At 42.4% G+C, this 57,671-nt stretch carries 54 protein-coding genes (2 of these 54 cut by a window edge); 19 read left to right on the top strand and 35 right to left on the bottom strand.

Annotated features, from left to right (window positions below):
- Positions 1-545: the 5' portion of an NAD(P)/FAD-dependent oxidoreductase gene (locus GFB48_RS08635; protein ID WP_163934008.1), read on the bottom strand. The gene continues 640 nt to the left of window position 1, outside the view; the window shows 545 of its 1,185 coding nt (coding positions 1-545); the start codon lies at positions 543-545; its stop codon lies beyond the left edge, outside the window.
- Between the two features lie 148 nt (positions 546-693).
- On the opposite strand from GFB48_RS08635, the gene GFB48_RS08630 reads away from it, so the two are divergent.
- Positions 694-3,141, top strand: coding sequence for a bifunctional diguanylate cyclase/phosphodiesterase (locus tag GFB48_RS08630; protein ID WP_163934006.1), 2,448 nt, complete (start codon positions 694-696; stop codon positions 3,139-3,141).
- Here the strand turns inward: GFB48_RS08630 and GFB48_RS08625 are convergent.
- The 4 genes from GFB48_RS08625 to GFB48_RS08610 form a co-directional block, all read right to left on the bottom strand.
- On the bottom strand, positions 3,116-4,066 hold the full coding sequence (locus GFB48_RS08625) for an alpha/beta fold hydrolase (protein WP_163934004.1): 951 nt from the start codon (positions 4,064-4,066) through the stop codon (positions 3,116-3,118). The two genes, GFB48_RS08630 and GFB48_RS08625, sit on opposite strands and share 26 nt — an antisense overlap.
- On the bottom strand, positions 4,059-5,816 hold the full coding sequence (locus GFB48_RS08620) for a DUF885 family protein (protein WP_163934003.1): 1,758 nt from the start codon (positions 5,814-5,816) through the stop codon (positions 4,059-4,061). The genes GFB48_RS08625 and GFB48_RS08620 overlap by 8 nt, the downstream gene beginning before the upstream one ends.
- Before the next feature lie 54 nt (positions 5,817-5,870).
- Positions 5,871-7,079, bottom strand: a complete 1,209-nt coding sequence (locus GFB48_RS08615; protein WP_163934001.1) for a uracil-xanthine permease family protein — start codon at positions 7,077-7,079, stop codon at positions 5,871-5,873.
- 207 nt (positions 7,080-7,286) lie between these two features.
- Positions 7,287-7,550 carry a DUF5062 family protein gene (locus tag GFB48_RS08610; RefSeq protein WP_163933998.1) on the bottom strand — a complete coding sequence of 88 codons (264 nt, stop codon included), beginning with the start codon at positions 7,548-7,550 and terminating at the stop codon, positions 7,287-7,289.
- Between the two features lie 102 nt (positions 7,551-7,652).
- On the opposite strand from GFB48_RS08610, the gene GFB48_RS08605 reads away from it, so the two are divergent.
- Positions 7,653-8,810 (top strand): GGDEF domain-containing protein, encoded by a 1,158-nt coding sequence (locus GFB48_RS08605; RefSeq protein ID WP_163933996.1) that lies wholly within the window; start codon positions 7,653-7,655, stop codon positions 8,808-8,810.
- On the opposite strand, the gene nrdG is transcribed toward GFB48_RS08605, so the two are convergent.
- The 3 genes from nrdG to hemN all read right to left on the bottom strand — a co-directional run bounded on the left by nrdG (position 8,798) and on the right by hemN (position 12,933).
- Complete coding sequence (gene nrdG, locus GFB48_RS08600) at positions 8,798-9,268, bottom strand: anaerobic ribonucleoside-triphosphate reductase-activating protein (protein WP_163933994.1); 471 nt, start codon at positions 9,266-9,268, stop codon at positions 8,798-8,800. The two genes, GFB48_RS08605 and nrdG, sit on opposite strands and share 13 nt — an antisense overlap.
- 5 nt (positions 9,269-9,273) lie before the next feature.
- Entirely contained in the window at positions 9,274-11,394 is a 2,121-nt protein-coding gene (gene nrdD / locus GFB48_RS08595; protein ID WP_163933992.1) for an anaerobic ribonucleoside-triphosphate reductase, read from the bottom strand.
- Between the two features lie 171 nt (positions 11,395-11,565).
- Entirely contained in the window at positions 11,566-12,933 is a 1,368-nt protein-coding gene (gene hemN / locus GFB48_RS08590) for an oxygen-independent coproporphyrinogen III oxidase (protein WP_205597704.1), read from the bottom strand.
- Positions 12,934-13,051: 118 nt separating this feature from the next.
- Between hemN and GFB48_RS08585 the strand changes: the two genes are divergently transcribed.
- Entirely contained in the window at positions 13,052-14,323 is a 1,272-nt protein-coding gene (locus GFB48_RS08585; protein ID WP_163933988.1) for an amidohydrolase family protein, read from the top strand.
- Between the two features lie 57 nt (positions 14,324-14,380).
- Here GFB48_RS08585 and GFB48_RS08580 read toward each other — a convergent pair whose 3' ends face one another.
- The 3 genes from GFB48_RS08580 to GFB48_RS08570 form a co-directional block, all read right to left on the bottom strand.
- Positions 14,381-14,887 carry a DUF2489 domain-containing protein gene (locus tag GFB48_RS08580; protein ID WP_163933986.1) on the bottom strand — a complete coding sequence of 169 codons (507 nt, stop codon included), beginning with the start codon at positions 14,885-14,887 and terminating at the stop codon, positions 14,381-14,383.
- 2 nt (positions 14,888-14,889) lie between these two features.
- Entirely contained in the window at positions 14,890-15,447 is a 558-nt protein-coding gene (yihI, locus tag GFB48_RS08575) for a Der GTPase-activating protein YihI (RefSeq protein WP_163933984.1), read from the bottom strand.
- Between the two features lie 66 nt (positions 15,448-15,513).
- Complete coding sequence (locus GFB48_RS08570) at positions 15,514-16,152, bottom strand: class I SAM-dependent methyltransferase (protein WP_205597703.1); 639 nt, start codon at positions 16,150-16,152, stop codon at positions 15,514-15,516.
- Positions 16,153-16,249: 97 nt separating this feature from the next.
- On the opposite strand from GFB48_RS08570, the gene GFB48_RS08565 reads away from it, so the two are divergent.
- On the top strand, positions 16,250-16,435 hold the full coding sequence (locus GFB48_RS08565) for a hypothetical protein (RefSeq protein WP_163933981.1): 186 nt from the start codon (positions 16,250-16,252) through the stop codon (positions 16,433-16,435).
- 374 nt (positions 16,436-16,809) lie between these two features.
- Here GFB48_RS08565 and GFB48_RS08560 read toward each other — a convergent pair whose 3' ends face one another.
- Positions 16,810-17,430 carry a cytochrome c gene (locus GFB48_RS08560; RefSeq protein WP_163933979.1) on the bottom strand — a complete coding sequence of 207 codons (621 nt, stop codon included), beginning with the start codon at positions 17,428-17,430 and terminating at the stop codon, positions 16,810-16,812.
- A 178-nt stretch (positions 17,431-17,608) separates the two neighbouring features.
- Here GFB48_RS08560 and yihA point away from each other — a divergent pair, with 178 nt between their 5' ends.
- The gene (gene yihA, locus GFB48_RS08555) at positions 17,609-18,247 is read left to right on the top strand and encodes a ribosome biogenesis GTP-binding protein YihA/YsxC (protein WP_163933976.1); all 639 of its coding nucleotides are present in this window, start codon (positions 17,609-17,611) and stop codon (positions 18,245-18,247) included.
- Positions 18,248-18,503: 256 nt separating this feature from the next.
- On the top strand, positions 18,504-19,244 hold the full coding sequence (locus tag GFB48_RS08550; RefSeq protein WP_163933975.1) for a class I SAM-dependent methyltransferase: 741 nt from the start codon (positions 18,504-18,506) through the stop codon (positions 19,242-19,244).
- Positions 19,245-19,370: 126 nt separating this feature from the next.
- On the opposite strand, the gene GFB48_RS08545 is transcribed toward GFB48_RS08550, so the two are convergent.
- From GFB48_RS08545 to GFB48_RS08530, 4 genes are all read right to left on the bottom strand, one after another.
- Positions 19,371-20,294, bottom strand: a complete 924-nt coding sequence (locus tag GFB48_RS08545) for a TIGR01212 family radical SAM protein (RefSeq protein WP_163933972.1) — start codon at positions 20,292-20,294, stop codon at positions 19,371-19,373.
- A 66-nt stretch (positions 20,295-20,360) separates the two neighbouring features.
- On the bottom strand, positions 20,361-20,795 hold the full coding sequence (locus tag GFB48_RS08540) for a VOC family protein (protein ID WP_163934047.1): 435 nt from the start codon (positions 20,793-20,795) through the stop codon (positions 20,361-20,363).
- Entirely contained in the window at positions 20,782-21,171 is a 390-nt protein-coding gene (locus GFB48_RS08535; protein WP_163933969.1) for a VOC family protein, read from the bottom strand. Before GFB48_RS08535 ends, GFB48_RS08540 begins: the two co-directional genes overlap by 14 nt.
- Positions 21,172-21,187: 16 nt before the next feature.
- Positions 21,188-21,775, bottom strand: coding sequence for an NADPH-dependent FMN reductase (locus GFB48_RS08530; RefSeq protein ID WP_163933966.1), 588 nt, complete (start codon positions 21,773-21,775; stop codon positions 21,188-21,190).
- Positions 21,776-21,890: 115 nt separating this feature from the next.
- On the opposite strand from GFB48_RS08530, the gene GFB48_RS08525 reads away from it, so the two are divergent.
- From GFB48_RS08525 to GFB48_RS08505, 5 genes are all read left to right on the top strand, one after another.
- On the top strand, positions 21,891-22,508 hold the full coding sequence (locus GFB48_RS08525; RefSeq protein ID WP_163933963.1) for a metalloregulator ArsR/SmtB family transcription factor: 618 nt from the start codon (positions 21,891-21,893) through the stop codon (positions 22,506-22,508).
- A 61-nt stretch (positions 22,509-22,569) separates the two neighbouring features.
- Complete coding sequence (locus GFB48_RS08520) at positions 22,570-25,137, top strand: M1 family metallopeptidase (protein ID WP_163933961.1); 2,568 nt, start codon at positions 22,570-22,572, stop codon at positions 25,135-25,137.
- 246 nt (positions 25,138-25,383) lie between these two features.
- Positions 25,384-25,911 carry a non-heme ferritin gene (ftnA, locus tag GFB48_RS08515; protein WP_163933958.1) on the top strand — a complete coding sequence of 176 codons (528 nt, stop codon included), beginning with the start codon at positions 25,384-25,386 and terminating at the stop codon, positions 25,909-25,911.
- A 155-nt stretch (positions 25,912-26,066) separates the two neighbouring features.
- Positions 26,067-28,043, top strand: coding sequence for a S9 family peptidase (locus tag GFB48_RS08510; protein ID WP_163933955.1), 1,977 nt, complete (start codon positions 26,067-26,069; stop codon positions 28,041-28,043).
- Positions 28,044-28,209: 166 nt separating this feature from the next.
- Complete coding sequence (locus GFB48_RS08505) at positions 28,210-29,898, top strand: NAD-dependent malic enzyme (RefSeq protein ID WP_163933952.1); 1,689 nt, start codon at positions 28,210-28,212, stop codon at positions 29,896-29,898.
- A gap of 47 nt (positions 29,899-29,945) precedes the next feature.
- Here GFB48_RS08505 and GFB48_RS08500 read toward each other — a convergent pair whose 3' ends face one another.
- The 4 genes from GFB48_RS08500 to gorA all read right to left on the bottom strand — a co-directional run bounded on the left by GFB48_RS08500 (position 29,946) and on the right by gorA (position 34,419).
- Positions 29,946-30,725: a hypothetical protein gene (locus GFB48_RS08500; RefSeq protein WP_163933950.1), complete on the bottom strand. Its 780-nt coding sequence runs from the start codon at positions 30,723-30,725 to the stop codon at positions 29,946-29,948.
- A 53-nt stretch (positions 30,726-30,778) separates the two neighbouring features.
- Positions 30,779-31,207, bottom strand: a complete 429-nt coding sequence (locus tag GFB48_RS08495; RefSeq protein ID WP_163933947.1) for a hypothetical protein — start codon at positions 31,205-31,207, stop codon at positions 30,779-30,781.
- 180 nt (positions 31,208-31,387) lie between these two features.
- Positions 31,388-32,962: a S41 family peptidase gene (locus GFB48_RS08490; protein ID WP_163933944.1), complete on the bottom strand. Its 1,575-nt coding sequence runs from the start codon at positions 32,960-32,962 to the stop codon at positions 31,388-31,390.
- A gap of 101 nt (positions 32,963-33,063) precedes the next feature.
- Positions 33,064-34,419, bottom strand: a complete 1,356-nt coding sequence (gene gorA / locus GFB48_RS08485) for a glutathione-disulfide reductase (RefSeq protein WP_163933941.1) — start codon at positions 34,417-34,419, stop codon at positions 33,064-33,066.
- Positions 34,420-34,688: 269 nt separating this feature from the next.
- Between gorA and GFB48_RS08480 the strand changes: the two genes are divergently transcribed.
- From GFB48_RS08480 to GFB48_RS08460, 5 genes are all read left to right on the top strand, one after another.
- Positions 34,689-34,937: a PapB/FocB family fimbrial expression transcriptional regulator gene (locus tag GFB48_RS08480; protein WP_163933938.1), complete on the top strand. Its 249-nt coding sequence runs from the start codon at positions 34,689-34,691 to the stop codon at positions 34,935-34,937.
- Positions 34,938-34,997: 60 nt separating this feature from the next.
- Positions 34,998-37,016 (top strand): oligopeptidase A, encoded by a 2,019-nt coding sequence (gene prlC, locus GFB48_RS08475; RefSeq protein ID WP_163933935.1) that lies wholly within the window; start codon positions 34,998-35,000, stop codon positions 37,014-37,016.
- A 66-nt stretch (positions 37,017-37,082) separates the two neighbouring features.
- Positions 37,083-37,766 carry a pyrimidine 5'-nucleotidase gene (yjjG, locus tag GFB48_RS08470; RefSeq protein ID WP_163933931.1) on the top strand — a complete coding sequence of 228 codons (684 nt, stop codon included), beginning with the start codon at positions 37,083-37,085 and terminating at the stop codon, positions 37,764-37,766.
- A 2-nt stretch (positions 37,767-37,768) separates the two neighbouring features.
- Positions 37,769-38,131: a HopJ type III effector protein gene (locus GFB48_RS08465; RefSeq protein WP_163933928.1), complete on the top strand. Its 363-nt coding sequence runs from the start codon at positions 37,769-37,771 to the stop codon at positions 38,129-38,131.
- Complete coding sequence (locus GFB48_RS08460) at positions 38,125-38,847, top strand: hypothetical protein (protein WP_163933925.1); 723 nt, start codon at positions 38,125-38,127, stop codon at positions 38,845-38,847. Before GFB48_RS08465 ends, GFB48_RS08460 begins: the two co-directional genes overlap by 7 nt.
- 107 nt (positions 38,848-38,954) lie before the next feature.
- Here GFB48_RS08460 and GFB48_RS08455 read toward each other — a convergent pair whose 3' ends face one another.
- Together GFB48_RS08455 and GFB48_RS08450 are read right to left on the bottom strand one after the other, a co-directional pair.
- Complete coding sequence (locus GFB48_RS08455; protein WP_163933924.1) at positions 38,955-39,926, bottom strand: methylenetetrahydrofolate reductase; 972 nt, start codon at positions 39,924-39,926, stop codon at positions 38,955-38,957.
- Between the two features lie 227 nt (positions 39,927-40,153).
- Positions 40,154-41,764: an NAD(P)/FAD-dependent oxidoreductase gene (locus tag GFB48_RS08450; protein WP_163933921.1), complete on the bottom strand. Its 1,611-nt coding sequence runs from the start codon at positions 41,762-41,764 to the stop codon at positions 40,154-40,156.
- A gap of 180 nt (positions 41,765-41,944) precedes the next feature.
- On the opposite strand from GFB48_RS08450, the gene fdxA reads away from it, so the two are divergent.
- Entirely contained in the window at positions 41,945-42,268 is a 324-nt protein-coding gene (gene fdxA, locus GFB48_RS08445) for a ferredoxin FdxA (RefSeq protein WP_163934044.1), read from the top strand.
- Positions 42,269-42,309: 41 nt separating this feature from the next.
- Here fdxA and GFB48_RS08440 read toward each other — a convergent pair whose 3' ends face one another.
- The 11 genes from GFB48_RS08440 to GFB48_RS08390 form a co-directional block, all read right to left on the bottom strand.
- Positions 42,310-42,666 (bottom strand): cupin domain-containing protein, encoded by a 357-nt coding sequence (locus GFB48_RS08440; RefSeq protein WP_163933918.1) that lies wholly within the window; start codon positions 42,664-42,666, stop codon positions 42,310-42,312.
- A gap of 2 nt (positions 42,667-42,668) precedes the next feature.
- On the bottom strand, positions 42,669-43,946 hold the full coding sequence (locus GFB48_RS08435) for an FAD-binding oxidoreductase (RefSeq protein WP_163933916.1): 1,278 nt from the start codon (positions 43,944-43,946) through the stop codon (positions 42,669-42,671).
- A 48-nt stretch (positions 43,947-43,994) separates the two neighbouring features.
- On the bottom strand, positions 43,995-44,669 hold the full coding sequence (locus GFB48_RS08430) for a TorF family putative porin (protein ID WP_163933913.1): 675 nt from the start codon (positions 44,667-44,669) through the stop codon (positions 43,995-43,997).
- Between the two features lie 134 nt (positions 44,670-44,803).
- Positions 44,804-46,297: an aldehyde dehydrogenase gene (locus GFB48_RS08425; RefSeq protein WP_163933910.1), complete on the bottom strand. Its 1,494-nt coding sequence runs from the start codon at positions 46,295-46,297 to the stop codon at positions 44,804-44,806.
- Positions 46,298-46,328: 31 nt separating this feature from the next.
- A complete protein-coding gene (locus GFB48_RS08420; protein ID WP_163933907.1) occupies positions 46,329-46,871 on the bottom strand; it encodes a helix-turn-helix domain-containing protein in 543 nt (180 codons plus the stop codon).
- A complete protein-coding gene (locus tag GFB48_RS08415; RefSeq protein ID WP_205597705.1) occupies positions 46,868-47,695 on the bottom strand; it encodes an ABC transporter permease subunit in 828 nt (275 codons plus the stop codon). The genes GFB48_RS08420 and GFB48_RS08415 overlap by 4 nt, the downstream gene beginning before the upstream one ends.
- On the bottom strand, positions 47,695-48,615 hold the full coding sequence (locus GFB48_RS08410; protein ID WP_163933901.1) for an ABC transporter permease subunit: 921 nt from the start codon (positions 48,613-48,615) through the stop codon (positions 47,695-47,697). Before GFB48_RS08410 ends, GFB48_RS08415 begins: the two co-directional genes overlap by 1 nt.
- A gap of 2 nt (positions 48,616-48,617) precedes the next feature.
- A complete protein-coding gene (locus tag GFB48_RS08405) occupies positions 48,618-49,736 on the bottom strand; it encodes an ABC transporter ATP-binding protein (RefSeq protein WP_163933898.1) in 1,119 nt (372 codons plus the stop codon).
- Positions 49,737-49,796: 60 nt separating this feature from the next.
- Positions 49,797-50,891 (bottom strand): polyamine ABC transporter substrate-binding protein, encoded by a 1,095-nt coding sequence (locus GFB48_RS08400; protein WP_163933895.1) that lies wholly within the window; start codon positions 50,889-50,891, stop codon positions 49,797-49,799.
- Positions 50,892-50,950: 59 nt separating this feature from the next.
- Entirely contained in the window at positions 50,951-52,297 is a 1,347-nt protein-coding gene (locus GFB48_RS08395; RefSeq protein ID WP_163933893.1) for an aspartate aminotransferase family protein, read from the bottom strand.
- A gap of 2 nt (positions 52,298-52,299) precedes the next feature.
- On the bottom strand, positions 52,300-53,070 hold the full coding sequence (locus GFB48_RS08390; RefSeq protein ID WP_163933890.1) for a gamma-glutamyl-gamma-aminobutyrate hydrolase family protein: 771 nt from the start codon (positions 53,068-53,070) through the stop codon (positions 52,300-52,302).
- 221 nt (positions 53,071-53,291) lie between these two features.
- On the opposite strand from GFB48_RS08390, the gene GFB48_RS08385 reads away from it, so the two are divergent.
- On the top strand, positions 53,292-54,641 hold the full coding sequence (locus GFB48_RS08385; RefSeq protein WP_163933887.1) for a glutamine synthetase family protein: 1,350 nt from the start codon (positions 53,292-53,294) through the stop codon (positions 54,639-54,641).
- A gap of 122 nt (positions 54,642-54,763) precedes the next feature.
- Here GFB48_RS08385 and GFB48_RS08380 read toward each other — a convergent pair whose 3' ends face one another.
- On the bottom strand, positions 54,764-56,038 hold the full coding sequence (locus GFB48_RS08380; RefSeq protein ID WP_163933885.1) for an FAD-binding oxidoreductase: 1,275 nt from the start codon (positions 56,036-56,038) through the stop codon (positions 54,764-54,766).
- 245 nt (positions 56,039-56,283) lie between these two features.
- Between GFB48_RS08380 and GFB48_RS08375 the strand changes: the two genes are divergently transcribed.
- Positions 56,284-57,618, top strand: a complete 1,335-nt coding sequence (locus GFB48_RS08375; RefSeq protein WP_163934041.1) for a glutamine synthetase family protein — start codon at positions 56,284-56,286, stop codon at positions 57,616-57,618.
- Between the two features lie 42 nt (positions 57,619-57,660).
- On the opposite strand, the gene GFB48_RS08370 is transcribed toward GFB48_RS08375, so the two are convergent.
- On the bottom strand, positions 57,661-57,671 hold the final stretch of the coding sequence (locus tag GFB48_RS08370) for a LysR family transcriptional regulator (protein ID WP_163933883.1). Its footprint extends 889 nt past the window's final position; 11 of the gene's 900 nt are visible here — the last part of the coding sequence; its start codon lies beyond the right edge, outside the window; the stop codon is at positions 57,661-57,663.

Here is a 57,671-nt window from a genome sequence, read left to right as displayed (position 1 = left end):
TGGCCAAATTGCTCGGCAACTTGATAGCCAAAGGGGGTCGCACCAAGTTTTGGCATAGATAAACCACCTGTAGCGATAACCAGTTTTAAGCCACAAAATTCACCTTCAGAGGTATTGATTACAAAGCCGTTAGGCGTATGTTCAATGGCGATAATTTCATGGCGCAATCTAATATCGCAACCTGCCCATTCGCATTCAGTTAATAGAATATTCAATAAATCCTGAGCAGAGTTCAAACAAAACAACTGACCATGGTCGCGCTCCTCGTATTGCAGTCCGTGGCGCTCTACTAGCTCTATAAATTGAGTTGATGGATAGCGTGCTAGCGCCGATTTAACAAAATGAGGATTACTGCAAACAAAATGATTGGGCTCTACTTTTGTGTTGGTGAAATTAGACTTACCGCCACCACTAATGAGAATTTTACGGCCAGATTTTTTAGCATTATCCAATACTAAAACTGAACAGCCTTGATAGCCGGAAGTTGCGGCACACATTAAGCCGGCGGCACCGGCGCCGATGATGATAGTGTCGAATGTCTGCATTGAAATAAAAGGCTTCTTAACAATATTAATTAATGTGCTTATTATAAAGAATTTCGTTGTAAGTTTTTGAGACTTTGGTTTCTTTTTTGCTGTAAAAACGGCAGTTAATAGGTTATGTTGATGTTTTTATATCATCACGAGAGTTATTGTGTTCGGAAAAAAATGGTCACTTGGGGTTGCATTACCTATTTTAGTGTTGTGTTTTTTTTGGAGTTATCTATTCATAGAGTATAACTTTGAAATGACGAGCACTAAGGCGCAGGTCATAGAACGTCAGTCAATGCTGACAGACCAGCAAATAGATAGATTCATTGAGCAATCTTCATTGGCTATGGAACAAAAGCAGTTCTCTCGGGTTGCGGATGAACTTACAATTTTGACTTCCGATATTAATGTGTTGGTGGCTGTGTTGCTAGATAAGCAGGGCGTGGTTAAGCACTCTAATCATTATGTCTGGCGCAATAACGCTGCTTCCGAAGTATTAGATGGCTATCAGAGTAAAACCCATCAAAAACAAATAGAAGTTGGCTCCTCTCAGCTGTTATTTAACTCATCAAGGCTAACCTTACAAGGCTACTATCCGCTAAACCAACATTTATTAAATATTGAACAAAACATCGAATTATTTTACATCGAGTATGATATTTCTTTAGCTCTTAATCGTGCTCAAATTGAAATCCAGCAGATATTTATTAATAAAGGGATCGTAGGCACAATATTAATTGTTCTATTTTTCTTTAGCTTACACTTCATGCTTATTAGGCAGTTACGCTCACTGGTGACGGCAGAAGAAGGGCAGGTTGGTAACGGTAAACTTTATTTTTCTGAAGTAGATGCGGTTGCTAAGCGAATTACATCACTGCATATGCAACTGTCGAGTTGCTCAAAAAAATTAAAAGAAAGCGAGCAGAGGTGGCTTTACAGTATTGATGGCTCCGCTAGTGGGGTTTGGGACTGGTCAATTAATACTGGTCGAGTTTTTCTGTCCGATAGATGGAAAGAAATGTTAGGTTTTATGCCTGATGAACTGCCATCAAGCTTTCAGTCCTGGGAAAGTCGATTACATCCAGATGATAAAGATACAATTTTATCTGAATTAAATAGCTATCTAAAAGGTGAAATTGATAGTTTTGAAAATGTTCATAGGCTGCGTCATAAAGATGGACATTTTGTTTGGGTATTAGATAAAGGTTCGGTAGTACAGTGGGATGAACAGGGCAATCCGATGAGGATGATTGGATCGCACACGGATATTAGTGATGATGTATCCTCTAACCGAGTACTCAATAAAGCTTCTATTAGCGATAGTTTGACACAACTTCCTAATAGGCAAGCTTTAATCGATAGAATGAAAAGCCTAGAGCCTAAAATTACCAAGACCCAAAGCGGTTTAATTTTGCTTGATGTTGATAACTTTAAAACTATTAATGAAGGTTTAGGTCGTCAATTAGGTGATGAAGTGCTAATGCAGTTAGCAAGAAGATTGCAAAATCATTTTGCTAAGAGAGCCTTTTTGGCACGATTAAGTGGTGATGAGTTTGCCATTCTATTTGAAGGCTTGTCCGCAATTAATGGTACCCATCGAACCATTGTTTTTGCTGAAGAAATCAAAAAGGTAATTTCTCATCCTTTCATTATTAATGAGCAACAACTTCATATTAGGGTCAGTTTAGGGGTATCGATGATCCATGGGGGGTGTGAGGATCCTATCTCTGCCATTTCTCAAGCTGAACTGGCGATGTTTCAAGCTAAGGAGCAAGGTAGGGATACTTTCGCAATGTATACTCCTGAATTGCAAAATAAAGCAAAACTGAGCTTATGGATACAAAACGAGCTCAGAGAAGCGTTGTCAGAAGATAAGCTCCAAGTGCATTTCCAACCTATTGTGGATAATGATAACCAGATAAAAACCATTGAAACGTTACTGAGATGGGAGCATCCAGTTAAAGGATGGATTTCGCCAGCAGAGTTTATTCCCGTTGCTGAAAGTAGTGAGCTTATCGTTCAACTTGGGCATTGGGTAGCAGAGAAAATTTGCCAGTATATATCTACTCTCAAAAATAACGGCATTATTGATATCCCGGTGTTCGCGATTAATGTGAGTGCTAGGCAGTTCTGTCAGAATGACTTCAAGGCAAGTTTGATGGGGGTATTAGATAGATATAAAATCGAACCCCGTCAAATTGAACTAGAACTCACTGAATACGTAGTTTTAAGCCCAGGTTTAGATTCGGTGGAGCGCTTAACCGAGTTTAGCAAAGAAGGATTTAGTATAGCTATTGATGATTTTGGTACAGGTTTTAGTTCCCTAAGTTACCTACAACAGCTGCCTATTCAAAAGCTTAAAATCGATTCAAGTTTTATTTCAAAAATAGGCCAAGGAAGCAAGCCAAACATTCTGGTGAAGTCAATTATAGATTTAGCGCATAACATGAGTTTAAGTGTCGTTGCTGAAGGTGTTGAATATGGGCATCAACAACAATGGCTAAGTGCCAATGGCTGTGATTTATATCAAGGATATTTATTCTATAGGCCATTGGCGCCTGCCGATATGCTAACACTTTTAAAGACTAGCAGTATTTCTGAAACTCTCTAAAAATCGCTTCAAGAGTTGGGTTCCTTATCGAATCACTTTCTAGCAGTAATTCATGCTTAGCATTGTCAATTTTGAGTAATTGGCAGTGTGGGGCATGGCAGGTAAACCTATTTTGAGAATAATTGTCGACGATATTATCTGCGCCCGCTTGGATAATTAATGTCGGCACAGACAGCTGACTCGCAGCGGATAAATTGTTGCTGCAAGCTTTAAAAGCCTGATCAAGCCAACCATTAGTGGGCGAGCCCAGTTGCATGTTGGGATGCTCAAGGTACAGCTCCCTAAACCACTGATAACGTTTCGCATCACCAGTTAGCTCATTACCAGCAAAAGGCTCAGGATCATATTTACCGCCACCTAGAATATATTTGTTTTTGAGCCCTAGTTTTAATAATACTGCTAATAATAGCTTAACCAACGCTTTAGGGGCGGGTAGCTTAATTCCAAGCATAGGTGCACAGAGTGCGGCAGCAGCAAAATCCTGCGGATATTTAAGCATATAATCGATAGCAATCGCCCCCCCCATAGAATGCCCAAGCAGAAGTAAGGTTCCTTGGCATTTGGGTTGAACAATTTTATTGAGCCATAAGCTAAAGTCATCGGTGAATTGGTTAAAGTCGTTAATATGTCCTTTATGGGAGTCAGCAAGTAAACGTTCAGACAACCCCTGCCCGAGGTGGTCGATAGCAAATACTTGGTAGCCTTGCTGGTGGAAATCATAAATGACTTCCAGATATTTAAGATAACCTTCGACTCTGCCTGAACTGATCACTACCGTAGCTTTAGCATTAGCTAATGGGTAATAACAATAATTAATTCTTTTACCGATGGAGTTGCTAAAGTTCCCTTCAATAAGACCTTGCTGGAATTGTTGCAGCTGTTGAGCAGAGATCTTGTTTTGATAGCCAAGAAATAAATCAGTCATCGAGTTGCTCTTTTATATATTGCTGTACTTGCTTTTCAAGCACATTTAATGGCACAGAACCTTGCTCTAAGATGACTTGATGGAATTGTCTAATATCGAATTTATCCGCCAACTCTACTTCAGCTTGTTTACGAAGGCGCTTAATCGTCATCTCGCCAATTTTGTATGATAAAGCTTGACCTGGCCATGAAATATAGCGGTCAATTTCAGTGGTAACATTATGCAAAGAAAGTGCTGTGTTTTTGGCCATAAAGTCAATTGCCTGCTGACGGCTCCAACCTTTAGCATGAATTCCGGTATCAATCACTAATCGGGCAGCTCGCCACATTTCATAGGTCAGTCGACCAAAATTGGAGTATGGGTCTTTATAAAATCCCATCTCTAATCCCAAGTATTCAGCATATAAGCCCCAACCCTCACCAAAGGCAGAAATATAACCATAACGGCGGAAATTTTGTAAATTATCTAACTCTTTGTTAAGGGCGATTTGTAAGTGATGGCCAGGAACAGCTTCATGCAAGGTTAGCGCTTCCATTTCATAAAGTGGACGCTTGTCTAAAGCATAAGTATTGACCCAATAATAACCCGCCCGATCTTCACGGTTAGAGCCCGAATAACGGCCTGTGGTGTATTTGGGGGCTAGTTCAGCTGGAACTTCCTTGATGCCGTAGGTTTGCCTTGGTAATTTGGCAAAAAATTTGGGCATTTGTGCGTCAGCTTTTTTAGCAATGAAAGCCGCTTCCTTTAAAAGCTCGGCTGCCGATTTAGGATAAAATTGGGGATCGTTTCTAAGAAACTGTAAAAATTCACTGAAATTGCCTGTAAAGCCTGTTTGTTGAATGACCTGCTCCATTTCTTTACGGATGCGTGCGACCTCTTTAAGCCCCATCTGGTGAACCTGATCAGGGGTAAGGTCTAATGTTGTGTAGAATTTAATACGATTATGATAAAAGGCTTTACCATTTGGTAAATCATAGGCCGCTAATGACTCCCTTGCATTAAGCTGATAGTCATTCACCATGAAATCATAAAAGGCTAAATAGGCTGGTATAACATGACTATTTATGGCTGCAATTGTCTGGGTTTGCCATTGTTCCTGTGTTGCTTTGTCTATCGAGTCGGGAAGCCGATTAAGGGGGCTGTAATAAACACTTTTATGCGCTTCCGTAATAAAAATACTGATGCCATCTTCGACCCCAGCTAAAACCGCCTTGGGTAATGTGTTACCCGTGGCTAGACCTTGCTTCATCCATGCAATTTGTTGCTCAAAATAAGGTTTTACTTGGGTAATTTTTTTCAGGTAATTGTCAAAATCTTGCTGGTTTTTTATGTCAGTACTTCTGCCCATGCCCGCTAAGTAAGAGTGGAAACCACCTTCGGCCATAATCGGTACTTGATGCATATTAAAATAATAGCTATCGATTTCATTTTGCACTTGACGAAGCAGGATTTGGCGATTGATTTCAGCACTATTGTCGGTTTGCACACCGAGTTTAATCAGCTTGTCACGAATGATGGTATACGCCTGAACTTTACTTTCTAGTGCAGCAGCAGAAACATCATCAAGTTTGCCTTTCGCGTCTTTATCGCCAAAGGCTGCAGCAAGTGATGGGCTGTGATTAAGATTGACTTGCCAGTGCTGGCTTATTACGGATTCGAGGGTATCAACAGCGACGGAAGGATTGTTGCTACAAGCAATGAGGCTGCTGGTAAAGGCACCAGCAACCAATATTTTTTTAAAGATATTCATGGCATTAACAGTAATTTTTATTTCAATCCATCTTATGCCAGAGTCACTTCAAAGTTAAGCTTTTTGCTCTTGAGGTAAGATGATATTTAGGATGATCGCAAGAATACCGCACAGGCCAACACCTTTAAGGGTAAACTCGCCAAGGCCTATAGCCATGCCGCCAATACCAAATACTAAGGTCACCGCCACAATCACCAAATTACGAGGCTGATTAAGGTCTACTTGCTTCTGAATAAGGGTGTTCAGACCAATCGCGGCAATTGAACCAAATAGCAGGCACATGATGCCGCCCATTACTGGCACAGGAATCGAAAGTAATACCGCCCCGGTTTTGCCAACAAAAGCTAAAGCTATCGCAAAACATGCTGTCCAAGTCATAATTGCAGGGTTATAGGTTTTAAGAAGGCTTACTGCACCGGTTACCTCACCGTAGGTCACAACAGGTGGCCCACCAAAGCTGGTGGCGGCAATAGTCGCGAAACCATCACCCATTAATGAGCGATGAATACCTGGCTCTTTAATAAAGTCTTTACCCGTCACATTGGAAATGGCCAGCATGTCACCAAAGTGCTCGATAGTGACAATTAAACCGATAGGAGCAATAAACAAAATTGCCTCCCAGCTAAATTCTGGGGTAACAAATTCAGGCGCTGAGAACCACTGAGCATCTGCAATTGTGCCAAAATTAATAATGCCATAGTAACTGCCAAGACCATAACCTACTAATACACCGCATAAAATAGGCAGTAGCTTGAGCATGCCTCGAGCCATGGTTGAGATGATAATCGTGGTAATAAGAGAGGCCAATGAGATAATCATAGCAATGTCTTGCTCGACTAGCTGAACTGCACCATCACCAGTTTTACCTAGGGCCATGTTTACTGCAGTAGGGGCTAGGGCTAAACCAATCACCATAATGACTGGACCAACGACCACTGGCGGTAGATATTTTTCAAAGACTTCTACCCCTCTTTCTTTAACTACAGCCGATGCTAATAAAAACACCACACCGGCAGCCATTAGGCCACACATGGTTGCTGCCATACCAAATTGCTCAGCACCTAGAATAATTGGCGCGATAAAGGCAAAAGAAGAACCTAGATAGATAGGGATTTGACGTTTAGTGCAAAGTTGGAAAATCAAAGTACCCACACCAGCACCTAATAGTGCTAATCGAGGGTCAATGCCCGTTAGAATCGGTACCAGCGTAGTTGCACCGAAGGCCACAAGTAGCATTTGTGCGCCAAGAATTGGAGTCTTCATAAAGCCTCTAATGTATTTATATGTTTATCTTCCCAGAACTGATTGGGGCGTGTGAGCTGTTAATACCAAATTGGATTGGTATAAAGTATAGATACTTTCTGGCCTAAGTGATTTCTAGGCCTAACGCTGGAAAGGTATACTATTACTCAAGCGATATTGTTAACTAGTGTTATTTGTCCTTAAATTTAACGATGTGATCCAGTTCACTTAGGTTTCTAATAATGGGTGATCTTCAGGTAGCTGCTTTGTTAACCACAACACTAAACGGTGGCGCATTTCTGGGCCAGTTTCTTTTTGTGGTGGTAGCGGTGTAATTCTTTTATCTGCAACCAGCATACGATAACTGGCCTCAACTTTATCTTTTTCAGAGGCTCCTGGGGGAAAAGAGCCAAATCCCCTTTGGACACCGTAAGCCTGTGCCAGTACGAGTGACTTTTTAAGTAATTGCCCTTCATTTTTAAATTTTTTCAACGTGAAACCCCTAATTGTTAAATATAAATTGAGTTACAAAGTGACTGGTGTATAAAATAGCATCAATAGTTAATGGTGTGTTAATAAATTAGGGATGATGAAATGCCATTTTCAGTCAGTCATGTACACATAACCGTATCCATCATTGCGCTAATTTTAACCTTGGTAATGCTAGTAACTTGGCTTTATATCTATAAAAAGTCTTTTGTTGCGTTGTGGTGTGGCTTTTTTTCACTGATATTAATAAGCAGCTTGCTAAATAGTGTTAAAGCAGGAATGGGGCATTTTTCACTTTATTGGTTAGTGGTTAATTTTACCACTATCAGTGCTTATTTGCTTTGCGTGGCGGGGCATAGGGCAAGGCTAGGGGAAAAGCCATTGACAACCTGGATGTTGCTCTATTGCGTTGCATTATATGCAGGTTTGGTATTTTCTACTGTGGTGGTTCCGCACCAGGGGCTTAAAATGTTTTTAGTTCCTTTGAGCGAAGCGCTGGTGGTGTACTATTGTGCCTATTTGTTGTGGTGTACTCCTTCAAAATATAAACCTGCTGAAAGAACCATGATCGTAGGTCTCACAATATGGGGTGGAATTCAGTTTGCCACTGCACTTATCGTACTATCACAAGGAAGTCTTGCGGTTCCACAAACGATAGCTTTATATGAGAGTATCAATAATTTATTTACCCCAGCGGCCTATGTAGGTATGGGGCTTTCATCAATTTTAATCATTGCCAGTGACCTAGCCAAAGAATTGAGAAAACAGGCTAATACAGACACCCTAACAGGGGCATTGAACCGCCGAGGTTTAACAAGTTTATGTATGCAGCAAGCACCTTCAGCAGAAGTGGCCACTCTGGTATTAATTGATTTAGATGACTTTAAAGGGATTAATAATCAATATGGCCACGACGGTGGTGATAAAGCATTGCGTCGTTTGGTTGAAATCGTCAATGAGAATATACGCGGCGATGACATTATTTGCCGCTTAGGCGGAGATGAATTTGTATTATTGTTGCGAAATACCAAGCTAAAACAGGCGACCTTGGTTGTTAATAGAATCCAACAGCAAATGAAGGCGCTAGCGATCGAAAACAACAACATTGAGATAGCCCTAGAAGCAAGCTTTGCTATCCAACAAGTGCACACGCCCTGTGATGATATTTTCGATAAAATTAAAACAGCGGATAAGGGCTTGTTTCAAGCCAAAAATAGAGGCAAAAACCAAATTGTATTATTACAAGATGGTTATAGTGTTTGAATGTTAATGATTCTCTGATTGCTACTGCCCCTAAACTTTAAGCTAGGGTCTTTTAATTCTTGCTCAAATTTACCATCGACTAACACATCAATCATAGCCACTATGCGACGTTGTTTGTCGCTGAGCTGTTCATAGCTATAGCCACTCCACATCCAAATGTCTTTATCAGGACAGGCGGCTTTTACTTGAGTAACGATATCCAAAATACCATCCAGATTTGCAGGATGCAGGGGATCACCACCAGAGAGTGATAACCCCCGTCTTGGGATGCGACTGTCCTGCAAATCTATAATGATTTGTTCAACCAATGCCTGAGTCACAGGGATACCGCTCGTTGGCGATAAGGTGCTTTGGTTGAAACAGCCGCGGCAATGGTGCTCACAGCCTGCAACAAACAGGCTAACACGGGTGCCGGGGCCGTTGATCACATCAAGGCTGTGGTATTTATGGTAATTCATAATGACTACAGGTGCTTCACTCGGCGTTGCACTTCTACTTGCTTACCGAAGTTAAATGGACGTGCTTCTGGGCTACCCAAATAGCCACACACGCGACGAGTCACAGATACGCTGGCGCTGTCATTGTTACCACAGCCAGGGCAGCAAAAGCCCTTAGAAGTGGTCTCAAACTCACCGGTGTAACCACATTGGTAGCATTCATCAATTGGGGTATTGGTGCCATAGTAAGGCACTCGGTCATAGCTGTAATCCCAAACGTTTTCTAACGCTTCAAGGTTATGTTGCATGTTTGGGTATTCGCCGTAGCAAATGTAGCCGCCGTTAGAAATGGCAGGGTATGGCATTTCAAAATCGATTTTATCGTACGGGTTCGCCTGCTTTTCTACATCTAAATGGAACGAGTTGGTGTAGTAGCCCTTATCAGTTACCCCCTCAATTGCCCCAAATGTTTTAGTATCAAGGGTACAGAAGCGAGAGCACAGATTCTCACTCGGGGTCGCATACAGGCTAAAGCCATAACCAGTTTCGGCTTTCCACTGCTCGGTTTGCTGTTTCAGGTATTTGACAATCGCTATCGCCTTTTGTTGCCGCTTGGCATCATCAAAGAGGTGTTTGTCACTACCGTAAAGTGCATTAATGGTCTCATGCACGCCAATATAACCAAGGGAAATAGACGCTCGACCGTTTTTAAAGATTTCGCTAACAGGGTCTTCTGGACCTAAACGTACGCCACAAGCACCTTCCATGTACAGTATTGGGGCAACTTTTGCTTTGACGTTATTTAGGCGCTCAATGCGAGACATCAGCGCATCTTTAGCAACACTTAGGCGCTGATCAAGGATTTTGTAGAAGGCCTGCTCATCATTTTTAGCTTCAATGGCAATGCGCGGCAGGTTAAGGCTGACCACACCGATATTATTGCGCCCTTCATGGATCAGCTCGCCAGCTTCTTCATAGGTCCCTAGGAAGCTGCGACATCCCATTGGGGTTTTGAATGAACCTGTTACTTCCACTACTTTGTCATAGTTAAGAATGTCCGGGTACATACGCACGCTAGCGCACTCTAGTGCTAACTGCTTAATGTCATAGTTAGGATCCTGTGGTTGACGGTTTAAGCCTTCTTTAATGGCAAACACGAGTTTAGGGAACACGGCGGTTTTGGCATTTTTACCTAGACCGGCAATGCGAATTTTGAAGATAGACTGTTGAATTAGACGCGCCTGCCAGCTATCACCTAGGCCAAAGCCAAAGGTCACAAATGGTGTTTGGCCGTTGGCGGTATGCAAGGTGTTAACTTCATATTCAAGTGACTGGAACGCGTCTAGACACTCTTTCTCGGTCATTTTTTTAGCATACTGCTCAGCATTAGGGATATCCCACTCTTGCGCTGTGGCCAGGTGCTTATCATGGCTAAGGGTAACGTATGGGGCTAATACTTCATCAATACGGTTGATGGTGGTGCCACCATAAATATGGCTGGCCACCTGAGCAATGATTTGTGCCGTCACAGCAGTGGCGGTAGCAATGGATTTTGGCGTTTCAATTTCAGCATTCCCCATTTTAAAGCCGCCGCTTAACATACCCTTCAGATCGATGAGCATACAGTTAAACATAGGAAAAAATGGCGAGTAGTCTAAGTCATGGTAATGCAGTTCACCCGCGTCATGGGCGTTAACAATATGCTTAGGCAATAGGTGATTACGGGCATAATGCTTAGCCACAATGCCGGCTAATAAGTCACGCTGGGTTGGGATCACTTTGCCATCTTTGTTGGCATTTTCATTGATAACAGTTAAGTTACTTTGGTCGATTAAGCCTTCGATTTCTTGAATAAGCTGGCTGTTCTTTTCACGAGCTAAGTCCCGCTCAAAGCGGTATTCAATATAATGACGCGCCACGGACTTATCGGCTAGATGCATCAGTTGGTCTTCAACGAGCTGCTGCAGTTGGTGGATAGTGATCTCATTTAGCGACGTTAGCTTAGCTTTAATAGCATTTAAGATTTGTATGGGATGATCATCAGGCTCTACAGCGGAAGCCGTAAATGCTTTCGATACGGCATCAATAATTCGATTACCATCAAACAGGCTGCGACGTCCGTCGCGTTTAATAACAGCTAGCTTCACCTTGACTCCAAAATTTAATGCACAACATATTGATATATGTTGGTAGGAAATGTCTATATGGTCTATTAGACCTGAAAAGGTAAAACTGTAAATTGATCTGGATCGGGATTTGAATTGATGGGGTGGTCAAAATGTAGCCTCCGACTTTTAAAGTGAGAGGCTACTCGGATCTTAGATAACTCGTGAAAATTGTTGTTGACGAGCTTTTTCTCGGAAGTAGCTATCGAAGCACATACAGATATTACGGATCAGCAATTGGCCGGTACCTACCACCTTTAATTGTCGAGCTTGATAGGACACTAGGCCATCATCAATAAAGGTTTGTAATAGCGCTAAGTCATGCTGGAAATATTGCTCAAATTCAATAGAAAACTCCGCCTCTATGGCGGCAAAGTCCAATTCAAAATGGCAGATTAACTGCTTAATCACCGCACGACGAATGAGGTCATCTTCTGTTAATGCGCAACCTTTCCATAGAGCGTGCCCTTGCTCATCAATGGCAGCATAGTAGGGTTTTAAATCTTTCTGGTTTTGGGCATAGGCTTTGCCTACTTGAGAAATTGCCGAGACCCCAAGGCCCAATAGGTCACATTCCGGTTGGGTGGTATAGCCCTGGAAATTACGGTGTAATTTACCCGCCCTTTGCAGCTTTGCTAGTTCATCATCCGGCTTAGCAAAGTGGTCCATGCCTATGTACTGGTAGCCAGCCGCGGTTAGTTGCTCAATAGAGTTATGCAGCATGGATAATTTAGCCTGAGGGCCCGCTAAATGTTCATCTTTAATCTTACGCTGGGCGGCAAATCGAGCCGGCATATGGGCATAGTTAAATACCGACAGTCTGTCTGGGCTTAATTCTATGGTGCGTTCAATGGTCTTTTTAAAAGATTCTGGGGTTTGATGGGGCAGACCATAAATTAAATCAGCGTTGCTCGACTCAAAACCAAGTGCTTTGGCTTTGGCAAATAAATCAAAAATAAACTGTTCATCTTGCTCACGGTTAACTGCCACTTGTACGTCTTTATTAAAGTCCTGTACACCGACACTAATACGATTAAAGCCTACTGCCTTAAGGGTGTCTAAGGTCGAGAGTTTGATTTCCCTTGGGTCAATCTCAATCGAGAACTCGCCATCATCAGCAAAATTAAATTGCTCTTTTAATAGGCTCGTCACCGCCACAATTTGTTCGTCGGTTAAAAATGTTGGTGTACCACCGCCCCAGTGCATCTGTGTCACTTGGTAGTCTTTAAATAGTGGCGCGCGACTCATAATTTCTTTGGTGAGGTACTCAAGGTACTGATCGGCCTTGTGCTGGTGGCGGGTGACAATTTTATTACAGCCACAGTAGTAGCAAAGTTTATGGCAAAAGGGCACATGCAGATACAGGGAAAGCTTACGACTATCACTATTGATGATGGCTTGACGCCATTGAGCTTCATTGAAATCTTGATTAAATTCAAGTGCCGTAGGATAGGACGTGTAACGGGGGCCACTGTAATTATATTTTTCTATTAATGATTGATCCCAAGCTAATTGGCTCATGCCGACCTCTGCCATACAAAAATTCAAGCTATTATCGCAAAAGCAAGGTGGCAGAACTTTGATCTAGATTGGATTACAGGGTAACTTGTAGCGACAACAACAACGGAAGGTAATAAATATGTTGAAAAAGCTCTCCTTACTTGCACTGTTAGTAAGTGCCTATAGTGCATCAGCTGCAACCCTGATACATTCAGGGAAATTAATCGATGGTGTGAATGATAAAGTACTTACCAAGCAAACAATTGTTGTCGAAGGTAATAAGATCACTGCCATCAAATCTGGTTACATAACCCCTAGCAGTAGCGACACTTTGATTGATCTAAAGGATGCGACATTACTGCCAGGGTTTATCGATATGCATACCCATTTAGTGATGCAAACCAGCAAAAATAATTATCTTGAAAATTATCGTTTAGAACCCGCCGATGTCGCCTTACGTGGAGCTTTATATGCTAAACGGACCTTGGAGGCGGGGTTTACCTCAGTGCGTGATTTAGGCGATAAGGGTAATGCCTCTATTTCCCTAAGAAATGCGATTAACGGCGGCTATGTGATCGGCCCAAGGATTTTCACTGCTGGAAAATCAATCGCAACAACAGGAGGTCATGCCGACCCATCCAATGGCCACCGCAAGGGCTTGTGGGATCAACCTACGCCAGCCGATGGTGTGATTAATGGTGCGGTTGAAGCTACTAAGGCGGTGCGTGAACGTTATCAGGATGGGGCAGACTTAATTAAAATCACCGCCACGGGTGGGGTGCTTTCAATGGCCAAATCCGGCCAAAATCCACAGTTTCAAATGCATGAGTTAGAGGCGATAGTTAACACTGCAAAGGATTACGGAATGACGGTTGCGGTACATGCCCACGGTAGGGAAGGTATGCGCCGCGCTATTATGGCAGGCGTGACCACCATTGAGCATGGCACCTACATGGACAATGAGATCATGGCACTAATGAAAAAGCATAATGTGACTTATGTGCCGACTTTATTGGCGGGGGCATTTGTGGCTCAACAAGCCGCAATTCCGGGCTACTACCCAGAAATTGTTCGACCTAAAGCGGCTAAAATTGGTCCGTTAATTAAAGAGACGTTTGCCAGAGCGGTAAAAGCGGGAGTAACAATTGCCTATGGTACTGATGCAGGCGTCTTTTATCATGGTGATAATGCAAAAGAGTTCGCTATCATGGTGGATGCGGGAATGGATGAAATGGCGGCGATTAAAAGTGCCACATCGGTTGCGGCTAGAACCCTTAATCAAGACAACATTGGCCAGTTAAAGGCAGGTTACTTGGCGGATATTGTTGCGGTAAAAGGCAACCCTCTGGATGACATTAGGGTGCTGGAAAGCATCGACTTCGTTATGAAAGATGGCAAGCAATATAAATAATAAACCTACTTAAAATAAAAGCCGCCTAATGTTATTTAATAGGCGGCTTTGCGAACCCTATACCAACTTGACAGGTATATCGCCTATCGGTAGTGCTTTGTTGAAGTCGAATTCATGCAATAGCTTGGCTTCGTTAGTCACTGCCTGCTTGTATTCAATTTCAAGCTTCATTCGCTCTAAATCAAACTTCATTAATTCTTTATTATTATATTGTTTACGAGCATCTAAAATTGGATGATGGTTAATTTTAGCGTGTAATTCATGAATATTTGGTAGCAAACCTTTGTACCGGTTTTCAATACCCGCCGTTTCTGCCGCTCTGAAAAGCCCTGCAAGTCGAATGACGCCTTCGCCAATTTCACATTGTTCTTGTGTTATACCCTTGGCAATCACTTGAATGCTTAATTGAATGTAGTCAAGGCGCTCTTGTTGCTTTTTCTTGAGCATGGCGTGAGCTTCAGCCTGTTTTTGTTTTTGGCCTTTAAGCTTTATAAGAAGGTGCCCAGCATAAGCACCCAGAGCAACGATGATAATTAGGCCAATAATTGCCACAGCAATCAGCATAATTACTTATCCTTGAAGCTTTCTAAGAAATCCTGAGCACTATCAAAACTGTCAAGACGGTCTTCATCACTCGCAGGCTTAGTTTCAGCAGCATCAATATTAACTTCTTCGATAAAATCGAGCTCTTCGTCATCGAGGCTAATGCCAAGTTGTTCCATTAACTCTTCAATACGGCGAAGCTGTTGATTCATCCACTTGCGATCTTGCTTAGCAAGCACAGCATTTTGTTCAACTTTATCTAACAGACGGTTTAAGCGAGGATCATTTTCTATCTGCATTAGCAATATTTCGGCGTCCCTATCACTTAAGCGCTCTACCTGAGTTTGCTTAGTGGTGGCAACCGTAGCGGTTAGAGAAATCGGTTTTTTGCTACCCAACATTGGATTAACCGCTTTATTATGCTTATTTGAGGCAGACTGTGATTGTGAGTCGAAGGCGTTACGAGAACCTGAAGACTTACCTTTGCCCTTTTTCTTAGATTCAACCTTGACGCTTTTTTCTTTAGGTTTAAGCTGCGGGCCATGGGATCCAAGTACACGTGATTTTTTCTTGCGAGTCATAATAAAGTCTCGTTATCTAACAGTATTTAAGGGGGCGTTTTATACCAGAAAGTGTCGCTTTTTGCATCAATGTTTTTGCATTAAGATGACATCTTGCCCAATAAATTCTAGTTCAAAGCCATCCCGCTGGGCGAGAAATTCAAAGGTTGCCTCACTAAAGAAGCTCACATGGGTTGGATCATTTTTATAATGCCAATTGCCAAAAGCTTCAGGGCTTTTCACTAGCTTGGTCATTATGCCTAGCCAGCCCCCATGATTGAGCATATCTAAAAATAACTGCCATTCCCTGGCTGGGCGATAAAAATGCTCGATGGCTTCGGTGCAGGTGATAAAGTCATAGCGCTCTCTGAGAACGCTTCTGTCAGGATGAAAGTAGGGGTCATAAAGGGCCACTTTAGGCTGTTGTTCTTCGAGCATCAAAGACAGAGTAGGCCCTGGCCCGCAACCAAAATCAATACCTTTTTGTTCAAGAGCTAATCTCTCTAATAAAGGTTCGCAAAGACGATTAAGGAAGCGGCGATAACCTATATCGTTATGATCATTTTGATGCAAGTTATACTGACTGACTTCGGCCTGAGGCGGTAATAACGTGCTGGGATCGGCGAAGACTAATTGGCATTGCTCACATTGGAAATAGTGGCGACGCTTGTCTTGATGATAAGCAACAGTTTGGTCATGTAAGCAAAGGGGGCAAGTGTGTTGCACTATAACCTCAGAAAGGGCAATAAAGTTTAAGATAACACAAAAATGAACAAATAAAAAAGGCGACAGAAGTATCTGTCGCCATTTTAAAAAATGTCATATGACATTAACCTGTTATAAGCATCATGCTCAAAGCTACCGTCCTGGTATCGATGTCCGTATTATGTTTTGTTACTTCCATGCTCTTAGTTATTTTTATGTGCAAAGCACTGGCAAATATGCCAATTGCATCAATCCTAATGCGAGTCACAATCATTGTGAGAATAATGCTCAAAACCATCAATAAACAGCCTAATAGCAATGCAGTGCATCTTAGACATCCTGTCGTAAGTAAGCAGCTTATTGTTGGAGCATTGAACTAGCATTCTTTACAAAGTAAAGTGGATAAAACTCCTACTAGTTATCACTTTTATTATTATTATTCGGGCTAAAGCCCAATCACATTTTATTATTTTGTTATTATTAATTTTTTTGTGATTTTATCTGGTCGCACTAACTCAAAAACTAGCATAGCCAGTATTTTTTGCTATTTGTGTTACCAACGTCACTATTTGTAATAAAATGTGACTTGAGTGTCAACCATCTTTTGCTAAATTTTTATTATAAAAAGACAAAAGGGGAGCTGATTAGCTCCCCTTTAAAGAATAAATTTCATTGAAATTATAGGCTTGAGATGTATTTTGCTAGCTCAGAAATTTCATTGTCTGTAAGTTTCTTAGCGGTGTCTTGCATCATGCCGTTTTGGTCGTTGTTACGTGAACCATCACGGAACTTTTTAAGCTGACCTTCGATATAAGTTGCATGCTGACCTTTTAGAGAAGGGAATCCCGCGGCGGCCATGCCAGTCGCTGTTGGGCCGTGACAGGCGGCACAGGCTGCGATGCCACGCTCAGCGTCACCGCCATTCCATAAATCAGCAGCAACAGCGGCAGCTTGTTGTTTTGGGTTTGCTGACACGGCTTGAGAAGCGAAGTATGCTGCAACATCAGCTACCGCTTGGTCTGTTGGTAATGCAAGTGCCATCGGGCTCATGGTAGGATCAAAACGACCTTGCTTGCCAGCAGACATGGCGCCTGCTTTAAAATCATTAATTTGTTTAATTAAGTATTGTGGATGTTGACCTGCAAGTTTTGGCCACATCGGAACCATGCTATTACCATCAGCCATGTGACATGCAGCACAAGTAGCAGATAAAGCCTTACCAGCTTCAGCGTCACCCGCAGCAATAGCTGGTGATGCAGATAAACCAATTAGAGACAATGCGAATAACAACTTTTTCATAGTGAGCAATCCAATTTTTAATTTTAGTGTTTTAAGGCTTACAGACAAAGGCCACAAGCATGTTAAAATAGATAATAATATGATCGACTCAGTATTTTACACGAAATTGTGCAAAAGTAAGCATTTCTTGATAAGTAAATCGGTCGTTTAACAAAATGCCAAATAAGAGGAAAGCCCTTTGAGCCCGAAACAGAATCATTTACGCCAAGCAAAATTTGTCACTAGTGCACCAGATATTCGCCATTTAGGGGAAGATAGCGGCATCGAGATTGCTTTTGCTGGTCGTTCTAACGCTGGTAAATCCAGTGCCTTGAACTGTTTAACTGAACAAAAGGCGCTTGCAAGAACCAGTAAGACGCCTGGGCGTACTCAGTTAATTAATGTGTTTGCCATCGATGAAGATAGAAGACTAATCGATTTACCTGGTTATGGCTTTGCCCAGGTCCCCTTAGAGGTTAAGAAAAAGTGGCAAGCATCATTATCAGAATACCTTCAAGAGCGTGACTGTTTGCGGGGTATTGTTGTTTTAATGGATATTAGGCATCCATTAAAAGATGTTGATATGCAAATGATAGAATGGTCTGTTCATAACAGATTGCCTGTTCTAGCGTTGTTAACTAAAAGCGATAAACTCAAAAGTGGTGCGGCTAAAAATACAGTTTTAAAAGTGCGCAAAGAATTAGCAGCTTATGCAGACCTGATTCAAGTGGAGTCTTTTTCATCACTGAAGAAAGCAGGTAAGGAAAGGGTGTTAAATATATTGCACGACTGGCTGGGTATTGTAGACGAAGATGAGATAGAGCAAGCTGAACAATAAAAAAAGCCCCAAAAGCTTAGGCTTTTGGGGCAGCTAAATAATATCACCGGGCAGTGATAATTTGGCTGATAAATATAGAATATGTAAATCCTTATACCCTACCCGCGCTAGCATACGGATTTAAGTTGATAGGGCAATAAATTTACGTTTTTTAAGTTCAACAAAGTGATTTAGCTCGCAAAATATTGTAACTATGGCCGTTGATACAACGATTAAATGGGGCCAATTTTGCCTGTACTAACATAAAGAGATAGCCATGACTCGGGTGATTTACGACCAGCAAGATGTCAAATTACAACAATTTGCAGAAACCTATAATTGGCAATATCAAGCGGATGCTGATTTTGAAATGTTGTGGTTAGATGGCCAGTTATCTCTGCGTTATTTGCCGGAACCTAAAATGGGTGCAATTAGTGTTGATTTTGTAGATGGGGCAACCGCACATCGCCGCAAATTTGGCGGTGGTAGAGGTCAAGCTATTGCGAAGGCCGTTGGCTTGAAAGGGGGGGATAACCCAAGTGTTTTGGATGCTACTGCCGGTTTAGGCAGAGACGCTTTCGTGTTGGCTACCCTAGGCTGTCAGGTGCAAATGCATGAACGTAATCCTTATGTTGCTTCTTTACTTGCTGATGGTCTTGAGCGCGCTTCATTAGCCCACGATGAATTACGAGGGATCGAGCAACGATTGAGTATGCGACATGGTTCAAGCTTGGATGATATGCTGGGCGCTGATGAAGTCGATGTGGTCTATTTAGACCCTATGTATCCCCATAAGCAAAAGTCTGCACTGGTAAAGAAAGAAATGCGCGTCTTCCAACAGCTTGTTGGTGCCGATTTGGATGCTGACGGCTTATTAGAACAAGCCCTAACAATTGCTAAAAAACGTGTCGTGGTTAAAAGGCCAGATTATGCCGAGCCGCTAGCAAATGTTAAGCCTACCATGGTGATCGCCACCAAGAAAAACCGCTTCGATGTTTATGTAAAAGCAGCGATGTGAAGCCGAAGGCTTCAGGGCGCTTTGCTTCGAGAGCGTCACTTCGTGACTGCGAGATCGGACTGCGTCCTTCGAGAATAGAGGTTTGAGAATACAGATTCTGTTATTCCTCACCTGTACTCTGTTATCTTACTTAATAATCAGAGGCGAATTGGTATTCGCGCCTTGGCCGCCATGTTCGGCGAGGTTTTGACATACGGCGGTGACTGATGGCCAGCGCAGTTGACACCAGTCTGGGGCGATTAGCATGGGTTTATTGGCAGTGGCCGATACCCGGTGAAAAATGATTTCCTGTGGGGTGTGGCGGATAAAGTCACCAGCCCATTGGGCATAGGTATCCATATCTAATACATCCACTTTTCCAGCGCGATAAGCTTTGGCCAGAATGCTGCCTTCAACGATATGCAGTGGATGCAGCTTAATACCGGCTAGAGGTTCAGCAAGAACCTTATCTAGGGTTTGCATGACTTCAGTTTGCCCTTCGCCAGGCAAGCCTAAAATCAAATGGGTACACACTTTAATGCCGTATTTTTGAGCACGGTTGACCGCATCTTGGTAAGCAGAAAACTGGTGGCCGCGATTGATGCGTTTTAATGTTGCATCATGGCTGGTTTGTAGGCCCAGCTCTAACCATACTTCATAACCCTGCATAACATAGCTACCGAGTAGTTGCAGCACTTCATCTGGCACGCAGTCAGGGCGGGTGCCCACGCATAGGCCGACAATATTAGCCTCGATTAGGGCACTCTGGTATTGGGCCTTTAGGTACTCAACTTCGCGGTATGTGCTGGTATAGGCTTGAAAATAGGCAAGATACTGTTGCGCCTTGTTGCCAAGTTGCTTCTTACCCCTAGCCAGTTGTTCACTAATAGGGGTAGTAGCAGATTGCTGCGAAAAAGAATCAACATTACAAAAAGTGCAGCCACCTTTGCCTAAGGTGCCATCTCGGTTAGGACAAGTAAAAGCGGCATTTAGTGTCAGTTTGCGGACTTTGTTATCAAACTTGCCCTTAAGGTATCTTCCTAGGGTGTGCACATACTGGTCTAACTGCATGAGGTCGGCCTTTACTTAAAAAGGGCAAGTGTAGGGCTGCTTGAATTTTGGTCAAGCTTAGCGGGCTCAGCCTGAGATATAGCTCGTGTAGTCATTGCGAATACTGGGATCATCACTGTGATATTGCACGAATTCAACCTCAAAGCCGTCGGCGTCTAAGTAATAAACATTGGAGCGATTTTCAGCGAATGTAGGGCCTATATGCGGGCTGAAGTTGGCTTTTTGCAAGCGCTGAATTAGCCCCTTTAAATCGTCACAAACATAGGCGAAGTGCGCTAAGCCCACTTGGGTGCCTTTAAGGTTTCTATTTTGGCCTTCACCATGATCGCTTAGGGCGATGTATTGCTCGTTATCACCAAAATGCAGCCAAGTTCTTGGTTTTCCATACCAGTCACCTGTGCCTGAACCCCTGACTTGCCAGTGTGGAAAAGCCGCTTGGTAAAACTTAAGAGACTTAGCTAAGTCAAGCACGACCAGATTAATGTGTTCAAGATGCATAATGTCCCCCTACATACTGGTGATCGTTTGTTGTTATTTCGATGCCGTTACCAGCAGGGTCGCTAAAATAAGCCGAAAAAGTGATTTGATGGTCTTTAACGTTAAAGGCCAGTTGGCTCTCGGTTAGGTGTTGTATCCAAGCTATAAACTCTTCACCAGAGGCTTCAAAGGCAATGATGTTACTTGGGCTGTTAGGCTTAACAAACAAGGCGAGTTTAACCTCTCCACTGGCTAACATTAATGGGCCGCTATCGCTGTGCCATATTTCAAAACCAGATAAGGGCTGGAAACCTAAAATATTCTGATACCAATCGGCCGCCTTGGCTAAATCGTTCACATATACATGCAGGTGATTAACCTTATTAATCATTGGACGCATTACTTTTTCCTGTTTGTTATGGGTTGTAGGGAAAATCATTAGCAAGTGGGTGGCTCAATCTATGTTTGTTGTGATCTAGCATTTGGCAGTATTGCTTGAACAGGTGTAAACAGTATTCGATTCTGCTGCGAGTCCGAGCATCTTGCGAAGATTGTGGCTTAGGATGATTGAGCGCATCTTCACAATGGCGAATCACCAGATAATCAGGTAGCACTAGCATGCGCGAATTTTTAAAGGCATTCATTTTTAATTCATTGATGGGGTGTACGCCGCTGATGCCACTGACAACAGAAACCAACAGAGTAGGCTTGTGGGCGCACTCTTGCGCATCACACATCATCAAAAAGTTTTTCAACAATGGACTCGCTATCCCATTCCATTCAGGGGTAATAAAAATATAACCCTGTGCGTGTTTCAGTTTATGTTTAATTTGCTGCCATTGTGGCTTTGCAATGGCTTCATCTGAGCCATCCCAAAAGGGTAGGTTGAGTTGCACAAGCTCTAAATGTTCAGCACTTGAACCTAATTGTTGCTGTAAATATTGAGCGACCTTGGCTGACTGGGAAGCGTCCCTTGGGCTGCTGGAAACGATTAAATAGGACATATTAATTCCTTTAGTAAAGCTTTTTGTTTATTTAATGTTTTATAAAGTAGATGCTTTACTTAATTAAGTAAACAAAAAACTTTACTTAACTGCTGGTGGCAGAAATAATGAAGTCATGAAAAGTACAGATAAAATATTGCAGACCCTTAAGCTTGAAGGGCCGCAGACGGCGCAACAACTCGCATTGTCTCTAGGTTTAACCAGCATGGGGGCTCGCCAACATTTGCAGCAACTGCAAACCCAGGGCTTAATCGATACGTTTGATAAAAAAGCTTCACGGGGGCGGCCACAAAGGTTTTGGCAACTTACCGAGCAAAGCCAAAATGAATTTGGTGACAACCATAGTGAATTGACTTTGCAGTTGATTGAATCGGTAAAAACGGTTTTCGGTAATAACGGTTTAGAGCAGCTGATCAGCCACAGGGAAAAACAAACTCTGGCCAATTATCAGGGGCAACTAGCCAGCTGCAGTGATTTGCTAGCTAAGGTGAATAAACTGGCTGAAATAAGAACCGCTGAGGGATATATGGCCACCGTTGAAGTGACCAAAACCGAAATATTTTTATTAGAAAACCATTGTCCTATTTGCGCAGCGGCAAGCGCTTGTCAAAGTTTATGCCGAAGTGAATTAGAGATGTTTCAAGCTTTAGTGGCAGGATTGGCTAATGTAAATCGCACCGAATACATTTTAGAAGGCGCACGGCGCTGTGGGTATCAATTTGTTGCAATTTAATTATCTGTTGAAATGGGATTTCTTGTAAGCTATGGGCAAATAATGTTAACTAGGAATACTTATGTTCAGGGGAATTGTTAGTGCCGTTGCCTTTAGTGTGGCAGCTTTAGTGCCGTGCTATGGTGATGAATATCGTTTAGAGCGAGTTGCAAAACCAAGTTTTCAGGCGGTGAAATTAGACCTAGATGCCGAATCCAAGCGATTTTCGGGTTCAGTAAGCATCGATATCGAGGTGATTAAGCCGACCAATTTTATTGAGCTAAATGGGTTGGAACAAACCATTACCAAAGCTTGGTTAGAAAACGATTTAGGTCAAACCATAGTTTTAAACGCTAGCCAGCAAGCTAATGGTATTGTTGCTTATAACAGCGTCAATGAAATTGCCATTGGCAAATATCAAATGAAAGTGGAGTTTAACTCCCCTTATAACCGAAATTCAGCCGGTTTGTATCAAACCTTTGATGGTGGAAAAGGCTACTTATTTACTCAATTTGAAATGCAAGATGCTCGTCGTGCTTTTCCGGTATTTGATGAGCCAGAATATAAAATCCCATTTCAGCTAACCCTGTCTGCACCCAAAGGCCAAACAGTTTTTTCCAATACCCCTGTTATCAAAAAAACAGAGTTAGCCAAGCGTATTAGCTATGAGTTTGCGAAAACAAAGCCAATCCCATCTTACCTAGTGGCGATGGCTGTCGGCCCATTTGAAAGTGTGCCTATCGATGGCATGTCAATCCCAGGTAACCTCATTACCGTTGCAGGTAAAATTCATCTTGCTGACTATGCAGTAAAAGATACCCGTGCCCAACTTAAGCTATTAGAAGATTACTTTGGTCGCCCTTATCCATACGCTAAGTTAGATTCGGTTGCGCTACCTGAGTTTCCCTTTGGTGCAATGGAAAATGCAGGCTTGATTACTTATCGAGAGGATATCTTGCTGGTTGATGAAGCCAATGCTAGCGTGGCTCAGAAATCTCGCAGTTCAATGGTCATCGGGCATGAGCTTGCCCATCAATGGTATGGCAATCTTGTCACTATGAAGTGGTGGAATGATCTATGGCTAAATGAAGCTTTTGCCAGCTGGATGGGTGAAAAAATTGCCCATAAACTGCACCCAGAGTATGGTCGTGACTTATTATTATCACAAAACAGGGTGATGGCCGCTGACGCTAAGATCACCACTAAACCAATCAGAAAAGAGGTTCGTAACGAAGCGGATATCATGGATGGTCTGGGGCTTAACTATGCTAAAGGCTCTGCAGTACTGGCGATGATAGAAAATTGGATCGGTGAAGAGCCGTTTAAGCAAGGTGTTCGGAACTATATTAATAATAATGAATTTTCAAATGCGGTAGCTGATGATCTTTGGAATGAATTAGCTAAAGCATCGGGCAAAGACGTACCTGCAGTACTGACCTCATTTATTGAGCAATCGTCCTATCCTCTGATCAGTTTTAGCCGTGAAGGTAATAAACTAACATTGTCACAGCAACGCTTTGTCAATGCGGGTGTTAAAGCCAAAGCACAAACTTGGACTGTACCAGTAGCATTAAAGTTGGGTAAAGGCGATAAAGTGTGGCAGCAAATGGTATTGCTTGATAGCCCATCTAAAACAATCTCTCTAGACGGCGAGCCAGATTGGGTTTATCCGGATGCCAACGCCTTTGGTTACTACCGTTGGTTGCTTAATGAAGAATTGCAAGCGTCATTATTGGCCAATAGTGAGCAATTAAATACCCGTGAACGCTTAGCCTTTATCGCAGCGACTGGCGCTCTTCTGAAAGCGGGCAAGATAAATGCAGGTCAGTATCAACAAGCAATCGAGCGCTTTGTTAATGATGCGCACCCTAAGGTGATATCTGAGGCGTTAACGGCACTAACTCTTTATCAACAGACATTTGTGAATTCGAACAACCTTGGCCAGTGGCGAGCTAAATTAGCGAATACACTAAAACCAGTATTAGCGCAGATAGGTGAACAACCAAAGAAAGCTGAAAGCAATCAAATCCCTGGGCTTCGTAGCAAAATTATTTATAATTTAGGCGCAGTCACCGAAGATGCTGAAGTTATTTCTTTAGCGCAAGCGCTTACCAAGTCATATTTGAATGACTTTAATTCTATTGATGCAGCAACCGCTGGTAGTTATTTGCTGATTGCCGCACACAATGGTGATAAAGCTTTGCTTGATAGCATGATTGCAAAATTCAAGGGCTCCGTCGATCCTGCTAATCGTTCCCGATTACTCGCTGCCATTTTTAGTTTTAGTGATAATGTTGGTAAGCAAGCGTTTGATTTCATGTTTGATGAATCAGTTACTTCTTCAGATATGCGCTCAGTGCTTTACTATGTCACTAGTGTCCCAGGTCAAGAGCAAAGGGGAATTGACTATATTTTTGCTAATTTTGACAAGGTATTAGCTAAAGTACCGCCTTATGTTCAGCCAAGCCTTCCTGGTTATATGCTGCAGTGTAAGCAAGCAGACTTTGACCGCGTCCAAGGCTTCTTTAAGCCTAAAATTGATGAGCAACCTGGTTATCAGCGCACCCTGACCAAGCTCCAAGAAAGTGTGCAAGATTGCGCAACCATGCACAGTGCAGGGCAAGCGAGCTTTGATGCTTGGTTAAAATAACTCTTAGTGTTGAATTTCACAGAGGCCTCATTTTGAGGCCTTTTTTAGCTGAAAGTGGCTATTGACTAGAATTTTAGATTGAGGCTAGGACAGATTAGTTGACGCCACTTGCAAAGAGTTATTTAATCGAGCTATAAAAGCGAATGAAGGTTGATTAAGGCTTTTTGCAGCATTAAATTTGCTTTGTTGCCCCGTTTTATCAACAATAGACGTATAAAGATGAATACTTCCTAATGGAGAATGGTGATGTTATCGGCAACCATGATTGATAAGTTAAACGAGCAAATTAACCTAGAGTTTTTCTCTTCTAATTTGTACCTGCAGATGAGTGCTTGGTGTGATGATAAAGGCTACGAAGGCGCTGCAACTTTCTTAAAGGCTCATGCAGATGAAGAAATGCAACACATGCGTCGTTTGTTTACTTATGTTGCCGAAGCAGGCGGCTTGCCAATTATTGGCCATATTGAAGCGCCAAAGTCTGACTACGACTCATTGCTTTCTCTATTTCAAGAGACATTTGAGCATGAGCAAATGATCACAAAGTGCATCAATGAGTTAGCACATGCAGCCTTCATGAGCCAAGACTATTCTAGCTTTAACTTTCTTCAATGGTACGTAGCCGAGCAGCATGAAGAGGAAAAGCTGTTCAAATCTATTGTTGATAAAATTGAGCTTGTGGGCGAAGACGGCAAGGCTTTGTACTTGATTGATAAAGATTTAGAAGCACTAGCTAACTCAGAAAGCTCAAGCATACTGCATACAGATCAAGCATAATATCAAACTTTAAAATTATAAGCCCCTTGATAGGGGCTTTTTTGTTGTTTGATTTTTGACCGTCAAAACATTATTCTGTATTGGTTATATGTTAATCAATAGTTGGCAGCAGATTACTTATTTAGGTGCTGTTAAATGAAATAACAGGGAAAGTTATGAAAAAATGGATATCTATAATTGTTTTCTTGTGGCCAATTTCTCTATTTGCTCAAGAAAATAAACTCCCCTCCGACAATCATCAGCTTGCTGAGTTATTTAGTAAACCAGCTGCTTATTTTGATCTCAAATTATCACCAAATGGCAATTTTTTGGCTGCACAAACAAAGTCAGACGGCAAAAATATAATCGTTATCTTTGACCGAGAAAAAATGGACGTTGTAGGTGCGATTCGTTTTTCAAGTCGAGCACAGGTTGGAAGTTATTACTGGGCTAATAATGAGCGTATTGTGGCAACTAAAGAATACTTAACCAGTCGCTCTGACCACCCCCAGTATCGTGGTGAAATCTTTTCCGCCAAGTACAATGGTAAGGGTGGGCGTTATCTGTTTGGTTATCAAGGTGGTAGCAGTGCAGGTTCACGGGTAAATAGCAGTGCTGGCAGTATTAGGGCGTGGGGCTGGGTTTTAGATCCAATGCACCATGATGAGCGTCATATTCTAGTTAAAGCCATTTCTTTTAATCGAGATGGTGGTATGGATTCAAGAGCGACGGTATATAAGGTCAATGTAAAGACTGGAAAACGCAGTTTTGTGACCCGCTCGCCTGTTATCAATGCCACTTTTTTAACCGATAAAGATGGACAAGTTAGATATGTCGGTGGTCAAAATGATGATTTTGACTATCAAGGTTATTTTAGACTTGAAGGCGATGGTGATTGGCAAAAAATGAGTAATCTTAAGTTGCCAGTTGATGATATTACTCCTTATGCCTTTACCGCTAACCCAGAAGAATTGATAGCAAGTTATAGTATAAATGGCGAGCCAGATGCATTGTATAAAATTAACATGGTCACCGGTGAGTCTAAAAAAATAGCCTCTGATAAGCTGGTCTCGCCTCAAAAGGTTTGGTTAACCCATGACACTAAGGAAGTGTACGCAGTTGAGTTTGAGAAGGGTTACCCAAGTTATGCGATGCCATATAAAGATCACCCAGAAGCTAAATTGCTTAAATCAATGTTGGCTAGCTTGAAGGGCCATCAAATTCACCTAAGTTCACAGTCTCAAGACGGCAATTATCGAGTTATTACTGCTTTTAATGATACTAATTCGGGTGTGTATTACATGTATGATAAAAAAGCCAACAAATTAACCTACTTGGTACAGCAGCGAGATTGGTTAAATCCAGAAAGTTTAGCCTATATGGAGCCAATTAAGCTAAATGCTCGGGATGGTATGGAATTACATGGCTTTTTAACTCTTCCGAATAACAAAAATAAAAAGAATCTGCCTTTAGTCGTAATGCCCCATGGTGGCCCTCATGGTCCGAGAGACTACTGGGGATATGATGAAGAAGTGCAATTGTTAGCCGCAAAAGGGATAGCTGTTTTGCAAATCAATTTTAGGGGGTCTGGCGGCTATGGTAAAAACTTTGAAGAAGCCGGATACAAAAAATGGGGTGCGGAAATTCAATATGACATTATTGATGCGGTGAAGCATGTTATTAATGAAGGCATCGCAGATAAAGATAATATATGCATTATGGGCGGCAGCTTTGGGGCTTATTCGGCGCTGCAAAGTTCTATCATTGAGCCTGATATGTTCAAGTGTGCGATAGCCAATGCTGGATTATATGATTTAGAAATGATGTGGACTGAGGGTGATATACAGGAACGTGATTCAGGATTAGATTATCTTGATTATGCGATTGGTAAAGATGTCACTCAACTTAAATCGTTCTCGCCTGTGAATCACGTTGAAAAATTAAAGGCGGCATTGTTTTTAGCCCATGGTGGCGAGGATGAGCGAACCCCAGAAGAGCAGGTTAGGGCATTGATTAAGCAGCTGGATAAGCACAACAAGCCTTACCAATTTTATTATCTGGACGATGAAGGTCATGGCTTCTACAAGCCAGAACATAGGGCCAAGTATTATGAACAGGTATTAAACTTTTTAGATAAGCATTTAACCCTTTAATATTATTCTTGCTGGCAAGTCTAATCTTCTAGGCTTGCCACATTTTGTAGAATAAAAGTACTCCTTAGGTGGGATATTAATCACAAAAATAGTGACTTGTGGCGGATTCATGTTACCCTACGCGGCCCAATAGAAAATAGGCTACGAATACAAGGTAAACGAGACGATGGAAGACAACAAACGCCCCATTTATATCCCATTTGCAGGCCCTGCATTATTAGAGTCGCCACTGCTAAATAAAGGCAGTGCATTTACTGCAACTGAGCGAGCCTCGTTTAACCTAGAAGGTCTGTTACCACAGGCTATCGAAACCATTGAAGAGCAAGCTGCCCGTGCTTATCAGCAATATGCTAGCTTTGAACGTGACCTAGATAAACATATCTACCTGCGCAACATTCAAGACACCAACGAGACCTTATTTTACCGTTTGGTGCAAAACCATATTCAAGAAATGATGCCTATCATTTATACCCCAACCGTAGGGGCAGCCTGTGAGCAGTTCTCTAATATTCACCGTCGTAATCGTGGTCTGTTTATTTCTTACAGTGACAGAGACCGCATTGATGACATCCTAAATAATTCTAACCGTCATAATGTAAAAATTATCGTAGTCACCGATGGCGAGCGTATTCTTGGTCTGGGTGACCAAGGTATTGGCGGTATGGGTATTCCGATTGGTAAGCTGGCGCTATACACAGGTTGTGGTGGTATTTCTCCGGCTTATACTCTACCTATCGTATTAGATGTGGGTACCGATAACCCACAACGCTTAAGCGATCCCATGTACATGGGTATGCGTGAGAAGCGTGTGCGTGGTGACGACTACTATGACTTTGTAGAAAAGTTTATGCAGGCGGTGAGTCGTCGTTGGCCTGAAGCTTTAATTCAGTTTGAAGATTTCGCTCAGAAGAATGCCATGCCGCTACTTGAGCGCTATAAAGATGAGTACTGCTGCTTTAACGATGATATTCAGGGTACCGCTGCGGTAACGGTTGGCTCTTTACTCGCGGCTTGTAAAGGCGCAGGTTCAGAACTTAAAGATCAGCGTATTGCTTTCCTAGGTGCGGGCTCAGCCGGCTGTGGTATTGCTGAAGCCATTATCATGCAGATGGTGTCTGAAGGTGTGTCTGAAGAGCAGGCCAGATCTCAGGTCTATATGGTCGATCGTTGGGGCTTAATCCAGTCTAACATGCCAAACCTATTGCCATTCCAGCAGCCGTTAGCGCAGGATATTGACAAGGTATCTGGCTGGGCTGACGAGCAGGGCAATATCTCATTAATGGATGTGGTTAAAAACGCTAAGCCAACTGTACTAATTGGTGTCTCTGGTCAACCAGGATTGTTCACTCAAGAAGTGATCGAGACCATGCACAGCCATTGTGATAAGCCTATCGTGCTGCCATTATCAAACCCAACGAGCCGAGTAGAAGCCACGCCTGAAGATGTTCTTAACTGGACTAACGGTGAAGCCCTGGTGGCAACGGGTTCACCATTCGCGCCAGTGACCATTGGTGATCGCACTTGGGAAATTGCCCAGTGTAACAATTCTTACATCTTCCCTGGTATTGGCTTAGGTGTTCTTGCTGCCGGCGCCAATCGTGTGACTGATGACATGCTGATGGAGTCAAGTCGTGCTCTAGCAGAATGCTCGCCATTAGCGAGTAACCCAGAAGGCTCTTTGTTGCCGTCGTTGGAGGATATCCACTCGGTTTCTAAGCATATTGCTTTTGCTGTGGCAAAACAGGCGATAAAAGACGGCGTCGCACCAAGAGTTAATAATGATGTTTTAAAAGCGGCAATTGAGCATAATTTCTGGTCACCAGAGTACCGAGAATATAAGCGTACCGCATTCTAATAGATACAGTTAAATGACAAAGGCCAGCATCGTGCTGGCCTTTTTGTTTAGCGATATTTAGACTTAAACGCTTTAGTTTCGGGTACCTGGAAATAGATGGGTTTGTTTAGGGGTAATTTATCTAAGTTAAGTTGATGCTTATTGAAATAGATTTTGACGCCGTTGCGCTTCTCTAAAGTGATGGCAAAGGGGGCTTTCCCTTGGGCTTTATACAGCTTTTTAGGCGCTAAGACTTCATCAATTATGTTGTCATTATCAGAGTCAATCACTCTGACTTTGGTCGGCTTTTGAGCTACGACCGTTAAACTGACATCTTGAGAGCGAATAACATGGCGATGGTGATGATAAACTCCAATTGGCCGCCAGTAATCCCAAGGGTGATCAAGCCACCAAATAGGTACAATGATTACAATTGGATATTCAGGATAGATTTCCCATGGCCAGACCTCAAAATCAGGATCGATTTCATCAGGATAACCGTCAATCCACATATTATCACTCAGGTACTTTTCTTTAAACTCTATATATTGAGCTTCATCTACGCTGTCATAGAGGTCCACCTCATCGATAATACTCTCTTCTACAATCACATTTTCATTAAATGCTTGTTGTTCAATAGCATCTTCAACGATGACGGCTTGCTCAATTTCCAGCGTATCATCAATAATCATGGCATCTTCAATAGCCGGTTGTTGCTCAATGATTTCTTGCTCAATTATGGCTTCTTCATATTCTATGTCGATAAAATCTTCAGGGGGTTCGTGGGAACTAGCAGCAAGTAGGGTTGATGATGCGAGTAACAAGATAGCTAAAATACTTAGGTTCATAAAAAAGCACTCATAAAAGGGAGTGCTTTAAGGTTAGTAGAAAATTAATCTAACTACCTGATCCAGGATCTTTTTTTACTATAGCGGGCGAATAGACAAAGTGAGATAGATGCGAGCAAAACGATTGAGGCTAGGACTATTCCTTGCTTTCCCAAAAGGATGTAAGCATCTGAAATAAATAAACCATAGAATATTTGTAAAGTCGTTGCTAGCAGTGAAATTCGAAATAATAGCAAGGCCATCGCTCTTCTTAACAGTAAGGAAATGCTGGCCATAAATGCAATAAAGGCTGCCGCACCAAAGGCTAGGGTGACACAGATCGGAGTGCTATTGTATATCCCTAATTCTGCTTCTGACATTGCCGTAAGTTCTGCTTCTGTCACATGGATATGCATACCAAAAACAATTAATCCGATAATGTTCCATATCAGACAAATGCCACTAATTAACCAAAACCACAATGGTGGTGTGTGCTTGCACATAAAAAACCTCTAAAATTTGAGAGGCTAAGATAGCAGCGACGGTTGTCCAAAAGAAGTGGGGAAGTTTGATTCCAGTTTAATTGTGTGTGGTGGCTCTAGGAAAAGCTAAGTGGCTACCCATTTAGGGGTAGCCACTTAAAAACTAGAAAAGTTGATGCCAAGTAAGGATTGTCGTTACCTTTACCTAGTTGGGATTACCTTGGTGGATATGATCTTGCTGTTTTTAATCACTTGTTTGATGTCGTTTTGGCCGATAGCTAAATCTTTATCAAAGGTATCAGCATAAAAGGCTTCAAAAGTTAAATTAACAGGAATTGGCGGACACTGGTTATAATCACGAAAATTTAACGCTGTATTTAGTAATACCTCACTGGGGTCCCCTAAGCTATGCATGAAGTCTTCCCTAACATAGCAGCCTTGCTGTGGAACCGTACCTGCTAAATTTGCATTTTCTGGCGCAAATCCATCACTGAAATCACCAAAACCTTTAGCGTTCACGCCTTTGATTTGCACAGTAAAATAGGTGGTGCCACAGTTGTCTTTGGGGTAGAACCCGTAAGGTTTACCAGTAGTGGTTTGACCGATCTGAATAACCTCGATATCAATCCCGTTTAAGCCATTAATCAAGGATTCACTGGCTGAAGCGGTTGCGTTTGATGTCAATATATACACACGGGATAAATCAAGGGTGGGCAGTTTGGTGCCAGTGTCTACACTAAAACCTAGCCCCTCATCAATAAACGGAACAGGGCTGAGGGCTTGCCCTGTTACAGGGTTGATATTGGGGTGTTTGTTATTAAAGGAGGTGAGTTCAAAAACTCGATTACGACTCTGATCGCCAGCAATCATGTAGCCAAGTTGTGCAGCTTGGTATAGTAACCCCCCGCCGTTATAGCGTAAATCGAGAATTAAATCTGATATGCCATTGCTTTTGAGCATAGTAATGGCATCAAATAGTTCTTTTTCAGCAGGATAGTTGAAAGAATTAAACACTATGTAACCCACATCCCCCGAAGAGGTGTTAACAATCTTAGTAGTGAGCACAGATGAACTGATGATGTTTTGGCTGGTTAATTTGACTTTACGGGTTTCAGTCGCGCCCAGATCCAATACTTCAAACTCAACCGTTTGACCAACTTTTGATGGCGACATACCAGCATTAAGGGTATCGACATCGTTACCATTGGCGACATCAACCCCATCAATTGCGATGATCTTAGCCCCACGTTGAATTGCCGCTGCAGCAGCGGGAGAATTGGCTTCGGTGTATGCTACTCTTAAATCTCGAGGTGGGCTGGCGCTTAATAAGGCCCACTCAATACCGTAGCCAGAAGAAACACCACCTTGAGAAAGGGCTTCATATTGCTCGGTGTTGTAGGAAAAATGAAATCGATCTTTAGGTTTACCTGACGCGGTGATGGCAAAGGTTTTTAAAATATCGAAGTAAGCTATTGGGTCATTGTAGAGTTCTGGATCAACGTCATCAATTTCGTCATACCACAGGTAGGTATTGTTGCTCCATGAGCGTAAAAAGTTGTTCTCATCGAGGATTGTACCTTGGGAGTCATTATATTCATTACTGGCACGAGGATTAGCGCACAGACCATCAAAATTAGTCTCTGGTTGATATACCTCAAATTGCCAACCCTGGGGTGTTGAGCCCCTAGATGTGCTATCGCTACTGCTGCTACCACCGCCGCAACCGACTATAGTAAGTGCTACTACAGCAGACAAAATATAATGCTCAAACTTCATAAAACTGCCTTGTATGTCAATTTGTTACTTGAACAAACATCATACCAATAAAAAAAAAGGAAGCGCTAGGCTTCCTTTTACGAAAATGTTAATAAAATAGATTATCTTAAAGTAACAAACTCTTCGGCAGAGGTTGGGTGGATGGCAACACAGGCATCAAAATCAGCTTTGGTTGCGCCCATTTTCATGGCGACGCCGAAACCTTGAAGGATTTCATCCATACCGAAACCAATGCCGTGAATGCCGACAACTTTCTCATTTTCTCCAGCACACACGAGCTTGAACTTTGAGAGTTGTCGGTACTTGGTGATAGCATTGTACATAGCGGCAAATGATGAGTTATATACTTTAATATTGTCTTCACCATATTGTTCTTTAGCTTGTTGCTCGGTTAAGCCCATGGTGCCGATAACTGGATGGCTAAATACCACAGTTGGGATCAAGCTGTAATCCATTTTCGCGCCCGTCATACCACCAAATAGACGCTCTGACAGTAAACGACCCGCTTTCACCGCTACTGGGGTTAACTCAACGCCACCAGTAATAATATCGCCTACCGCATAAATGTTTGCTGCGGTGGTGTTTTGGTATTCATCTACCTTAACATAGCCACGCTCATCTAATTCAACTCCGACTTTATCTAAGCCAAGATTGTTGGTAGTTGGGTGGCGGCCAATGGCCCAAATCAGAGTATCTATCTCTAAAGTTTTGCCATCTTCTAAAGTTAAAGTTAGGCTGCCATCTGCATTTTTTGTCACAGATTTAGGCGTTGCATGGGTGTGCAGAGTAGGACCTTCTTCGTTCATGGTCTCTACTAGATGATCAGTGATCATAGGGTCAAAGTTACGCAAAGGCGCATGCTTACGAACCAGTAAGTGAGTTTCACTTCCTAGTGCGTGCATCACCCCAGCTAACTCAACGGCAATGTAGCCGGCACCTACAACGGCTACACGTTGAGGCTGCTCTTTAAGCTCAAAGAAACCATTTGATTCAATACCCAGTTCAGCTCCTGGAATGTTTGGAATGGTTGCTGCACCGCCAACGGCTACTAGGTAGTGATCAGCAGTGTAAACTTCACCATTTACTTCAATGCCACCACCATCTACAAAACGACCGAAGCCTTCGATTAGTGTTACTTTGTTAGATGCTAAACCGCTATTGTAGGCAGCGTGAATACGCTCAATGTACGCTTCACGGTTTTTAATTAAAGTCGCCCAATCAAAATTATTTACCGTTACATCAAAACCATAGTCTGGGCCAAAATGATGGATCGCTTCAGCAATTTGAGCGCCATACCACATGACTTTTTTAGGAACACAGCCAACATTGACACAGGTACCACCTAAGTGTTTCGCTTCTATTAAACCGACTTTGGCACCACGCATGGCGGCACGGTTAGCTGAGGCAATACCACCACTACCGGCACCTAAAACTAAATAATCAAAATGTTGAGCCATTTTACTCTCCAAGAAGTCTTGACTTAAAAAACGAATAAATTGTTGCCGCTGATTATAACGGACGCAAGGCAGAAGTATTAGTAAAAAATGAACTAAAAAAACGATTACCTTAATAGGTTCTATTCGTTCAAAAAATAAAAGCACCTCTTAAAAATTTGATTTTTTATGTTGATATTCACTAATACAGGCTTGCATTCAGTAATGATTCAGATATGTTGAGTTTGGCTGACATTGAAGTTGGCTATGTTATGTAAAACAAGGATGTAATAATGAAGTTAAAAAAAGGAACCGTCGATTCTAACCATTTAAACCTGCTTATGGAATTAACCTCTATACGCTCAGAACCCGTTATTAAAGGCCTACATTTACATCTTTGTGAAGGCTTTACCCAAGCGGAAGCGGCCCAAAAAGCAGCCGTTGCGCAATCGTTATTGAGTCGCCGAGTCACTATTTTGAATAAAGTGAACCAAACGGTAAAAAATTTAAGTGTCTATTACCCAAATAATAAAGCGGTATAACTTGAAAAAGTGAATTGGCTCCCCCATCTTTGAGATAATATATAAAGATAAGGAGCCATCATGGCGGCAATTGGTTCACACCTTCCACAATTTAGTAAAATTGATCCGGCACAAATTAAGCAACAGGTTATAGACGCTATCGAGCATTGTAAATCTGTTATTGAACAACAAGTTAAGCTTGAAAATGCGGGTTATCATCAATTGTTAGATGCCATCGATGAAGCCGATGATGGCCTCTCTAAATTGTGGTCACCTATTTCACACCTAAACTCGGTATTAAGCTCTGAAGCTCTGCGTCAGGCTCACGATGATTGTCTGCCATTATTATCGGACTATTCTACTTTTGTTGGTCAACACCAAGGTCTATACCAAGCCTATAAAGCCATTGCTAATAGTGCCGAATTCTCCCAGCTAGACATTGCTAAACAAACCACAGTAACCAATGCTCTGCGTGATTTTGAATTATCTGGCATTGGCTTGCAGGACCAACAAAAGCAGCAATACAAGAAGCTTGTCAGCCGTTTATCTGAGCTTTCTAGTCAGTTTTCTAATAACTTGCTCGATGCGACTCAGGCTTGGATTAAGCAAGTAACCGAACCAACCGAACTAAAAGGCTTACCGGAATCTGCAGTTGCAGCAGCTAAGCAGCAGGCTGATGCTCGCGAACTTGAAGGCTGGGTGTTTACCCTAGAATTCCCGAGCTACTTACCGGTAATGATGTATGCAGACAGTAGTGCATTTAGAGAGGAGATGTATCGAGCATTTGTTACTCGCGCATCAGATCAAGGGCCTAATGCTGGCGAGTTTGATAACAGCGCTATCATTGATGAAACCCTAAAACTCAAATTAGAGCTGTCTAAGCTATTAGGCTTTGACAATTATGCGCAAAAATCTTTGGCCACTAAGATGGCAGAAACACCAGCACAGGTGTTTGAATTTATTGATTCATTGGCGCAACGATCAAAACCTCAGGCAGAAAAAGAAATCTCTGAATTAAAAGCCTTTGCCAGTGAGCAAGGGTTTACTGGGGAGCTGCAGCCTTGGGATTACAGTTACTTTGCTGAGAAGCTGAAGCAGCACAAGTATGAAATTTCTCAAGAAGAACTGCGCCCTTACTTTCCAGAAGAAAAAGTATTACACGGCTTATTTTATACGGTATCGCGTTTATTTGGCATTAAAATTCAAGAACGCAAAGGTATGGATGTTTGGCATGATGACGTACGTTTCTTTGATATTTTCAATCAGATCGGTGAACTTAAGGGTAGTTTCTATTTAGATCTTTATGCTCGAAGTAACAAGCGTGGTGGAGCCTGGATGGATGTATGTCGCGATCGTCGTCTATCTGACGGTAAATTACAGCGACCTGTAGCCTATTTGACGTGTAATTTTAATGGTCCAGTGGGTGACAAACCTGCGTTGTTTACCCATGAAGAAGTGACAACACTATTTCATGAGTTTGGCCACGGCATTCATCATATGCTTTCTGAAGTGAATGAAGCTGCGGTATCTGGTATCAACGGGGTAGCATGGGATGCGGTAGAGTTGCCGAGCCAATTTTTAGAAAATTGGTGCTATGAGGAAGAAGCGTTAGCTGAAATTTCTGGCCATTATCAAACAGGTGAACCATTACCTAAAGCCATGTTGGATAAAATGCTAGCTGCTAAGAACTTTCAATCAGCCATGCAAATGTTGCGTCAGTTAGAGTTTGCCCAGTTCGATTTTAAATTGCACCATGACTATCAAGATGGCCTAAATGTGCAGCAACTGTTGGATGAAGTTCGTAGTCAGATTGCCGTTATTACTCCTCCAAGCTTTAACCGTTTTCAACATAGCTTCTCGCATATTTTTGCTGGTGGCTATGCAGCAGGTTATTACAGCTATAAATGGGCTGAAGTGTTATCTGCCGATGCATTTAGTAAATTTGAACAAGAAGGTATTTTCAATGAAGCAACGGGCTATGCTTTTTTGAGTAATATTTTACAAAAAGGGGGCTCTGAGCCTGCTATGGAACTATTTAAAGGTTTTATGGGGCGTGAGCCAAATACAGACGCATTACTGCGACATAGCGGTATCGCTTAAGTCGATTTGCTTAAAAAGGCAGGCTAGACCTGTCTTTTTTATTGCCTGTTGAAATGATAATAAAAAATGACGATCACACTTGAAGATTTAGATTGGGTGGTATTTGATGCCGATGAAACCCTATTTGATTTTAATATATATGAAGGCTTAAAAACCTTATTTAACAGTTATGATGTCTCCTTCACTGAAAAAGACTTTGCACAATATCAGCAATTAAATGGTCAATTATGGCTAGATTATGAAGCCAATAAAATTACGATGGAGCAAATCAAACTAGGTCGGTTTGCCCACTGGTCAGAACGACTCAATGTTGAACCGTTAACCCTTAATCACGGCTTTTTAGATGCGATGGCTACCACTTCCAAACCATTATCTGGGGCAATTGCCTTACTCTCAAGTCTACAAGATAAAGTCAAAGTCGCTATCATGACCAATGGTATGGCAAAGCTACAATATAAAAGATTACGCAATACTGGCGTTGAACAATTCATCGATGCGCTGTTTATTTCTGAAGAGGTGGGTGCGGCGAAACCGAGTAAAGAAATTTATTTATATGCCATGGCAAAAATGGGCCATCCACAACCCCAACGAGTGTTGATGGTGGGGGATAATCCTAGTACGGATATCCTAGGGGCCAACTCAGTAAACTGGCGCTCTTGTTTGTATGATCCCGCTAATAAATATCCACAGCATCAAGCGGACTTTAAAGTGAATCACTTAAATCAGCTGCAGCAAATTTTGGTAAAGTAATAATGGCGCACGCGATTCCAATGGCAGAGCTTATACAAAGGCTGCAACAAAATCAGACTCTCAGTTTTAAACAGGTCATTGAAACTATTGATCACTATTATGATTACCAACAAACTGATTTTCAAAATGGCTCGATATTGAACAGGGCCGGTGATAATGAGGGCTCTTGTAAAGTGTTCGCTTTTGCTAGCTTGCATCAGCTCGATAAACAGGCTACGTTAAATTGTTTTGCGGAACATTATCAGCAAGTATTACAGAACCCTGAAGGTGAGTGTCATCAAAATATTCGTCAGTTTATTAATCATGGCTGGCAGCAGATTAGCTTTAAAGACGCGCCTTTATCTTTAAGAGAAAATGAATGCTAAATATAGTAATGAGTTGTTCCAAAGCGTTGTGTAAATGGTTGCAGATAGAGTTGCCATTATTTCCAAGTGAATTGGGAAGTAAGGGCATTCGGCCAATCAATAGCAATCCCCAGCAAAGCATGTGGCAGTTACATTACATTAAGCAGGCGGGCTTAGCTAATCATTATGTGATTGCTGTAGAGTCATTTAGTCGTTATTGCATGATTTTACCCTACCTCATCAAGCCTAGCTTTGAGCAAATCCAGTTAGATATTGTGACGATTTGGTTTGATGAATTCGATGAAATTTGTCAGCAGCATACGCCTGCGGAAGTGAGTGAGATTCTATTTGAAGAAATGATGCAGACTCAGCCTCAATTTTATTGTTATCAAAATATGGATTTAAGCGTTCAAGGCCATATCAGTGATTGTCAGTTGTGGATGGATGAATATATGGCTGAGCATCATCTAGAGCGACTATCGGCAGGGGACGCGAGCAATTTAAGTCATCACATTAATAGCCGCCCAAAGAAGGCCAAAGCCATTGGCCAAAAACAAAAATTCTTTCCTTATCAACGCTTGTTTGAGGATGGGTTGTTTCGTTTTGGCTATCAATTTGGTTTAGATGTGCAATTACCTGATTATGCAGATATCCCTCCAATTAATCTGCATGCAGACCAACCTTTACCGGATAATGTTATCTCCTTAAAAGACTTTCAACGGACCCGATCACAGTAATCGATCAGTAACTCAGGCTACGGTTTCAGCTAAGTCGAACCCAGTATTGTTAGAGTCACTATAAATGGTGACTCTGATGGTGGAAATGGCTTAATTAGTTAGCCAAGCTATTGATTGTACACTTGCATAATTTGGTTGAGCGCGAGCTCTTGATCCATCGTGCCTTTTAACAACTTGTACATGTAAATGGAAGCATCGATTTCAGCTTTACGATTCGTTAAGCTCTCAATGTTTAACCCAAGTGGAATATTCAGAGGCAGCACGGCATCTAGAATTTGCTTAAGATTGGCATGATTAATCTTAATGGATTCATGCAGTGGGTCATCACTATTTAAAATGCGTTCACTGGTGGCAGCCGGAACTGAAACACCAAGCCAATTAATAAAATCTAAGGTTTTAGCACTACCACAAGGTGAAAACGTCAAAATAATTCGGTTTGGATTAAGCCCCTGAGCTCTGCATTCTGCCGCATAGCTGGTTAACATGTCTATAGTGGCTTGGGGGTTATAAACCGCTTGGGTAATGTAATACTCACAGCCTTGCTGTTTTTTACTGAGTAAGCGTAAGTGTTCATTGCCCTTACTTAGATGGCGCTCTGCAATCGCAACACCACCCAAATAAAAATCTTGTGGATGTTGATTAATCCCTTGATAGGCCTCAGCTAGGGATAACGAACGTGCAGCATCTGCAGAGGGGCTGCCCACCAGCACCAAGTCGCGAATATTGTTTTGATGCCAAGCACGCGATAACCACTCTTGAAAACTGTCGGCGCTGCAGCCGGCAACGCTTTTATAGGTGATCACAGGTTTAGCTGATTTTTGGTTGATTAATTGCGAATAAGTACCGGAATCATGGGTCGCTTTAAATGGGAAAGGACGTGGGCTGTCATTACGACTGGTTTCATCTTGAATGTCATAAACAATTAAACCATCAAAACTGATCTCATCTAAGCGTGCTAACAATTTATCGGCAATGGCACTCATTTGTGCGAAAGGGGTATCAATTTTAGGGGGGGTGGTGCCAATAAAATATATACCACGGTGATGATCACTTGATCTTTGTTTTAGTGTTTTTTTCATGCCCAGCTCAATAATTCGTTATCGCCATCAACCCAGCTGGCAATAATAAAACTTATTCAATCCAAGGTCGTGTCTAAATAGGGGTAACCTAAGATTAAAATGATTCTTACAATTTAGAAGTCTAGACGTCTAAAGTCAACAGTAAAGTGATGACTTATTTTCAATCTATAGTATGGTAATAAAAAGGCGTGCTGTTGGGCACGCCTAAGTAATAACGTTGACTAATTTTACGCTTTTGACATATCTAGCGCCAATGCTTCAGCGACTTTAATGCCATCAATACCTGCAGATAAAATTCCTCCAGCGTAACCCGCACCTTCACCAGCAGGGAAGAATCCTTTAAGAGTAATGCTCTGATAATCTTTGCCGCGTTTAATACAAACCGGTGATGAAGTACGAGTTTCGACGCCGGTTAATAGCGCGTCATCATCAGCAAAACCTTTAATTTTACGGTCGAAAGCTGGTATAGCTTCGCGGATAGCATCAATAGCAAATTTAGGTAAAGCCTTAGAAAGGTCGGTAAGATGTATACCTGGAGTAAAAGAGGGTTGCACATCACCGAGTTCAGTGGCATCTTGAGCTTTTAAAAAGTCACCAATTTTCTGTGCAGGTGCGTCATAATTCGCGCCCCCTAAATGGTAGGCGTTCGTCTCTAATTGACGTTGGAGTTTAATACCAGCAAGTGGATCGCCAGGGTAATCAACTTCGGGAGAGATGCCCACAACAATGGCGCTATTGGCATTACGTTCTGCGCGTGAATATTGACTCATGCCATTGGTGACTACGCGGCCTTGCTCCGATGTCGCTGCAACCACAGTTCCGCCTGGGCACATACAGAAACTATAAACGGTACGACCATTTTTACAATGGTGAACTAATTTGTAGTCAGCAGCCCCTAAGATAGGGTTGCCCGCATTTGGACCAAATCTCGCTTCATCAATCACCGATTGTTTATGCTCAATTCGAAAACCAACCGAGAAAGGTTTGGCTTCCATATAAACGCCACGTTGATGGAGCATCTCAAAGGTGTCTCGAGCACTATGGCCAACCGCCAAGATGACATGGCGACTATTGATAGTTTCACCGTTGGCAAGTACTAGTCCGGTAATTTGATCGCCATCGGTAATGATGTCATCGACACGGGTACTAAAACGAATTTCTCCACCAAGCTCGATGATTTTAGCGCGCATTTTTTCAATCATAGTGACCAGTTTGAAAGTGCCAATATGAGGTTTACTTACATAGGCGATCTCTTCTGGAGCGCCTGCGGCAATAAATTCTTCAATGACTTTGCGGCTGTAATGTTTTGGGTCTTTAATTTGACTGTAGAGTTTTCCATCGGAGAAAGTACCTGCACCACCTTCACCAAATTGAACATTCGATTCAGTATTAAGCTCTCGTTTACGCCAAAACCCAAAGGTATCTTTGGTGCGCTCTCGAACTTCCTTGCCTCTCTCTAAAACAATCGGTTTAAATCCCATCTGCGCGAGAATAAGGGCAGAGAAAAGTCCACATGGACCAAAGCCTATGACAACAGGCCTATCCCTTTGAGCGAGATCTACAGGGGCTTGGGCGACGAATTTATAAGCCATGTCTGGGGTTAATTTAACGTGTGGATCTGATGCGAATTGCTGGAGCAGTTGTGGTTCGTTAACGACATCGACATCTAAAGTATAAATTAATAAAATCTTGGCTTTTTTACGGGCGTCGTAACCACGTTTAAATAGGTTGTAAGAAAGCATTTGCTCAGGCTTAATCTTGAGCTTGTGTAAAATGGCTTTTTCAATGTCACCTTCGCCATGATCCAGTGGTAGCTTAATTTCGGTTAAACGTATCATAGATGTCTCTTCTTTGGTGTCTTTGCTCAGCGGTTGCTGGCTCACAATCGCGCGCATTTTACGTTAACTGTTAACTTGTGTCATATAATTAACTGCAACATCAAAAGTAGAACATTGTTTTGAAATTTACACCTATGAGGGTATTATCCTTGCCCAGTTATTTACCTGTGGAGATTAATGATGGCCTTTGTTGTCACCGATAACTGTATTCAATGTAAATACACCGATTGTGTGGCGGTATGTCCTGCAGATGCTTTTCATGAAGGACCCAACTTCCTCGCTATTGATCCTGTAGATTGTATTGATTGTGGTTTATGCGTACCAGAATGTCGTGCGAATGCGATTTTTCAAGAAGATGAATTACCAGCGGGGCAAGAAGTGTTTATTATTCTTAATGAAGATCTCGCGAAGCAATGGCCAAAAATAACAGAAGTAAAGCCTCCGCTAGCGGATGCCCAGAAGTGGAATGGTGTGGCAGACAAGCTCGATATGTTACAGAACTAATATAAAGCCATGACTTAGTGTCGCCATGGCTAAAGGGCATATTAATTGGACTTTTCAAATATCACATAGGTTTTTTTACAGCTTTTAATGGTATGCCAAACCCCTTTAAAGCCCGCGGGAATCACGAACTGTTCTCCCGCCTTAATGTGCATCACGGCACCATCGTGGCTTTTAATTTCAACCTCACCTTCTAGTAACTGGCAATACTCATGCTCGTCATAACTGACTTGCCAACTGCCAGGTTCACTGCCCCAGAAACCAACATGAAATTGGCCAGAGGGATCCGAGTAAAGATTGCTTATGTGTTGCTCTGCAGGGCCTTCGATGAGTTTATCTTTTGGGGTAGGATAATGTTCATACTGGGCTTGCTGTGGTGCTAACTTAATAATACTGCTCATCGTTAAATCCCTAATTGGTCACGCAAGTTATAATAAGAAGCCCCCAATGCAGTGAAAGGTATCTGTAAGGCTCTGCCACCAAATAATGGCAGATGGGGCAATTGACTGAAAGCATCAAAACGGCTCGCTTGGCCTTTAATGGCTTCAGCCACCAATTTTCCAGCCAAATGGGTACAGGTAACCCCGTGACCACTGTAACCTTGCATGTAGTATATGTTGTGACCTAATCGACCAAATTCAGGCAATCTTGAAAGGGTTAATAAGAAATTACCGGTCCACGCAAAATCTATTTTGATCCCTTTAAGTTGTGGAAAAGTTTTTTCAAGTTTAGGTCGTACTAAGCGCTCAATATCTTTAGGGTCGCGGCCTCCGTAGACCACACCGCCACCGTATAATAGGCGCTGGTCTGCGGTTATACGGAAGTAGTCTAAAAGATAATTACAGTCTTCAATGCAATGATTTTGTGGGATTAATTGTTGACACAATTCTTCACCAAGCACTTCTGTAGTGACGATTTGAGTGCCACAAGGCATGCTTTTTTTAGTTAGCTCTGGCATCACATGGGAAAGGTAAGCATTACCTGCAACCACCATAAACTTAGCACGAATTTTACCATTGGGGGTGTGCACTATGGTAGTTTCACCCGTTTCGACTTTAGTCACAGGGCTTTGTTCAAAGATGCGGCCGCCTAGTTGAGTGATCAGCTTGGCTTCCCCTAGGGCGAGCTTCAATGGGTGTATGTGACCACTAAGGCCATCGGTTAAGCCACCAACATAGCGTTGAGATTTTATGATAGAACCAAGGGACGATTGGTCATGCAATTGCATGGCGTTATTGCCATGTTGTTCCCACAAACGCTGGTGGTGCTCGAGCTCTCGCATTTGTTTGCCATTGACGGCAACAAATGCGCCTCCGCGAACATAATCACAATCAATGTTATCGACTTCAATCAGGTCACGAATGATTTGTCCGCCTTCAAACATCATGGCGGCTAAAGCATCGCCCGCTTGTTGACCGTACTTTTGACTAACAGTATCCACATCGCGGCTATAACTGTTAACGATCTGGCCACCATTTCTTCCTGTAGCACCGAAGCCAATGCGGTTCGCTTCTACAAGTACTACAGATAATCCTGCTTTGGCTAGATGTAACGCAGAAGACAGTCCGGTAAAACCGCCACCTAGTACACAAACGTCAGCATTAATATCTTCATTGAGTTGTGGGTAGGGGGTGCTGGTATCAGCACTGAAGCTGTAATAGCTGTCGATATAATCGCTCATATTTACTCCATTAAAAATGGCCGCTATAAAATAACGGCCATTAGGCGATTAGAAGTTGTAACTTACAGAAGCAGAGAAGCGTGATGATTCATCACCTTCAATGTCATTGGTCCAAGCGCTTAGCTCAAAACCAAAGTTTTCATAATCTTTGGTGAACGATGCGCGAGCCCAGTTGTAATCGCCATTTTCACCCCAGTCTTCCCATTTCTGTTGACCATATTCTACGCTGATAGCCATGTCTTCAGTTAAGGCATATTCTGCATAACCAGAGATATGTAGACCTTTGAGGTTATCAAAACCGCTTGCCGCGAGCACCGCGTAGTCAACATTTAAGCCAATGGTTAATTCGTCAGTTAAGTACTGACCAATATTACCGTGTAGCTCACCATAGTTGTAGTCAGAAGCATCGACTAAAGCATAGTAAATTAGGTTGGCATCATAGAAGAAACCACTTTCAGTTTCACCATAGTAACCACCCCAGATGTCAATTTCGACATCCTTAGTTTCGCCATCATCAGTTTGTGATGCCCAAGCACCAGTATACCAGCCTGACTCAGCTTCCCAATCGATACCAGCTTGTAGCGCAGGTTTCTTATCGTTAAGGCTGACAGCACGGAACATGTAATCAGAGTTGAGGGTTACGTAACCACTTAATTCAGCAGATGCACTAAAAGAAAGACCCGCTAAAACAGAAGCCGCAATTAGTTGACGTTTAAATTGCATAGTTTTTTCCTTCATTGGATTTATTGTTGTTATTCGCGTACAACTTAACCGCAAGGGTTGGGCGACCAGTCATCACCGGTCGCCGGATTTATGCTTTTAGCACAAGTATGCTTGGCTAAACATGCATAAAATTATTAACTAAGGTCAATCCATGTTGTTTTGACTTCAGTATATTTATCTAACGCATGCAAAGACTTATCGCGGCCATTACCTGATTGCTTAAAGCCACCAAAAGGCACAGTCATATCACCATCGTTATAATTGTTAATCCATACCGAGCCGGCGCGAAGTTTTTTAGCCATGGTATGAGCTCTCTTTAAACTTGCGGTCCAAACGGCAGCGCCAAGTCCATAATCGCTGTCGTTAGCGATTTGAATGGCATGTTGTTCATTTTCAAAACGGATCACTGACATTACCGGGCCAAACACCTCTTGACGGGCAATCGCCATAGCATTATCCACTTCTGTAAAAATCGTTGGCTCAACAAACGCACCGGTTTCAGTGCATAGCGCGGCGTTGCCACCGAGTGCTAAATGGGCACCAGAGACCTTGGCTGTGGCTATTTTATCGAGCACGCCACACTGATGTGCTTGGTCGACTAAGGCGCCCATGTTGGTACTTGGATCTAAGGGATCCCCAGGTCGAAAGCGTTTGCTGGCTTCGATGACTTTAGCAACGAAGCTGTCATAGATAGAAGATTCAACTAACAAACGAGTCGCGGCCACGCAGACTTCTCCTTGGTTGTAGAAACAGCCAGAGGCCGCAGCTTGGGCCGCTTTATCTAAGTCAGCATCAGCAAAAACGATATTGGGGTTTTTGCCACCAGCTTCTAACCAAACTCGCTTCATATTGGATTCACCAGCGTAGATAAGCAATTGTTTGGCGGTTGCTGTTGAGCCCGTAAAGACTAAGGCATCAACATCATTGTGTAATGCGAGTGCTTTACCAACTTTATGACCAAAGCCTGGTAGTACATTCAGCACCCCATCAGGTATACCAGCTTGTTGGGCGAGTTCGGCGAGTTTAATGGAAGTAAGGGAAGCTTTTTCAGATGGTTTTAGCACTACTGAATTGCCCGTAGCCAGTGCCGGAGCGATTTTCCAACATGCCAACCATAATGGAAAGTTCCATGGTGTGATGGCCGCCACCACACCGATAGGCTCGCGAGTGATCATTGCGACTACGTCATCTTGAGTTGGCGCAACCTCGTCATAAACTTTATCGATTGCTTCTGCGTGCCAACGGATAACATCGGCACTGCCAGGAATATCGACATTGAAACTTTCAGAAATAGGCTTGCCCATATCTAAGGTTTCTAAAGCCGCTAACTCAGTCGCATTTTGATCAACTAAGTCCGCTAATTTTAAAAGTACTTGTTTACGTTTTTTGGGGGCCATAGTACGCCAATGACCCAGCTCAAAGCTGTCTCTGGCGGCATTCACGGCTGCATCGGCATCAATGCTGTCACATTCGGCGATCTGACAAAGCAACTGGTTATTGGCTGGGTTAATACAATCAAAACGAAGCCCTAAACTGGCATCACAGTATTGTCCATTGATAAAGGCGCGAGATTCTATGCTGAGTTGCTCGCAATACTCTCGCCATTGTTGATACGTCCACGTTGTCATTGTTACTCCTAATGTGATGATCACTAAGCCATTAAAAATTAGCGGGTGAGATAGCACTGACTATCTGGCACTCGCTATTGGACTTGTTAATAAATTTATGGGGAATTTCGGCGTTAATGTAATAACAGTCTCCCTCTTTTACTTGATAGCTTTGCTGCCCTTGAATAATGTAAATTGAACCCTGCAACACTAAACCGGCCTCGTCTCCAGGGTGGGTGATGAATTCATCACCAGTGCCATGCTGAGGAGGGTAATTTTCAAGCATAAAGGTCAGTTTTCTATTTTCAACATTTGCGCCCACTAATAGATAACTAACCCCTTTTGCACCGATATCCGGCAACTCGCTTTGCTTGTAAATAATGGGTGAACTGTTTTCAATATTTTGACTAAAAAAAGAACTTAAGGAAGTGTCTAAGCCCATAAGTATTTTATGTAAATTACTTATCGATGGACTAACCGTATCTCGCTCGATCATGGATAAAGTACTGTTAGGAAGTTCAATACTTTTAGCAAGTTGGCGCTGAGATAGGCCTTGTTGCTGCCGTAATTGCTTGATACGTTGTCCTACTTTCATTTTTTAGCGACCAATTGCATGTCTCGAACACGGGCTTTCTCTAAGCGGCGGCTATACCACCACGCGATCAATACCAGTGTTGAAACTAAGCCAATAATAATTGTTGCCAATGCATTGATTTCAGGGCTAACACCCATTCTTACAGAAGAGAAAACCACCATCGGCAATGTAGTCGAACCGGGCCCTGAAACAAAGCTGGCAATAACTAAATCATCCAAGCTTAGGGTAAAGGCTAATAACCACCCAGATAATAAAGCTGGGGCAATCATTGGCAAAGTGATAGTAAAGAACACTTTTAATGGCGGGGCGCCAAGATCTTGTGCAGCTTCCTCAATCGACATATCCATTTCACTTAAGCGGGAACCGACAACCACAGCCACATAGGCCATACAAAACGTAGTATGGGCGATGAAAATGGTCGTCATGCCACGTCCTGCTGGCCAGCCCCAAAGCTGAGCCAATGCAACGAATAGAAGCAATAAAGATAAACCAGTAATCACTTCAGGCATAACCAAAGGTGCGGTGATCATACCCCTTAGCATGGTGCTCCCTTTGAATTTAAACCTGGCCAAAACAAAAGCGGCAATTGTTCCTAGGATCACTGCTGCAGTGGCCGCATAAAAAGCGATAGTTAAAGAGTTGCCAACAGCGTCAAGCAACTTATCATTTTGCGCTAGCTCACCATACCATTTGGTTGAGAAACCAGCCCAAACTGTCACTAAGCGGGATTCATTAAATGAAAAAATGACCATAATGAGCATAGGCGCATAAAGAAAAAATAAGCCAGCCCATAACATAAATCGACTAAATGAAAACTTCATGATTAGGCCTCTTCTTGCTTGTTTTGGTAACGGTCAAACCACATTAAAGGGAGAATCAAAAACAATAACATTACGATGGCAACTGCCGAGGCCACCGGCCAATCACGGTTATTGAAAAATTCTTGCCACAATACTTTACCTATCATTAGAGTTTCAGGACCACCGAGGAGTTCGGGAATAACAAACTCACCCACAGCAGGAATGAATACCAGCATACAGCCTGCAATAATGCCAGCTTTAGTAAGTGGGATGATCACTTTAAATAAAGTAGCAATAGGCGTCGCACCAAGGTCATAGGATGCTTCTACTAGGGAGTTATCCAATTTCATCATATTGGCGTAAAGTGGCAGCACCATAAAGGGCAGATAGGCATACACGATACCTATGTAAACGGCGATATCGGTATGCATCATGATTAAAGGTTCATCAATAAAGCCAAGGGATAATAAAGCGTTATTAATGTAGCCATTGGGCTTTAGAATACCTATCCACGCATAAATACGAATTAGAAAAGAAGTCCAGCTAGGTAAAATAACCAGTAATAACAATACATTGCGGCTTGATGCAGGGGCGCGACTGATAGCCAAGGCCATTGGGTAGCCAATAAGCAAACAAAGTAAGGTAGAGATTAGAGCAATTTTTAAAGAGCTCCAATACGCTTCCAAATAGAGTCCATCCTGCCACAAATAAGCGTAATTATTTAGGTTTAGGTCAATATTGATATGACCATCTTCAACAGAAAATAATGGCGTGTAAGGTGGAATAGCAATTTGTGTTTCAGCAAAGCTAATTTTTAAGACGATAATAAATGGAATTAAGAAAAACAGTAATAGCCATACATAAGGGATCGAGATGACACCTTTACGGGAATATGAACTAAATTGCTCTTGAACCTTTGACCATAGATGTTGAAGTCTTGCCATTACTAGTCCTCCATTACGACACATGAACCTGGTGTCCAAGACACATACACTTGTTGTTCCAGTTCAAAAGGTTGTTGTAGGCGACTATCGTTGGTCATGGTTACCTGAATAAACTGGTCATTAGGTAATAGGATATGGTAAATACTGTGTTGACCTAGGTAGGCAATATCATCAATGATACCGGCTCCCCAATTATATTTATCCGTTGGCTGTTCGACGCTAATGTTGACTTTTTCAGGCCTAACGGCAACGGCAACGGGTCGCTGTCCTATGGGGCCACTGATGCCATGGTCGATATAAATTGGAGCAGATAAATTAGGGGCATTGACGATTACATAGGAAGGCTCTTCTTCGGCAATGGTGCCCTCAAACATATTGACGCCGCCAATGAAGCCTGCGACATAACGGCAGTTGGGGTACTCATAGATTTCATGGGGGGAGCCGACTTGCAGGATTTCACCACTGTCCATGACTGCAATACGGTCCGCCATGGTCATGGCTTCTTCTTGATCATGGGTTACCATCACACAGGTCACGCCAACTTGCTTAATAATATCAACCAGCTCAAGCTGCATTTCACCGCGTAATTTTTTGTCAAGTGCTCCCATTGGTTCGTCTAACAGCAACAGCTGTGGTCGTTTGGCCAAGCTGCGAGCTAATGCCACACGTTGACATTGTCCTCCAGATAGTTGTGCAGGCTTTCTTAAGCGGTAACTTTCCATATGAACGAGTTTAAGCATTTCATTTACACGCTTATTAATATCGCTCTTGCTCATATTGGTTTGCTTTAGGCCATAGGCAATATTCTGTTCTACCGTCATATGTGGAAATAAAGCATAAGACTGAAACATCATATTAAATGGACGTTTGTAAGGGGCAATGTGAGCGATATCATTGCCATCAAGGAAGATATTACCTTCTGTCGCAGTTTCAAAACCTGCTAGCATTCTTAGTAGTGTTGATTTACCACAGCCGGAACCGCCGAGTAAGGCAAAAATTTCACCCTGGTGAAACGATAAATTGACGTCTCTTACAGCTATGTTTCCATCAAAACTTTTAGACAAGTTTTTAAGCTCAAGTAAGACCTCTCCCTGGGTTTTAGATACATGTTTTAACGTCATGATTGCTTCCTTAGCAAATACAGGGGAGCCAAGCTCCCCTTGCTATGTTAGATAATAAAGTTATTTACCGGCTTTAATATCAGACCAAGCGCGGTTAGTGATACGTGACACTTTGGCTGGCATAACATCAAAGGTATATAGCTTGTTCATTACCTCAACAGGAGGATAAATATTCTCTGCAGCAGTGATCTCAGGATCAATCAATGGTGTTGCTGCCTTATTACCGTTTGGATACCAAACATAATCAGTAATGCTGGCAGTTACTTTTGGTTCTAAAATGTAGTTGATGAATTGGTGAGCACCAGCAGCATTGGTTGTGTCTGCAGGAATGGCAAGCATATCAAACCACATACCAGCACCTTCTTTAGGGATACTGTAATCCACGGTCACGCCATTTTCAGCATCTGCAGCTCGATCGGATGCCTGCATAACATCACCACTCCAACCAATCGCTAAACAGATGTCACCATTGGCTAGGTCATTGATGTATTGTGAAGAGTGGAAGTAACGAATATGTGGGCGCACAGACTTTAATAGTTCAGCAGCTTTCTCAATATCGGCTTTATTATGTGTATTTGGATCTAGACCAAGGTAATGTAAAGCGGCAGGGATCATCTCTGATGCAGCATCAAGACTTGCCACACCACAGCTTGCTAGCTTGCTAATGTTCTCTGGCTTGAAGAATAAATCCCAGCTGTCCACTTGGAAATCTTCACCAAAGATCTCAGCGATTTTTTCAACGTTATAACCGATACCAGTGGTACCCCAAAGGTAAGGAACTGCATGGGCATTAGCGGGATCAACACGCTCAAGCTTTTTCATTAGTACCGGATCAAGGTGCTTAATATTTGGGATTTTTGAGCGATCAAGCTTCATAAACACGCCAGCTTGAATTTGACGCCCTAAGAAAGATGCAGAGGGTACCACAACATCAAAACCGGTATTTCCTGTAAGCAATTTAGCTTCTACGACTTCGTTAGAATCAAAAACATCATAACTGACTTTAAGGCCGGTTTGGGCTTCAAAATTAGCGATAGTGTCTTCTGCAATGTAGTCACTCCAATTGTAAACTTTTACAGTTTCCGCTTGAGCATTAAATGCTAATGAGCCTACGACTGCTGCAACAGCAATCCCTAATTTGTTAATTTTAGACATGTTATTTTCCTTTTTGTCCAGGGTTGAATATCTGACAGGGGATTTTCCTTAACATCAGACTACTTCAACTGACTTAAAGTCAGATCCAAAGCCTGCCAAGCTTTTTGTGTTAACGTTTTCACATCTTCACGATTTAAAATAAATGGAGGGGCAATAATCATCGTGTCGCCAGTCGCTCTCATGACTAAACCCGATTGCAATGACGCATCACGACAAATTGTCCCAGCACTGCCTTTGCTATCAAAACGTTGGCGACTTTGTTTGTCTTTTACCAGCTCTAAAGCACCAACAAAGCCTAGGCAACGAGCTTCACCAACTAAAGGATGCTCCCCCAGTTCAAGCCAAAAATCCTGCATGGCTTGAGAAAGCTCAGTCTCAACTTTGTTGATGTAGCCATCATCTAAGATATCCAATGTCGCCAGTGCCGCAGCACAGGCAACAGGATGTCCAGAATAGGTATAGCCATGGGCGAAGTCGTCATTCAATTGATATAAGGCGGCCGAAACTCGGTCACTTAAAATGACACCACCAAGAGGTTGGAAGCCGTTGGTCACTGCTTTGGCGAAAACGATCATATCTGGCTCAACGTTGTAAAATTGACTGGCAAACCATTTACCGGTGCGGCCAAAACCGAAGATCACTTCATCAACAATCAAGAGTATGCCGTACGCTTTACAAATCCTCTGAATTTCCGGCCAGTAGCTGGCTGGAGGAATGATTACACCACCGGCTCCCTGAATGGGCTCAGCAATAAATGCGGCGACATTATCTGGCCCTAGCTCAAGAATTTTTTGTTCTAATTCTCGAGCAGCAACTAAGCCAAATTCATCTTGAGAAAGTTGGGTGTCAGCGCCAAACCAATAGGGTTGGGCAATATGGTGAATTCCCCCCAACGGCGCGAATTGCTCGTGCATAAACTTCATGCCACCAAGGCTGGCACCACCTATAGAGCTGCCATGATAGCCGTTAGTGCGAGCAATGATTTGTTTACGCTTAGGTTGACCTTTGGCATCCCAATAACGATGGATAATTCGAATGACAGAGTCATTCGCCTCTGAACCAGAGTTAGTAAAAAATACCTGATTCATGTGCGCTGGAGCGCGGCTAGTAATGGCCGCTGCTAATTCTGTTGCCCTAGGGTGTGTGCACTGAAAAAAAGTATTGTAATAAGGCAGTTCTTGTAACTGTTGAGCGATGGCTTGATTGATCTTGGGTTGGCTGTAGCCCAAGTTACAACACCATAGCCCAGACATCCCATCCAGCAGTTCATTACCATTAGCATCATAAATATAGGCACCTTCAGCATGGGTAATTACCCGTGTACCAGTCTGATTTAATTCAGTTTGGTTACTGAAAGGGTGCAAATGGTGCTTTGCATCTAATTGTTGTAAGGCTTGTTGGTCCATAACTACTTCATATCCTTGTGAAAGCGATGACAGGCATCGATAAAGCTATTAATTATTTTTTTATTTTGGGGGTATTGCTCGGGTTTCCACTCAGGATGCCATTGCACGGCAAATAAGAAATTCAACTTCGGGTGAGAAAAGGCTTCTATTAGGCCATCGCTTGCACTTGCTTCAACAATCAAAGGCTCTCCGAGGCGATTAACACCTTGCATATGGATAGAGTTGACTTCAATTTGTGGTTGTTCAAACCACTGTGACATCAATCCGCCTTGATGAATATTTACTGCATGTGCAGGCGCATATTGTTGTGCTAATGGTGCGTTTTTATCTTCTCGGTGATCATTGAGCCCGCTCACTTCGTGAACGCGATGGTGCAGCGTGCCACCAAAAAATGCGTTTAATTCTTGAAAGCCGCGACAGATCCCTAGAATGGGCAAATTATGTTCCGTTGCCTTGCGAATCAATTGCCAATTACTGGCATCGCGCATTGGATCGGTTTGGGCGTCGTCATTCTCTGCAGCTTGTTCACCATAATAACTAGGGTGCAAATTAGAGTATGATCCGGTTAATAACAGGCCGTCAAGTTGGCGAATATATTGCTCTTGCAAGGATTCATCTAATAGATCAAAGAGTGCAGGTAACACCACAATCATGGCTTGATTGGTGTCAGTTAATGCACGGATATATTTATCCCCGACTTGGTGGTAAGCGTGAGCACCGTTTTGTACAACATCAGCGCAAACGCCAATGATTAGTGGTAAATTTTGAACCATTTACTGCCCTTTGAGTGAACAAAATTTTGAATACAATAACAACCTATTGGAGTTGAGAGAAAAGTGCAAGAGTTGTTGTTAACACAATTGAAACAAATGTTAAACTAAGGTTTTAGGATTCTAAAACAAATAGTTGCTATTGATGTCTAGCCAAGTATTTGTCGATTGTGGTTAGATAACATGAAGGATGCTGTTCAAAATTATAAACACAGGAGAGTGTGATGGTATTAGATTCCTTTCTTGAGCAAAACCCAGAAGTGGAAGTGTTCGATTTAATTATTTCGGACTTAAATGGTGTCGCTCGTGGTAAAAGAATAAAACGAGAGGCAATCAAAGGTGTGCTCGATAATGGCATGCATATTCCTTTTTCTGTGTTGGCGCTTGATGCGACTGGAGAGACGGTTGAAGAATCAGAGCTAGGGCTAGAAATTGGAGAGCCAGATAGGATATGCCATGGTGATTTAAAAACCTTAGCAGTGTGCCCTTGGCAGCCGCAGCCATCGGCGCAACTTTTGTTTAGTATGTATGACTATGACCACAATCCAGTTGAGTTAGATCCCCGCCACCAAGTTAGAAAAGCGGTGGAATTATTTCACCAAAAAGGCTTAAGGCCGGTTGTTGCAGTAGAGTTAGAGTTTTATTTATTAGATAAACAACGTAATGAAAAAGGGGGGATTCAACCACCCATTTCACCAAAAACAGGCCTACGCGAAAACAGTACTCAATGTCATTCAATGATCAATTTAGATGATTTTGCTGACTTTTTGTTGGATGTAGATAAGGTGTGTCAACAGCAAGGTTTGCCGGCAGATACTGCGGTATCAGAATACGCGCCGGGTCAGTTTGAAATTAATTTACGTCACTGTGATGATCCGCTGTTAGCCTGTGATCACGCTATCATGCTCAAGCGGGTGATACATCAAGTTGCTGAAGCTCATGGTATGTATGCCACGTTTATGGCAAAGCCATACGGTAAACTAGCCGGCAGCGGCCTTCATATTCATGTCAGCATAGTAGATGAACATGGCAACAATGTTTTTGCTGAAGATGAGCCAGAAACCAACCGCTTACTAAACAATGCGGTAGCAGGCTTACTGCAAAATATGCAGCAAAGTACCGCTTTATTGTGTCCAAATATTAATTCATTTAGACGCTTGCAGCCGGATTTATATGTACCCATGTATGTCAACTGGGGGATAGATAACCGTACCGTTGCCGTTAGAATTCCAGCTGGAGAACCTCACAGCAGACGGGTTGAGCACAGGGTTGCAGGGGCAGACGCCAATCCATATATCGCCATGGCTACGGTACTTTATGGAATGTATGATGGAATAGATAAAGAGTTAACTGCCCCAGCACCGCAGTACGGCAATACTTTCGAAGTTGATAACCCGAGTTTGCCCGAGCGTTTGCATGATGCTGTAGAACTATTACGAAGTTCAGCTTTTTATAATGAATACTTTGGTCGTGAGTTCATCAAGGTTTACAGTGCATGTAAAGAACAAGAAATGTTGAAATTTGAACAAACGGTGACGTTGAAGGAATATGATTTTTATCTAAACACCATCTAAATGCAGCATAGTTAATATCAGCATTGCTGCACATGATGTTGCTTTGAAGTAATCAACAGTAAAAATGGCGCTATCACTTTAGGCAGATGGCGCCATTTTTTTACCCTATTGCGAATAGGAAATTAGTTGCCAATACGGTCTAGCAACGAATAATAAAGCATGCCGGCCACTAAACCAGGATAGCGCAATAGGGTGCCACCAGGAAAACTTGGGGTTGGGTATTTCGCCATGGCATTAAATTGTTCGGGGTTACCTTTAATGGCATCGGTAATCAGTTTGCCGGCTAGGGTGGCCAGCGCAACCCCATGGCCAGAGTATCCTTGGGCAACATAGATACAATCATCAATACAACTAAAATGAGGCATACGATTAAGGGTAATGGCTAACGTGCCCCCCCAAGCATAATCGAGCTGGGTATCTTGCAATTGTGGATAAATTTCCAACATATGTGGACGCACAAAATTCTTTATGTCTTTAGGGAAATGGGAAGAATAGTTCTCGCCACCGCCAAACAATAATCTATGATCTGGGGTTAGTCGGAAGTAATTAATCACAAATTTAGAATCGGCGACAGCATAATTATTACTAATTAAAGATTCAGCGACATCAGCGCCTAATGGTTCGGTAACGGCAATAAAATTATTAATGGGCATAATTTTACCCGCGACTTTGGGGAACAGCTTGCCTAAATAGCCATTACATCCAAGCACCACTTTTTTGGCATGAATCACACCATCAGCAGTTGTGATGATAGCACCACCATTGTGGCTTTTAATGTTTATCACTTCACTGTTTTCATACAGTTGTGCCCCAGCTTGTTGTGCTTGTAATGCGAGTCCCAATAAAAAATTAAGTGGGTGTAAGTGACCTGCTCGCATATCGAGCTCGCCACCATGATACTTATCAGTGCCAACGAGTTGTTGCAATTCGTCTTTTTCGATATAACGGGTATCTTGGTAACCATATTTATGTTGCAGTAAGGCCACATTTTCTCGCATATCTTGGCAATGGCTGGGTTTAAATGCGGTGTGTAAGATACCAGGGGCAAAATCACAATTAATTTGGTGTTCGTCGATTAAGTTTCTGACTAGGTCAACAGACTCAAGGGCAATGTTCCAAAGGGCTAAAGCGTGTTCACTGCCCACTTTTTTTTCTAAGCTAGCTTGGTCGACTCTTTGACCTGGGCTGACTTGCCCACCATTACGACCTGATGCGCCATAACCAATACTTTGGGATTCTAATAATGCGACGTTAAGGCCACTTTTTGCAGCAAAATATGCACTTGAAATGCCAGTTAAGCCTCCGCCCACAACACAGACATCAACTTGTTGTGTACCGCTAAAGCGGGGGCAGTTTAGGGTGATATTTTTAGTGGCTTGGTAAAATTGTTCCATCATGATTGGCCTTCCTACTTGTGCCTTTATAGGCGATTGGCAAAATGCTTAACCACAACAAATTAACATAATGAATTTTAATTCTATATGTAATTTATATTGAAAATTGTTATCTTTAGTTTTAACAAATATAACGTGAAACTCTAGACGAATGACTACAGCTTAGATATTTTGTTATCAATGTGAGTTCAATTGGATAGGCCAATACCACAGTTTAGAATTAACAGCCAAGAAGGTGTCCAATGGAAATGGAAGATGTAAAGAAGTGGCTAAATGGCCGTAGTATTACAGATGTAGAATGCTTAGTACCGGATATGACAGGTAATGCCAGGGGGAAATTTATTCCTGCTAAGAAGTTTATGGAGCAGGAAAGTCGCTTACCTGAAAGTATTTTAATTCAAACCGTAACCGGTGATTATACCAATGAGCATTATGACATTGTTAGCGAAACTGACAGTGATATGTTTTTGGAGCCGGACGTTGAAACCGCACGCGAGGTGCCATGGGCGAGTGAACGAACGGCACTGATCATCCATGATTGTTATCTATCAGATGGTCGTCCTCATCCGTTATCTTCCCGCAATGTGTTAAAGAAAGTTCTTGATTTGTATGCTGCAAAAGGATTGAAGCCAATTTTGGCTCCAGAATTAGAATTCTTTTTAGTCGCGCAAAATGCTGATCCGGACTACGAATTATCGCCACCTATCGGCCGTTCAGGAAGAAAGGAGACCGCCCGTCAAAGCTACAGTATCGATGCGGTTAATGAGTTTGAAACCATTATTGATCAAATGTATCAATATACTGAAAAAATGGGCTTAGGGGTCGATACCTTAATTCATGAATCAGGCGCAGCGCAATTTGAAGTCAATTTTTTGCATGGCGACCCATTAAAATTAGCCGATGAGGTGTTTTTATTTAAACGAGCTCTGCGTGAAATCGCTCTGAGTAATAATGTCTATGCAACCTTTATGGCTAAGCCTATGCGTAATGAACCCGGCAGTTCGATGCATATTCACCAAAGTGTCGTTGACACCAAAACAGGTAAAAATGTTTTTGCCAGTAAAGATGGTAAATATTCGCCAATGTTCTTTAACTATTTGGCGGGTTTGCAGAAATATGGTCACAATGCGTTAAGTTTCTTTGCCCCAAACGTGAACTCGTATCGACGCTTTTCCCCTGATAGTTCGGCGCCGATTAACTTTGATTGGGGTTATGATAACCGCACAACCGGTTTGCGTGTTCCTGATGCTGAACCTTCAGGCTTTCGAGTGGAAAACCGTTTGCCAGGTTCTGATGCTAATCCTTATTTAGCGTTTGCAGCCACGTTAGCATGTGGATATTTAGGAATTGAAGAAAATTTAACCCCAGAAGAAGCGAACACAGGTAACGCTTATACGGGCAAGATTGAAGTTTCCCGCACGCTTGAAGAGTCATTACGCATGTTGGATAAATGCGAACCTCTTAAATCCGTATTAGGAGATCATTTCTGTAAAGCCTACAGCGCCGTTAAACGCACTGAATATGAAGCATTTAACGAAGTGATTAGTTCTTGGGAACGAGAATTCTTATTACTGTCGGTATAATTTTTCAGGCACCAAGGCCTCGCCTTGGTGCTTTTTTGGGTGCTACTTTGCAA

This window comes from Paraferrimonas sp. SM1919 (genome assembly GCF_010993985.1).
Taxonomy (GTDB): domain Bacteria; phylum Pseudomonadota; class Gammaproteobacteria; order Enterobacterales; family Shewanellaceae; genus SM1919.
The sequence above is the reverse complement of the archived record's forward strand: the minus strand, read 5'-3'. Positions and strand labels throughout refer to the sequence as shown.

What these genes read in the sequence shown, in the direction of transcription:
- GFB48_RS08625 (WP_163934004.1), bottom strand. Translation starts at nt 4,066, where the DNA reads ATGACTGATTTATTTCTTGGCTATCAAAACAAGATCTCTGCTCAACAG.
- GFB48_RS08390 (WP_163933890.1), bottom strand. Translation starts at nt 53,070, where the DNA reads ATGGTTCAAAATTTACCACTAATCATTGGCGTTTGCGCTGATGTTGTA.
- GFB48_RS08395 (WP_163933893.1), bottom strand. Translation starts at nt 52,297, where the DNA reads ATGGACCAACAAGCCTTACAACAATTAGATGCAAAGCACCATTTGCAC.
- GFB48_RS08500 (WP_163933950.1), bottom strand. Translation starts at nt 30,725, where the DNA reads ATGAACCTAAGTATTTTAGCTATCTTGTTACTCGCATCATCAACCCTA.
- GFB48_RS08400 (WP_163933895.1), bottom strand. Translation starts at nt 50,891, where the DNA reads ATGTCTAAAATTAACAAATTAGGGATTGCTGTTGCAGCAGTCGTAGGC.
- GFB48_RS08385 (WP_163933887.1), top strand. Translation starts at nt 53,292, where the DNA reads ATGGTATTAGATTCCTTTCTTGAGCAAAACCCAGAAGTGGAAGTGTTC.
- GFB48_RS08520 (WP_163933961.1), top strand. Translation starts at nt 22,570, where the DNA reads ATGTTCAGGGGAATTGTTAGTGCCGTTGCCTTTAGTGTGGCAGCTTTA.
- GFB48_RS08545 (WP_163933972.1), bottom strand. Translation starts at nt 20,294, where the DNA reads ATGCAGTTAGACCAGTATGTGCACACCCTAGGAAGATACCTTAAGGGC.
- GFB48_RS08440 (WP_163933918.1), bottom strand. Translation starts at nt 42,666, where the DNA reads ATGAGCAGTATTATTAAGTTAGCACCACAGCAAGCCCAGTATGAACAT.
- GFB48_RS08375 (WP_163934041.1), top strand. Translation starts at nt 56,284, where the DNA reads ATGGAAGATGTAAAGAAGTGGCTAAATGGCCGTAGTATTACAGATGTA.
- GFB48_RS08455 (WP_163933924.1), bottom strand. Translation starts at nt 39,926, where the DNA reads ATGAAAAAAACACTAAAACAAAGATCAAGTGATCATCACCGTGGTATA.
- yihI (WP_163933984.1), bottom strand. Translation starts at nt 15,447, where the DNA reads ATGACTCGCAAGAAAAAATCACGTGTACTTGGATCCCATGGCCCGCAG.
- GFB48_RS08490 (WP_163933944.1), bottom strand. Translation starts at nt 32,962, where the DNA reads ATGAAGTTTGAGCATTATATTTTGTCTGCTGTAGTAGCACTTACTATA.
- GFB48_RS08530 (WP_163933966.1), bottom strand. Translation starts at nt 21,775, where the DNA reads ATGTCCTATTTAATCGTTTCCAGCAGCCCAAGGGACGCTTCCCAGTCA.
- GFB48_RS08505 (WP_163933952.1), top strand. Translation starts at nt 28,210, where the DNA reads ATGGAAGACAACAAACGCCCCATTTATATCCCATTTGCAGGCCCTGCA.
- gorA (WP_163933941.1), bottom strand. Translation starts at nt 34,419, where the DNA reads ATGGCTCAACATTTTGATTATTTAGTTTTAGGTGCCGGTAGTGGTGGT.
- GFB48_RS08480 (WP_163933938.1), top strand. Translation starts at nt 34,689, where the DNA reads ATGAAGTTAAAAAAAGGAACCGTCGATTCTAACCATTTAAACCTGCTT.
- GFB48_RS08495 (WP_163933947.1), bottom strand. Translation starts at nt 31,207, where the DNA reads ATGTGCAAGCACACACCACCATTGTGGTTTTGGTTAATTAGTGGCATT.
- ftnA (WP_163933958.1), top strand. Translation starts at nt 25,384, where the DNA reads ATGTTATCGGCAACCATGATTGATAAGTTAAACGAGCAAATTAACCTA.
- GFB48_RS08435 (WP_163933916.1), bottom strand. Translation starts at nt 43,946, where the DNA reads ATGAGCGATTATATCGACAGCTATTACAGCTTCAGTGCTGATACCAGC.
- GFB48_RS08565 (WP_163933981.1), top strand. Translation starts at nt 16,250, where the DNA reads ATGACATTAACCTGTTATAAGCATCATGCTCAAAGCTACCGTCCTGGT.
- GFB48_RS08620 (WP_163934003.1), bottom strand. Translation starts at nt 5,816, where the DNA reads ATGAATATCTTTAAAAAAATATTGGTTGCTGGTGCCTTTACCAGCAGC.
- GFB48_RS08525 (WP_163933963.1), top strand. Translation starts at nt 21,891, where the DNA reads ATGAAAAGTACAGATAAAATATTGCAGACCCTTAAGCTTGAAGGGCCG.
- GFB48_RS08430 (WP_163933913.1), bottom strand. Translation starts at nt 44,669, where the DNA reads ATGCAATTTAAACGTCAACTAATTGCGGCTTCTGTTTTAGCGGGTCTT.
- GFB48_RS08580 (WP_163933986.1), bottom strand. Translation starts at nt 14,887, where the DNA reads ATGCTGATTGCTGTGGCAATTATTGGCCTAATTATCATCGTTGCTCTG.
- GFB48_RS08460 (WP_163933925.1), top strand. Translation starts at nt 38,125, where the DNA reads ATGCTAAATATAGTAATGAGTTGTTCCAAAGCGTTGTGTAAATGGTTG.
- GFB48_RS08420 (WP_163933907.1), bottom strand. Translation starts at nt 46,871, where the DNA reads ATGAAAGTAGGACAACGTATCAAGCAATTACGGCAGCAACAAGGCCTA.
- hemN (WP_205597704.1), bottom strand. Translation starts at nt 12,933, where the DNA reads ATGAGCCAATTAGCTTGGGATCAATCATTAATAGAAAAATATAATTAC.
- GFB48_RS08450 (WP_163933921.1), bottom strand. Translation starts at nt 41,764, where the DNA reads ATGATACGTTTAACCGAAATTAAGCTACCACTGGATCATGGCGAAGGT.
- GFB48_RS08405 (WP_163933898.1), bottom strand. Translation starts at nt 49,736, where the DNA reads ATGACGTTAAAACATGTATCTAAAACCCAGGGAGAGGTCTTACTTGAG.
- GFB48_RS08615 (WP_163934001.1), bottom strand. Translation starts at nt 7,079, where the DNA reads ATGAAGACTCCAATTCTTGGCGCACAAATGCTACTTGTGGCCTTCGGT.
- GFB48_RS08380 (WP_163933885.1), bottom strand. Translation starts at nt 56,038, where the DNA reads ATGATGGAACAATTTTACCAAGCCACTAAAAATATCACCCTAAACTGC.
- GFB48_RS08425 (WP_163933910.1), bottom strand. Translation starts at nt 46,297, where the DNA reads ATGACAACGTGGACGTATCAACAATGGCGAGAGTATTGCGAGCAACTC.
- GFB48_RS08550 (WP_163933975.1), top strand. Translation starts at nt 18,504, where the DNA reads ATGACTCGGGTGATTTACGACCAGCAAGATGTCAAATTACAACAATTT.
- GFB48_RS08410 (WP_163933901.1), bottom strand. Translation starts at nt 48,615, where the DNA reads ATGGCAAGACTTCAACATCTATGGTCAAAGGTTCAAGAGCAATTTAGT.
- GFB48_RS08585 (WP_163933988.1), top strand. Translation starts at nt 13,052, where the DNA reads ATGTTGAAAAAGCTCTCCTTACTTGCACTGTTAGTAAGTGCCTATAGT.
- prlC (WP_163933935.1), top strand. Translation starts at nt 34,998, where the DNA reads ATGGCGGCAATTGGTTCACACCTTCCACAATTTAGTAAAATTGATCCG.
- yjjG (WP_163933931.1), top strand. Translation starts at nt 37,083, where the DNA reads ATGACGATCACACTTGAAGATTTAGATTGGGTGGTATTTGATGCCGAT.
- GFB48_RS08605 (WP_163933996.1), top strand. Translation starts at nt 7,653, where the DNA reads ATGCCATTTTCAGTCAGTCATGTACACATAACCGTATCCATCATTGCG.
- GFB48_RS08535 (WP_163933969.1), bottom strand. Translation starts at nt 21,171, where the DNA reads ATGCGTCCAATGATTAATAAGGTTAATCACCTGCATGTATATGTGAAC.
- nrdG (WP_163933994.1), bottom strand. Translation starts at nt 9,268, where the DNA reads ATGAATTACCATAAATACCACAGCCTTGATGTGATCAACGGCCCCGGC.
- GFB48_RS08560 (WP_163933979.1), bottom strand. Translation starts at nt 17,430, where the DNA reads ATGAAAAAGTTGTTATTCGCATTGTCTCTAATTGGTTTATCTGCATCA.
- GFB48_RS08465 (WP_163933928.1), top strand. Translation starts at nt 37,769, where the DNA reads ATGGCGCACGCGATTCCAATGGCAGAGCTTATACAAAGGCTGCAACAA.
- GFB48_RS08510 (WP_163933955.1), top strand. Translation starts at nt 26,067, where the DNA reads ATGAAAAAATGGATATCTATAATTGTTTTCTTGTGGCCAATTTCTCTA.
- fdxA (WP_163934044.1), top strand. Translation starts at nt 41,945, where the DNA reads ATGGCCTTTGTTGTCACCGATAACTGTATTCAATGTAAATACACCGAT.